Source organism: Alteromonas antoniana (assembly GCF_019249295.1).
In the GTDB taxonomy this organism is placed as follows: domain Bacteria; phylum Pseudomonadota; class Gammaproteobacteria; order Enterobacterales; family Alteromonadaceae; genus Alteromonas; species Alteromonas antoniana.
The window spans coordinates 1-57,671 of record NZ_JAESDH010000020.1 but is presented as its reverse complement, the minus strand read 5'-3'; the positions used below and the strand labels follow the sequence as shown (position 1 = coordinate 57,671).

General features: G+C 49.0%; 53 protein-coding genes (1 of these 53 running past the window's edge). 30 read left to right on the top strand and 23 right to left on the bottom strand.

Annotation, left to right across the window (positions count from 1 at the left end; genetic code table 11):
* On the top strand, window positions 1-22 hold the 3' end of the coding sequence (gene bepA / locus JKP77_RS16170; RefSeq protein ID WP_218312199.1) for a beta-barrel assembly-enhancing protease. The gene continues 1,445 nt to the left of window position 1, outside the view; only the last 22 of its 1,467 coding nucleotides appear in the window; the start codon falls outside the window, past its left edge; the stop codon is at window positions 20-22.
* Here the strand turns inward: bepA and JKP77_RS16165 are convergent.
* On the bottom strand, window positions 8-523 hold the full coding sequence (locus tag JKP77_RS16165; RefSeq protein WP_218312198.1) for a TlpA family protein disulfide reductase: 516 nt from the start codon (window positions 521-523) through the stop codon (window positions 8-10). The genes bepA and JKP77_RS16165 overlap by 15 nt on opposite strands.
* Before the next feature lie 98 nt (window positions 524-621).
* On the opposite strand from JKP77_RS16165, the gene arsC reads away from it, so the two are divergent.
* The 4 genes from arsC to JKP77_RS16145 are packed head-to-tail and all read left to right on the top strand — an operon-like array spanning window position 622 to window position 3,912.
* The gene (gene arsC, locus JKP77_RS16160) at window positions 622-975 is read left to right on the top strand and encodes an arsenate reductase (glutaredoxin) (protein WP_218312197.1); all 354 of its coding nucleotides are present in this window, start codon (window positions 622-624) and stop codon (window positions 973-975) included.
* A complete protein-coding gene (gene wrbA, locus JKP77_RS16155; protein WP_218312196.1) occupies window positions 975-1,580 on the top strand; it encodes an NAD(P)H:quinone oxidoreductase in 606 nt (201 codons plus the stop codon). The genes arsC and wrbA overlap by 1 nt, the downstream gene beginning before the upstream one ends.
* Complete coding sequence (locus JKP77_RS16150; RefSeq protein WP_218312195.1) at window positions 1,580-1,999, top strand: DUF2069 domain-containing protein; 420 nt, start codon at window positions 1,580-1,582, stop codon at window positions 1,997-1,999. Before wrbA ends, JKP77_RS16150 begins: the two co-directional genes overlap by 1 nt.
* Window positions 1,999-3,912: a hypothetical protein gene (locus JKP77_RS16145; RefSeq protein ID WP_218312194.1), complete on the top strand. Its 1,914-nt coding sequence runs from the start codon at window positions 1,999-2,001 to the stop codon at window positions 3,910-3,912. The genes JKP77_RS16150 and JKP77_RS16145 overlap by 1 nt, the downstream gene beginning before the upstream one ends.
* An 18-nt stretch (window positions 3,913-3,930) precedes the next feature.
* Here the strand turns inward: JKP77_RS16145 and hda are convergent, their stop codons facing one another.
* Window positions 3,931-4,665, bottom strand: a complete 735-nt coding sequence (gene hda, locus JKP77_RS16140; RefSeq protein WP_218312193.1) for a DnaA regulatory inactivator Hda — start codon at window positions 4,663-4,665, stop codon at window positions 3,931-3,933.
* Between the two features lie 2 nt (window positions 4,666-4,667).
* On the bottom strand, window positions 4,668-6,014 hold the full coding sequence (locus tag JKP77_RS16135; RefSeq protein WP_218312192.1) for a DUF2066 domain-containing protein: 1,347 nt from the start codon (window positions 6,012-6,014) through the stop codon (window positions 4,668-4,670).
* Between the two features lie 268 nt (window positions 6,015-6,282).
* On the opposite strand from JKP77_RS16135, the gene purM reads away from it, so the two are divergent.
* The 6 genes from purM (at window position 6,283) to JKP77_RS16105 (ending at window position 12,689) form a co-directional block, all read left to right on the top strand.
* A complete protein-coding gene (gene purM, locus JKP77_RS16130) occupies window positions 6,283-7,320 on the top strand; it encodes a phosphoribosylformylglycinamidine cyclo-ligase (RefSeq protein WP_218312191.1) in 1,038 nt (345 codons plus the stop codon).
* A 3-nt stretch (window positions 7,321-7,323) separates the two neighbouring features.
* Complete coding sequence (gene purN / locus JKP77_RS16125) at window positions 7,324-7,971, top strand: phosphoribosylglycinamide formyltransferase (protein WP_218312190.1); 648 nt, start codon at window positions 7,324-7,326, stop codon at window positions 7,969-7,971.
* Entirely contained in the window at window positions 7,934-8,704 is a 771-nt protein-coding gene (locus JKP77_RS16120; protein WP_218312189.1) for a DUF3108 domain-containing protein, read from the top strand. The genes purN and JKP77_RS16120 overlap by 38 nt, the downstream gene beginning before the upstream one ends.
* Before the next feature lie 470 nt (window positions 8,705-9,174).
* Window positions 9,175-11,637 carry an acyl-CoA dehydrogenase FadE gene (gene fadE, locus JKP77_RS16115; RefSeq protein WP_218312188.1) on the top strand — a complete coding sequence of 821 codons (2,463 nt, stop codon included), beginning with the start codon at window positions 9,175-9,177 and terminating at the stop codon, window positions 11,635-11,637.
* A gap of 120 nt (window positions 11,638-11,757) precedes the next feature.
* A complete protein-coding gene (locus tag JKP77_RS16110) occupies window positions 11,758-12,057 on the top strand; it encodes a hypothetical protein (protein WP_218312187.1) in 300 nt (99 codons plus the stop codon).
* An 8-nt stretch (window positions 12,058-12,065) separates the two neighbouring features.
* Complete coding sequence (locus tag JKP77_RS16105) at window positions 12,066-12,689, top strand: CAP domain-containing protein (RefSeq protein ID WP_246601241.1); 624 nt, start codon at window positions 12,066-12,068, stop codon at window positions 12,687-12,689.
* A gap of 366 nt (window positions 12,690-13,055) precedes the next feature.
* On the opposite strand, the gene JKP77_RS16100 is transcribed toward JKP77_RS16105, so the two are convergent.
* The 3 genes from JKP77_RS16100 to JKP77_RS16090 form a co-directional block, all read right to left on the bottom strand.
* Complete coding sequence (locus JKP77_RS16100; protein ID WP_218312186.1) at window positions 13,056-13,715, bottom strand: PEP-CTERM sorting domain-containing protein; 660 nt, start codon at window positions 13,713-13,715, stop codon at window positions 13,056-13,058.
* Window positions 13,716-13,879: 164 nt separating this feature from the next.
* Window positions 13,880-14,878 (bottom strand): adenosine deaminase, encoded by a 999-nt coding sequence (add, locus tag JKP77_RS16095; RefSeq protein ID WP_218312185.1) that lies wholly within the window; start codon window positions 14,876-14,878, stop codon window positions 13,880-13,882.
* 2 nt (window positions 14,879-14,880) lie between these two features.
* Window positions 14,881-15,513, bottom strand: a complete 633-nt coding sequence (locus JKP77_RS16090) for a response regulator transcription factor (protein ID WP_218312184.1) — start codon at window positions 15,511-15,513, stop codon at window positions 14,881-14,883.
* A 172-nt stretch (window positions 15,514-15,685) separates the two neighbouring features.
* On the opposite strand from JKP77_RS16090, the gene cmoA reads away from it, so the two are divergent.
* The 10 genes from cmoA (at window position 15,686) to JKP77_RS16040 (ending at window position 26,319) form a co-directional block, all read left to right on the top strand.
* Window positions 15,686-16,438, top strand: coding sequence for a carboxy-S-adenosyl-L-methionine synthase CmoA (cmoA, locus tag JKP77_RS16085; protein WP_218312183.1), 753 nt, complete (start codon window positions 15,686-15,688; stop codon window positions 16,436-16,438).
* Complete coding sequence (gene cmoB / locus JKP77_RS16080) at window positions 16,431-17,411, top strand: tRNA 5-methoxyuridine(34)/uridine 5-oxyacetic acid(34) synthase CmoB (protein ID WP_218312182.1); 981 nt, start codon at window positions 16,431-16,433, stop codon at window positions 17,409-17,411. Before cmoA ends, cmoB begins: the two co-directional genes overlap by 8 nt.
* 95 nt (window positions 17,412-17,506) lie before the next feature.
* Window positions 17,507-18,376 carry a kinase gene (locus JKP77_RS16075; protein ID WP_218312181.1) on the top strand — a complete coding sequence of 290 codons (870 nt, stop codon included), beginning with the start codon at window positions 17,507-17,509 and terminating at the stop codon, window positions 18,374-18,376.
* A gap of 2 nt (window positions 18,377-18,378) precedes the next feature.
* Window positions 18,379-19,203 carry an HAD-IIB family hydrolase gene (locus tag JKP77_RS16070; RefSeq protein WP_218312180.1) on the top strand — a complete coding sequence of 275 codons (825 nt, stop codon included), beginning with the start codon at window positions 18,379-18,381 and terminating at the stop codon, window positions 19,201-19,203.
* A gap of 8 nt (window positions 19,204-19,211) precedes the next feature.
* The gene (locus tag JKP77_RS16065; RefSeq protein WP_218312179.1) at window positions 19,212-20,435 is read left to right on the top strand and encodes a glycosyltransferase family protein; all 1,224 of its coding nucleotides are present in this window, start codon (window positions 19,212-19,214) and stop codon (window positions 20,433-20,435) included.
* Window positions 20,436-20,438: 3 nt separating this feature from the next.
* Window positions 20,439-22,199, top strand: a complete 1,761-nt coding sequence (locus tag JKP77_RS16060; protein ID WP_218312241.1) for a sugar phosphorylase — start codon at window positions 20,439-20,441, stop codon at window positions 22,197-22,199.
* Window positions 22,200-22,450: 251 nt separating this feature from the next.
* On the top strand, window positions 22,451-23,692 hold the full coding sequence (gene moeA, locus JKP77_RS16055) for a molybdopterin molybdotransferase MoeA (RefSeq protein WP_218312178.1): 1,242 nt from the start codon (window positions 22,451-22,453) through the stop codon (window positions 23,690-23,692).
* A gap of 8 nt (window positions 23,693-23,700) precedes the next feature.
* Window positions 23,701-25,071: an MATE family efflux transporter gene (locus tag JKP77_RS16050; protein WP_218312240.1), complete on the top strand. Its 1,371-nt coding sequence runs from the start codon at window positions 23,701-23,703 to the stop codon at window positions 25,069-25,071.
* Window positions 25,072-25,093: 22 nt separating this feature from the next.
* The gene (locus tag JKP77_RS16045) at window positions 25,094-25,714 is read left to right on the top strand and encodes a methyltransferase family protein (RefSeq protein WP_218312177.1); all 621 of its coding nucleotides are present in this window, start codon (window positions 25,094-25,096) and stop codon (window positions 25,712-25,714) included.
* A complete protein-coding gene (locus JKP77_RS16040; protein ID WP_218312176.1) occupies window positions 25,711-26,319 on the top strand; it encodes a MarC family protein in 609 nt (202 codons plus the stop codon). The genes JKP77_RS16045 and JKP77_RS16040 overlap by 4 nt, the downstream gene beginning before the upstream one ends.
* Here the strand turns inward: JKP77_RS16040 and JKP77_RS16035 are convergent.
* From JKP77_RS16035 to JKP77_RS16010, 6 genes are all read right to left on the bottom strand, one after another.
* Window positions 26,304-27,008, bottom strand: a complete 705-nt coding sequence (locus tag JKP77_RS16035; protein WP_218312175.1) for a rhomboid family intramembrane serine protease — start codon at window positions 27,006-27,008, stop codon at window positions 26,304-26,306. The two genes, JKP77_RS16040 and JKP77_RS16035, sit on opposite strands and share 16 nt — an antisense overlap.
* 86 nt (window positions 27,009-27,094) lie before the next feature.
* Window positions 27,095-27,736, bottom strand: a complete 642-nt coding sequence (locus JKP77_RS16030) for a nucleotidyltransferase family protein (RefSeq protein WP_218312174.1) — start codon at window positions 27,734-27,736, stop codon at window positions 27,095-27,097.
* Complete coding sequence (locus tag JKP77_RS16025) at window positions 27,721-28,704, bottom strand: XdhC family protein (RefSeq protein WP_218312173.1); 984 nt, start codon at window positions 28,702-28,704, stop codon at window positions 27,721-27,723. The genes JKP77_RS16030 and JKP77_RS16025 overlap by 16 nt, the downstream gene beginning before the upstream one ends.
* On the bottom strand, window positions 28,701-29,894 hold the full coding sequence (locus JKP77_RS16020; protein WP_218312172.1) for an RDD family protein: 1,194 nt from the start codon (window positions 29,892-29,894) through the stop codon (window positions 28,701-28,703). The genes JKP77_RS16025 and JKP77_RS16020 overlap by 4 nt, the downstream gene beginning before the upstream one ends.
* A gap of 108 nt (window positions 29,895-30,002) precedes the next feature.
* Entirely contained in the window at window positions 30,003-31,184 is a 1,182-nt protein-coding gene (locus JKP77_RS16015; RefSeq protein ID WP_218312171.1) for a vWA domain-containing protein, read from the bottom strand.
* Window positions 31,184-32,020 carry an AAA family ATPase gene (locus JKP77_RS16010; protein ID WP_218312170.1) on the bottom strand — a complete coding sequence of 279 codons (837 nt, stop codon included), beginning with the start codon at window positions 32,018-32,020 and terminating at the stop codon, window positions 31,184-31,186. Before JKP77_RS16010 ends, JKP77_RS16015 begins: the two co-directional genes overlap by 1 nt.
* Window positions 32,021-32,498: 478 nt before the next feature.
* Here JKP77_RS16010 and cysK point away from each other — a divergent pair, with 478 nt between their 5' ends.
* Both cysK and JKP77_RS16000 read left to right on the top strand, forming a co-directional pair.
* The gene (gene cysK / locus JKP77_RS16005) at window positions 32,499-33,464 is read left to right on the top strand and encodes a cysteine synthase A (protein ID WP_218312169.1); all 966 of its coding nucleotides are present in this window, start codon (window positions 32,499-32,501) and stop codon (window positions 33,462-33,464) included.
* A gap of 158 nt (window positions 33,465-33,622) precedes the next feature.
* Window positions 33,623-34,087, top strand: coding sequence for a hypothetical protein (locus tag JKP77_RS16000; protein ID WP_218312168.1), 465 nt, complete (start codon window positions 33,623-33,625; stop codon window positions 34,085-34,087).
* On the opposite strand, the gene ggt is transcribed toward JKP77_RS16000, so the two are convergent.
* Window positions 34,088-35,854, bottom strand: a complete 1,767-nt coding sequence (gene ggt, locus JKP77_RS15995) for a gamma-glutamyltransferase (RefSeq protein WP_218312167.1) — start codon at window positions 35,852-35,854, stop codon at window positions 34,088-34,090.
* Between the two features lie 9 nt (window positions 35,855-35,863).
* Window positions 35,864-36,631 carry an enoyl-CoA hydratase gene (locus tag JKP77_RS15990; RefSeq protein ID WP_420840073.1) on the bottom strand — a complete coding sequence of 256 codons (768 nt, stop codon included), beginning with the start codon at window positions 36,629-36,631 and terminating at the stop codon, window positions 35,864-35,866.
* Window positions 36,632-36,735: 104 nt separating this feature from the next.
* On the opposite strand from JKP77_RS15990, the gene rrtA reads away from it, so the two are divergent.
* Window positions 36,736-37,338, top strand: a complete 603-nt coding sequence (gene rrtA, locus JKP77_RS15985; protein ID WP_218312238.1) for a rhombosortase — start codon at window positions 36,736-36,738, stop codon at window positions 37,336-37,338.
* 384 nt (window positions 37,339-37,722) lie between these two features.
* Here rrtA and JKP77_RS15980 read toward each other — a convergent pair whose 3' ends face one another.
* A complete protein-coding gene (locus JKP77_RS15980; RefSeq protein WP_218312166.1) occupies window positions 37,723-40,212 on the bottom strand; it encodes a S9 family peptidase in 2,490 nt (829 codons plus the stop codon).
* A 238-nt stretch (window positions 40,213-40,450) separates the two neighbouring features.
* On the opposite strand from JKP77_RS15980, the gene JKP77_RS15975 reads away from it, so the two are divergent.
* Window positions 40,451-40,993 carry a glutathione peroxidase gene (locus JKP77_RS15975; RefSeq protein ID WP_218312165.1) on the top strand — a complete coding sequence of 181 codons (543 nt, stop codon included), beginning with the start codon at window positions 40,451-40,453 and terminating at the stop codon, window positions 40,991-40,993.
* Window positions 40,994-41,118: 125 nt separating this feature from the next.
* On the opposite strand, the gene JKP77_RS15970 is transcribed toward JKP77_RS15975, so the two are convergent.
* Window positions 41,119-41,730: an FMN-dependent NADH-azoreductase gene (locus JKP77_RS15970; protein WP_218312164.1), complete on the bottom strand. Its 612-nt coding sequence runs from the start codon at window positions 41,728-41,730 to the stop codon at window positions 41,119-41,121.
* A gap of 207 nt (window positions 41,731-41,937) precedes the next feature.
* Between JKP77_RS15970 and JKP77_RS15965 the strand changes: the two genes are divergently transcribed.
* Window positions 41,938-44,409, top strand: a complete 2,472-nt coding sequence (locus JKP77_RS15965) for a CHRD domain-containing protein (protein ID WP_218312163.1) — start codon at window positions 41,938-41,940, stop codon at window positions 44,407-44,409.
* Window positions 44,410-44,506: 97 nt separating this feature from the next.
* Here the strand turns inward: JKP77_RS15965 and JKP77_RS15960 are convergent, their stop codons facing one another.
* Together JKP77_RS15960 and JKP77_RS15955 are read right to left on the bottom strand one after the other, a co-directional pair.
* Window positions 44,507-45,751 (bottom strand): cystathionine gamma-synthase family protein, encoded by a 1,245-nt coding sequence (locus JKP77_RS15960; protein WP_218312162.1) that lies wholly within the window; start codon window positions 45,749-45,751, stop codon window positions 44,507-44,509.
* Window positions 45,744-46,361, bottom strand: coding sequence for a 1-acyl-sn-glycerol-3-phosphate acyltransferase (locus tag JKP77_RS15955; RefSeq protein ID WP_218312161.1), 618 nt, complete (start codon window positions 46,359-46,361; stop codon window positions 45,744-45,746). Before JKP77_RS15955 ends, JKP77_RS15960 begins: the two co-directional genes overlap by 8 nt.
* Before the next feature lie 128 nt (window positions 46,362-46,489).
* Between JKP77_RS15955 and JKP77_RS15950 the strand changes: the two genes are divergently transcribed.
* Together JKP77_RS15950 and JKP77_RS15945 are read left to right on the top strand one after the other, a co-directional pair.
* Window positions 46,490-47,257 (top strand): NRDE family protein, encoded by a 768-nt coding sequence (locus tag JKP77_RS15950; RefSeq protein ID WP_218312160.1) that lies wholly within the window; start codon window positions 46,490-46,492, stop codon window positions 47,255-47,257.
* A 96-nt stretch (window positions 47,258-47,353) separates the two neighbouring features.
* Window positions 47,354-48,544, top strand: a complete 1,191-nt coding sequence (locus JKP77_RS15945; RefSeq protein ID WP_218312159.1) for an amino acid aminotransferase — start codon at window positions 47,354-47,356, stop codon at window positions 48,542-48,544.
* Window positions 48,545-48,817: 273 nt separating this feature from the next.
* On the opposite strand, the gene JKP77_RS15940 is transcribed toward JKP77_RS15945, so the two are convergent.
* From JKP77_RS15940 to JKP77_RS15920, 5 genes are all read right to left on the bottom strand, one after another.
* Window positions 48,818-49,261 carry a YaiI/YqxD family protein gene (locus JKP77_RS15940; protein ID WP_218312158.1) on the bottom strand — a complete coding sequence of 148 codons (444 nt, stop codon included), beginning with the start codon at window positions 49,259-49,261 and terminating at the stop codon, window positions 48,818-48,820.
* 240 nt (window positions 49,262-49,501) lie between these two features.
* Window positions 49,502-50,263, bottom strand: a complete 762-nt coding sequence (locus JKP77_RS15935; protein ID WP_218312157.1) for an SDR family oxidoreductase — start codon at window positions 50,261-50,263, stop codon at window positions 49,502-49,504.
* A gap of 14 nt (window positions 50,264-50,277) precedes the next feature.
* A complete protein-coding gene (locus JKP77_RS15930; RefSeq protein ID WP_218312156.1) occupies window positions 50,278-51,039 on the bottom strand; it encodes an SDR family NAD(P)-dependent oxidoreductase in 762 nt (253 codons plus the stop codon).
* Window positions 51,039-52,046, bottom strand: coding sequence for an NADP-dependent oxidoreductase (locus tag JKP77_RS15925; RefSeq protein ID WP_218312155.1), 1,008 nt, complete (start codon window positions 52,044-52,046; stop codon window positions 51,039-51,041). The genes JKP77_RS15930 and JKP77_RS15925 overlap by 1 nt, the downstream gene beginning before the upstream one ends.
* Window positions 52,047-52,058: 12 nt before the next feature.
* On the bottom strand, window positions 52,059-53,864 hold the full coding sequence (locus JKP77_RS15920) for an acyl-CoA dehydrogenase (protein WP_218312154.1): 1,806 nt from the start codon (window positions 53,862-53,864) through the stop codon (window positions 52,059-52,061).
* A gap of 131 nt (window positions 53,865-53,995) precedes the next feature.
* Between JKP77_RS15920 and JKP77_RS15915 the strand changes: the two genes are divergently transcribed.
* Window positions 53,996-54,991: a GlxA family transcriptional regulator gene (locus JKP77_RS15915; RefSeq protein WP_218312153.1), complete on the top strand. Its 996-nt coding sequence runs from the start codon at window positions 53,996-53,998 to the stop codon at window positions 54,989-54,991.
* A 284-nt stretch (window positions 54,992-55,275) separates the two neighbouring features.
* On the top strand, window positions 55,276-57,540 hold the full coding sequence (locus JKP77_RS15910; RefSeq protein ID WP_218312152.1) for a TonB-dependent receptor: 2,265 nt from the start codon (window positions 55,276-55,278) through the stop codon (window positions 57,538-57,540).
* Window positions 57,541-57,671 lie beyond the last annotated feature (131 nt).

Sequence of the window (57,671 nt, the reverse complement as noted above, 5' to 3'; positions counted from 1 at the left end):
AGAGCGGTTAAAGCGTCTGTGATTTCAGCGCAGTAAGGGTCTCTTTCAATAATGTCTCGCTGACCTCTCCCATCAGCGTTTTCTTCACACTGCCATCAGGTCCAATGATAAACGTGGCCGGCAGGTACGGTGGCCGCTCCATCGGCATGAGCATTTTCTCATTCGGCACGACCAGCGGCAGATGGATCTGATACTGGTTTTTAAGTTCTCTGATACGATCTTTACTTAACGGGTCGTAACTGACTGCAAAAAGAGTCGTATCCGCAGGTTTATCAGCGTTGAACGCGACCAACTCTGGAATTTCACGTAAACACGGCGCACACCACTCCGCAAAATAGTTAACGACAACCCATTCTCCTGAAAATTCTGACCAGCGATACTGGCTTCCGTCGAGCGTTTCAAAGTCTTTCTGCATTGCCTGCCACGTCATCACACCTGCGCTCAAAGCCGCTGCCAGTAACAGCCCCACAAGCAACACCTTTACCTGTCCTTGCTGCTTCACATTAAAAGCCGTTAATCTCATTACTACCCCTTGATTATCATGAACAAACGCGCAATAGTCCGTGGCATTATTTATGTATTTCCCATCGCCGATGGGTATATCAGCAAACGGAACAGAAAATGTCCAGCATTACACTCATTCATAATCCCCGCTGCTCGAAGAGCCGGCAGACACTTGCGCTGCTCGAAGCGCAGGGTGTGACGCCAAACATAATTGAATACTTAAAAACGCCACTGGATGAAGAATCTATTCGGGCTATTTTTTCAAAATTACCTACCGACAACGTAATTGACATGGTCCGCGTGAAAGAAGCTGAGTTCAAAGAAGCTGGCCTGGATAAATCTCAAAGCACTGCGGATGCATTATTTGAAGCGATGGCGGCCTTTCCCAAACTCATCGAGCGGCCTATTGTTATCAATGCTGATAAAGCACGCATCGGCAGGCCTCCGGAATCGGTTCTGGATATCCTCTAGTGGTACCGGTTCTGATTTTATATTACAGCCGCCATGGCGCTACGCGCCAGCTTGCTGATGCCATTGCCAAAGGCGTGGAATTAGCCGGGGCAACAGCCATGGTAAGAACCGTTCCATCGCTTAATGATGCTACCGGTGAACCGGATGACAGCACGCCTGAGAAAGGGCCTCCGCACGTCACCACAAAAGATCTTGAAACATGCAGTGCGCTGGCTTTAGGCAGCCCTACCCGCTTTGGAAATATGGCCGCGCCGGTTAAGCATTTTCTGGACACTACCTCGCAGCAATGGCTACAGGGCGCGCTTATCGACAAGCCTGCGTGTGTGTTCACATCAACGTCGAGTATGCATGGCGGACAAGAAACCACACTACTATCAATGATGATCCCATTATTGCACCACGGCATGATCTGTTGCGGATTACCTTACTCAGAGCCGGCTCTGCATGAAACGCAAACCGGTGGAACGCCGTACGGCGTCACCCATGTATCATCGAACACACAGAAAAAATTGTCTGAACATGAGAAGTCGCTGGCGATTGCACAGGGAAAACGCCTGGCCTCGCTGGCAAAAAAACTCTCTACACAACAGGAGGATTCACACTAGTGGCTCCCGATACCCGTATTTATCGTTATCTTGCCCTTGTCAGCCATATTGCGCTTCTTAGCTGGGTAACCATCTGGCACTTTGTACTGGCCCCTGAGGCTGGTTATTCGGTGCTTTTCATCCTGTTAATTTACGTACTACCGCTGGTGCTGCCTCTCAAAGGTGTCATCCAGGGCAAGCCTTATACCCATGCGTGGGCGAATTTCATTATTATGTTTTACCTGATCCACGGATTTACCATTGCGTATGCAAGTGAAGCGGAACGCTGGTATGCCATAATAGAAATTATCCTATCAACCACCATGTTTGTAGGTTGCAGTATTTTTGCAAGAAAACGCGGCCGTGAGTTAGGTCAGGGACTGAAAAAGATGAAAGTCGAGATGCAGGAAGAGCGGGAGCGATTTCAAAGGAGTAAGTAATGAAAAACTGGTTAGTTCCGTTAAGTATAATCACCCTCGCGGGTTGTGGCGGCTCCTCTGGCGGAGACAGTAGCTCACCGCCACCGCCATCTGCCTCAACTGAACTGGTACTAACCGGTGAAACTACAGTAATCAGCGGCGACTCTGTTGATTTTACCGTAAGAACGAATGATGGCTCCGTACTCAGTGACATCAACTGGAATATCGATGCACAACAAGTAGCGTTACTTGCCGCACATACTCAGGCGGTTGGATTTGACGCCCCGGGTGCGGGTGATTACCCGATGTCAGTGACCGCCAGACTGGCAGATGGCTCACAACAGACTGTTGATTTTATTCTGAATGTGCAGGAGGGAGAAACGCCACTTGCAATTACACGGTTAGGTCACGAAGCAGCGGAAGGCAACCGGGTATCATTGCGTGTTGATGCTAATCATCCCGATGCTGCTACCGTTACCGATATCGACTGGCAACAGGTCAGCGGGCCGAACGCTGTCAATGTCCGTTTCGATGAGGGTAGCGGCCCGCAATACGATATTTATTTTCAGGCCCCCCCGGTCACTTCCGATCAGGTCATCGAATTCCAGGCTACCGTAACCTATGACAATGGCGATACTGGCACTGATACGGTCCAGGTTCTGGTAAAAAACATTGAGGCGGACGAAGACAGTTATTTTGTCGATGAAGTCGGCGGAAGATTGCAGACAGTCACCAGTCATATGTTGCCTTACCGCGATGACAGTCCTTACGCCAATGCACTTGAACAGTGTGTTTACAGTAACACCATTACCACAACATGTACGTTTGGTACCCTGCCCCTGATTGGTCAGGAAACGGAAGATCCCAGCATCGACGATATTCTGGATCGCACCTATGTTTCTCATCCGTGGATGGGAGACGCGTTTAAAGACTTTCTGGAGACCAGTGCTGCCAGTGAAGATATTCGCAACTTACTGCGTGCCACTACAGCGGTTGTCATTTCATACGAAGTACGACCGTCATTTTACTGGGTCGCTACCGGCGCTATTTATCTGGATGCCCGTAACTTCTGGCGAACCCCTGCAGAGCGCGATACCTTAAACACCATACCCGACTATCGCAGTGGCTTTGGCGATGCGCTGAACTTCCGTTCCTACTGGCGATATGTAAGAGACGGCGAGTATTTTTATCCGCAACCGGGTTTTTCTGCACAGCTAAGACGTTCGAGAACCAATCAGGATGTAGAGGCATCACTGGCGTGGCTGATGTATCACGAACTGGCGCATGCTAATGACTTTTTCAATTATCAGGTGTGGTCAACGTTATCGGCAGCCAATGATCCGCTTTCTTATTACAACCGCAATAATACACAGTCTGACACGCTGGATAGTGCACTTCCTCTAACATCTCAGGAGTTACATGATCTTGCGGACGTGCGCTATGGCGGAGAAAATGCCACCGCAACGCAACGGGGTTACACTGCACAGCAGGTTGCGGACTGGTTTGAGCCTGACGGTGCAGTGTCATTCTATTCTTACTATACCCGGCGTGAAGATTTCGCCAATCTGGTGGAGCGTTTTATGATGCTTTACCGTTTAGGCGTTGCGTCGGATGTGGGGGTTTTTACCCGCGAGACAATCGAAAACAATGAAGCTTTGATCACCTGGGGTCAGAGAAACCGCATTAACGATCCAGGGTTACAACAACGTGTCGATTTTGCGGTAAGTCGGGTATTGCCACAGCTGAATGTGCCACAACTTCTTTCCGAGTTGCCACCGGCTCAGGAACTTCCACAAGGTGTAAGCTGGCGGGATACACTCAGTCTGAATGAAAATGGTGAAATGACTGAATCGAGCAGCCATAAATGGCAGGACTCGCAAGCGATATTCGCTGAAGAGCATGCTGAAATGCCGGCATTACCGGAATCTCGCTAAGAGCCATTAGAAAAGATGTTAAAGGCCGAGCTCTCGTTTAACCATGTTAACCGAGAGCTTTTTTTGTTCCTGTAGCGAGCGCGTATCCAGTCTGTCGAGCAAATTAATCAGGCTGGGTATATCACGTTCACTGTGATGCAGAAGAAACTGCAAAGCCTGTTCTGACAGCTTTAAACCACGCGCGGTCGCGCGATTCCGAACCACCGTTTTACGCGCTTCATCACTGAGCGCATGCAGTTGGTAGGTAACGCCCCAGGACAGACGCGAGCGCAAATCAGGGAGCACGAACGCCGGGTTACTCGGCCCGAGGCGACTACTGCAAACTAATACGGTCTGCTGTGATTCGACAACCCGATTGATAAGGTCAAACAGGGCCAGCTCAAGCACTTCATTGCCCGCGATAGCGTGAATATTATCCAGACACACCAAAGGCAAAGTTTCGAATCCTTCAAAAGCATTCGCCGGCCAGGCTTCAGCATTATTCAGATTCAGATACACATGCGGAATGTCACGGTCTGCCATTTCATGGCATAACGCGTAAAGCAGATGGCTTTTGCCTCTTCCGGCACTCCCCAGCAAAGTCACCATTGGCAGCTTTAATGACGCCAGCCCCTGAAGTAAGCTGGCATCACGCCAGTCAGGCACGGCATGGGCCAGTGCCTGCAACAATGTCACCAACTCGCTATCTGTACCCGAAACGAAACTCTCAAATGTTTCATCGACTGGTAAAGATACCGGCAACGGCAATTGCATCGCTACTCGTTCCAATAGAAATTATATCCCTGCACCGGCTGCCCAAACGCGTCTCTGACCGGTTGCAAACGGTTTTCCAGTGACATCGTATTGACCAGATCCTGCGCTGAACCCAATAGAGAAAGCTCAAACGTTCCTACTGAGCCTGACTGAGCAGAAAGCGATACGTGTTCAACGACACTCAGGCTGGCAAGATAGCGCTGTGCCATTACGTAATTTTCCAGACTGTCCAGATTGGCTACTGAAATTTTTACTTTACTTGCGTTTTGCGTACTCTGACCCGGTTTAATAGAGAAAATATCCGCCAGGTAGCTGGCATACCCATCAATCAGAAGTTGTACTAGTCGCCCCTTATCATCGCCATAAAGCGACCCACTTTTAACATCGTTTCCACGAATAAAAACCCAGTCCAATGCGTACTCGCCTTCCCCCTGCTCTGCCATCATGGTTTCAAATTCAGCCGTAGAAAAAGGCATGATATTGTCAGCGAGAGATTGGGATTGCTGCTCGGCTACCTGGTACTGAACATTCGTTGTAGCGCCCAGACTCAGGATTTCCACCTCTTGTGCGCCAACTCTGGTTTCAGTCTGCTCTTGAATTGTTTCATTCTGACTGCTCCAGCCCTCACCTAACGCTTCAGACAGCAGCGTTTCAGCATCTGGTTCCGGGAGATCGGGGATAGCCGCACTGGTATTTTTATACAATCTGGCGCCGATGATATAGTCCACCCCATAGCGAGAAGAGGCTTTTGACAGGGCCTGAGGAAATCGTCCCCAAATATCGTAGACAGCGATAGCCTGATTATCGGTGAGATCCATGAGCGGTAAGCTCACCCGTATTCCCCGTGACTGCGCCGTGTCGCGAATGGCATTACTGACTGCGTTTGACTGGTTTTCTTCGACAATGGTGCGCTGACCGTTATCTTTCTCCACTGCCAGCCAGACAATGGTTTCCGGTCGGCGGTTACCCCATACAGGCAGCCCTTCCCGACGTAATAACGACAGTAGTGCCTGCTGGTCAAATTCTGCGATGTAGTAAAGTTGCCCTTTTCGGTCGTCAAACCGATAAGAGCGCAAGTACTGACCGGGAGAACGAACTGCTGCACTGACTCCGGCATTTTCAGACACGGTAGTAGTGCCAGACATTTTTACCAACACTTGCTTAAGTGCTTCTCTGGACGCTTGTTGCTGGATACTCTGACTTTGATTTTCTACCTGGACCTGCCCCACATGGGTTTCAATCTGCACTGTTGCCGATACTGGCAGACTGGCGAGCGCCGTCAGACACACACAGCATGCAGACAGCGACGATAAAAAAAGACGAACGTGATGCCTTACTGACTGAATCAAACTCAAAATACCTTTTCACTCCCGTTACCTCACCACACCCTGTGGCGTTAGAAGAAAAAGTATTGTGTGCTATTTGCGTTCATTTTTCACCTCTTTCTGCTGCAATATTTTTGTATCAGAAGCGTTGCTGGTTTTCTGCAGCAGTGCATTTCCGATATCTGACTGCAAGAGAGATAAAAGACGCCTATCTCTGGACCAGACGATTGGACTTACCCTCACTTACTGGTAGAATCCGCGTTTTTCCATCCCACAGCATCAGGGCGTAACCGTGAGCGATAACAAAACCTCGTTAAGTTATAAAGATGCCGGCGTTGATATCGACGCGGGTAATCAGCTTGTAGAAAGAATTAAAACCGTAACCAAGAAAACCCATCGTCCGGAAGTAAAGGGCAACATTGGTGGCTTCGGTGCGCTTTGTGAAATTCCCTCAAAATACAAGCGTCCTCTACTGGTCTCCGGTACTGATGGTGTAGGAACCAAACTTCGCGTGGCGATGGATGCCAATCAGCACCAGGGTGTGGGTATTGACCTTGTTGCCATGTGCGTTAACGATCTGATTGTACAGGGCGCTGAGCCACTGTTTTTCTTAGACTACTATGCCACTGGCAAACTTGATGTTGATGTTGCAGCTTCCGTTGTAAGCGGCATTGGTGAAGGCTGCGAGCTATCAGGCTGTGCACTAATTGGCGGTGAGACCGCTGAAATGCCTGGAATGTATCACGATGGTGATTATGACATTGCGGGTTTCTGTGTGGGTGTGGTGGAAGCTGACAACGTGATCGACGGCTCTACAGTGAAACCCGGGCAAAAGTTAATTGCGCTGGGCTCTTCAGGTCCACACTCCAATGGGTACTCGCTGGTACGAAAAATTATTGAAGTCAGCGGCGCCGATGTAAATGAAGCGCTGGAAGGCAAACCGCTGCTTGACCACCTTCTTGCGCCCACACGCATTTATGTAAAATCGGTTCTAAAACTACTGGAAAGCGTAGATGTCAGTGCCATTTCACATATCACTGGCGGCGGTTTCTGGGAAAACATTCCACGCGTTCTGCCTGAAACAGCTAAAGTTGTCATCGATAAGAACAGTTGGGAATGGCCAGCGGTGTTTCATTGGTTGCAGCAACACGGCAACGTTACCGAGCATGAGATGTATCGCACATTTAACTGCGGTGTAGGTATGGTGCTGGTCGTTGACGAGGAAAACATCGACAATGCACTTGAAGTCCTTAACTCGCAGGGTGAAAAAGCCTGGGTAATTGGACACATTGCTCAGAAAGACGGCGAACAACAGGTAGAGATGCAGTAATTCATGAGTACACGTCCTACACTCTGCGTTTTAATATCCGGAAACGGCAGTAATCTTCAGGCGATTATCGATCGTATCGCCGATGGTTCACTTCAGGCCCGTATAGGGTGTGTCATCTCAAACCGCCCTAATGCTTACGGGCTCGAAAGAGCCCGCGAAGCCGGTATTGACGCGCATTGTCTGGACCACCAGAAATTCGATGACAGGGAAAGTTACGATATAGCCCTGAAGGCGCTGATCGAACAGTACCAGCCTGATTGCGTAGTGCTTGCCGGGTTTATGCGGATTCTGACCGCTGACTTCGTTGATCATTTCTCAGGAAAATTAGTGAACATTCATCCATCTTTGTTGCCAAAATACAAAGGGTTGAATACACACCAGCGCGCAATCGATAATGGCGACAGGGAACACGGTGTCAGCGTACATTTCGTTACGCCTGAACTAGACGGTGGCCCGGTGATCATTCAAAGTAAAGTTCCCGTATTCGACGGGGACTCTGCGGTTGACCTGGCAGCGCGTGTTCAGGAACAGGAACGTCAGCTGTACCCGTTCGTGCTGAACTGGATATGTTCAGGCAGACTGAAAATGAAGGACAATAAGGCGGTTTTAGATAATGAAGAGCTTCCGGTTAGCGGTTTCGAAAGCGATTAATTCAGCCCTTACAGGGCTGGTTCTGCTGGGTACGGGCACATTGCCCGCTATAGCAAACACTACGGGTAATTCTTCCTCTGTTGCCCTGACTCCCTTTCACGCGCAATACACCGCCTACAAATGGGATGACGATGTAGGCAATGTAGAAATGAAACTGGAAAGGTTGTCACCCTCGCAATACTCCTTGACTTACTCATCGAAAGTCTCAAAGTTTTTCCTTTCAGATAAACGCTATGAGCATTCCATTTTTACCGTTGAAGACGGCAAGCTGGTACCTTCGCAATACTACTACTCCCGCTCAGGGACCGGACCAGATGACAAGCTGAATGTCACATTTGGAAAAAATGGCAGCGATTCGGTACAGGTGGAATCGGAAGATGAAAACTACTCTCTAGAATGGGACAATGAAATAGATAATCAGATTTATCGTATTGACCTACCTCGAAAGCTGGCTTCCGGTGAATCGACTACCGACTATTATTTTATTAATTATCGCGGCCAGAAGCGTCATTACGGTATCGAAGTTGTTGGTAAAGAAAAGCTAAACCTTCCCTACGGCCAGTTAGATACCATTAAAGTCAAACTGGTCCGCGATTCAAAAACCCGTGAGACGTTCGCCTGGTTTGCCCCTGAACTGGATTACAACCTGGTTCGCCTGCAACAGTTCAAGGACGGCGATGAGCAGGGTGACATTAAACTGCGATCCTATGTCACACTGGCTGAAAAGCGGTAATCCTGTCCTACGTCCTGGCTGGCAGGGTGCCGGCCAGGACGTTATATAATCCCATCGGCCTGCATGACCTGTGTTGGGATTATAGTCACTGATACATTCAACACCTGTGAAACACAATTCTGGCGACCGTGCGCCTACACATTGTAACTGAACAATACCTCCTATTTTTTGCTGAATACTTTGTTGAAAATAAGGTGCAGTAAGACAATGCAGGATCAAGGGTTATATTGTTGCTGCACTGTCTATCCTATTTGTCTATTGAATAGTTGGCTTATAACGCAATAAGCCCCTTTCCAACCTTGATCTTTACGGTGTTACTGTATACGTTTAAAGTACGCTGGTCTGACCTCAAATGATAACGCGGGACAAACTTTCTCAATCGGAAAAAGAGTGATCATTTTGGCAGCGATGCCGCTATTTATTCAGACAAAGTCATTATGCTAATAATTTGCCTTTATCAGGAGTGACGTATGGCAGAATTCATCTGGTTTTTACTGGTAGTGCTTACCCTGGCTGTCGCCAGTTACAAGCGTACTACCCTCGTTAATGCTGTAGCCGCTGCTGCTGCGGTCATGGTGCTGGGCACCTTGTTCGGCGACATTGGTCTGCTGGGTTGGATAGTGTTTCTGATCTTCGCTGTGCCCCTGACTATCGCTGACATCAGACAACCTTATATCAGCAGCAAGTTGCTGGCTTTTTACCGCAAGGTCATGCCTGAGATGTCCACCACGGAACAGGAAGCCATTGATGCTGGTACGGTATGGTGGGATGGCGACATCTTTAGTGGTAAGCCCGACTGGGATAAGCTTCACGGCATCCCCAAGGGCAGATTAACGCCTGAAGAACAGGCGTTTCTGGATGGCCCGGTTGATCGCGTGTGCCATATGGTTGATGAATGGCAAATTAACCATAAAGATGCCGACCTTTCTCAAGAGATCTGGGACTTCCTGAAAGAACATCGCTTTTTCGCGATGATCATCAAGAAAAAATACGGCGGGCTGGAATTCTCAGCCTATGCTCAGTCTCGTGTATTGCAAAAACTGGCCGGTAGCAGCGCAGTGCTTTCCAGTACTGTCGGAGTGCCTAATTCATTGGGCCCTGGTGAGTTGCTGCAACATTATGGAACAGAACAGCAACAGGATTATTACCTTCCACGCCTTGCCAACGGTGAGGAGATCCCTTGCTTTGCGCTTACCGGTCCTGAAGCAGGTTCCGATGCAGGCGCAATTCCGGATGTTGGCGTGGTTTGCAAAGGGGAGTGGGAAGGCGAAGAAGTGCTGGGTATGCGTCTGACGTTTGACAAGCGCTACATTACCCTCGCCCCCATTGCTACCGTTGTTGGGCTGGCTTTTAAACTTCAGGATCCTGAAGGCCTGCTAGGCGACAACAAAGAACTGGGCATCACGTGCGCGCTGATCCCACGCGACACTAAGGGGCTGGATATTGGCCGTCGCCACTTCCCGCTGAACACACCATTCCAGAATGGCCCGATTCGCGGCAACGACATTTTTGTACCGCTGGACTTTATCATTGGCGGTAAAGCTATGGCTGGTAAAGGCTGGCGCATGCTGATGGAGTGTCTGTCAGTAGGTCGTTGTATTACCCTGCCCTCCACCGCCGCAGGTGGCGCAAAAACCGTGGCGCTCGCTACCGGGGCCTACGCGAGGATCCGCAGACAGTTCAGGATGCCAGTGGGTCACATGGAAGGGGTCGAGGAAATGCTTGCCCGCATCGGTGGCAACGCGTACCTGATGGACAGCGTTACCAGCTTCTCTACGGTGGGTGTTGATTTGGGCGAGAAGCCATCTGTTATTTCCGCTATCAGTAAATATCATCTGACAGAAAAAATGCGTCAGGTGATCAACGATTCCATGGACATCCATGGCGGTAAAGGCATCATGCTTGGGCCGAACAACTATTTAGGTCGCGGTTATCAGGGCGCGCCCATTTCGATTACCGTTGAGGGTGCGAATATTCTCACTCGCAATATGATGATCTTCGGCCAGGGAGCGATGCGTTGTCACCCCTACGTACTTAAAGAAATTGAAGCGGCCAACCTTGATGACAAGCAAGCCCGTTTGAAAGCCTTCGATAAAGCTGTTTTCGGACATATCGGTTTCGCAGTGGCTAACACAGTCAGAAGTATCTGGTTCAGCCTTACCAATGGCACATTCCACAATACGCCATTTACCGACGAGACTGCCCGCTACTACAAACTGCTACAAGGTTACAGCGCCAACCTCGCACTACTGACCGATGTTTCCATGGGAGTACTGGGCGGTGACCTTAAACGACGTGAACGCTTGTCAGCCCGCCTGGGCGATATCCTAAGCGGCCTGTATATGGGCAGCACTACCCTCAAGCGTTATGACGATGAAGGACGTTTGAAGGAAGACTTACCACTTATGCACTGGGCAATGCAAAATACGTTGCATGATATAGAAACCGCAATTGATGATTTTCTGGAAAACTTCCCAAATCGTGCGATCGCTGCGGTTATGCGAGTACTGGTCATGCCGTTTGGTCGTCGTGTAGACAAACCATCGGACAAACTTGAGCACAAAATCGCCATGATGTTGCAAACGCCGTCTTCGGCCAGAAGCAGATTGGGAGATGGTCAGTATCTTACGCGTGAAGAAGGCAACCTGTTCGGCGATCTTGAGCAGACGCTGGACGATGTGATTGCGGCGCAACCGGTATTCGACAAAATTTGTGAGCACAAGAATGCCAAACTTCCGTTTACGCGACTCGACGCGTTAGCAGAAGACGCGCTGAAAGAAGGTGTCATCAATGAAGAGGAAGCCGATCTTCTGCGTCGAACTGAAGCGGGTCGATTACGCACAATCAATGTCGATGATTTCGATCATGAAGAACTCATTGCCAATCAGGCAGTAAAAAAGCCGAGCCGTAAAAAGACAGGTAAGGCAGCCTGATAAATAGCGCGAATCATTAAAAAGCTGCCATCCGGCAGCTTTTTTTTTATTGTAACTATGCTAACGTTAGCCACCAATGACATGAAGTCAGCTCTCAGCATGCAGTAGGAGTTAGCAGATATGGAACATGACGTTAACGTCACTCACGTTTGTCAGGAGTGTGAAAGCATTCACAACCAGACAGTCCGTAACAAAGCCCTCCTTCCTTTACTGCTCTCTTCAGTTGCCTTCTTAATTTTCGCATTGTTGCTGTTATATGTTTCTGCTTTTGTTGGCGGTGCAGGTGTATTGCTTGCGGTTTTCTACTTCTGGAGCAGAAATAAAAAATGCCCTGAATGTGGAAGGTACGGTCTCATTCCCGTCGCTACTCCAAAAGGGATGAAAATTATGAAGAAAAACGGCTGGTCTCCTAACAAGTAAAGATAATTATGCGCTATAACCTTTTCTCTCCCCTGTTGATAGCAGGTTCGCTGGTGCTGCTTACCAGCATGACGTCGTCTGTAGGTGCAGCTACTGTACCCGATGACATCGGTCTATGTGGCAATTCTGAAGAAGCTATCGAGCTGGCAATTGCCATTATTGAAGATCCCGCTCAACAACGTTCAGAAATACGTTGTAACGGTATGTTGAGCGCCATTGCGCTGCGAAAGGCAGAACGCATGGCCGAGGAAGGCATTGTCTTTCATAACTTAGGGGGAAGCCCCAATTCGCGGCTGCGGGAGGCCGGCTTCGAACTGCCAGAGTATTACGGGAATGCCATGAGTAATCAGGTGGAAGCCATTGCCGGTGGCTACGTCTCTGCTGACAGTGTCTGGCACGCCTTCAAGAATTCCGAGACCCATGCCAAGCATCTGCTTGGTCAAATCCCTTTCTATCAGGAACAGGACGAAATGGGCATTGCGTTTTTAAAAGACCTTTCCGCCCCACATGTAGAATACTGGGTCATTTATCTGACTAAAGGGCGTATTGATAATCAGCACCGCTATTTTGATGAAATCCCGAATAAAGGGATCGATATCGTCACTGAAAAAGATGCTATCGAAATAAAGTGAGTTCAAACGAGACGGGTAAAGCTGGGTAAACGAGTCCCCCAGGACATAGCTCTTGTTGCGAATCTGCTAGGTAGCCTTTGTTTACTAAAAACATATTTATGCAGTGAATGATAACATTACAGAAAACATACACGCGTGTTTATCATCAATTAAATGCAAGTCCAGACCTAAAGGTTTGGCTAGGTTGCAATAAACGCATATCCCTAAAGTAAGTACGAGGATCTGCGACGACCCGATGAAGTTAATGTACCTTTCTGATTTTCATTTTTTCAAGATAACGCTGTAGGGCGCTACAACCTGGGGAGCTAACACAAAAAAGCCCCATGCATTTAACATACACAGGGCTTTGCGATTATAACAATGGACTTACTTTCTCAGTCTGCGAAGTCCAAACAAAGACAATGCAAGTAAAGCAAGTGTCTGAGGTTCAGGAACCTGAACACTCATATTTCTAAACTGTGTCGTATTGCTACAGTTAGACGCATCGCAATCATTGATGAATACAAGGTATTCATAGTCGCCGTAAAAGAAGTCCTCCAGGTCAATACTAAAACTCTGCCATGTAGGCGAGTCGTTCGCCGTCAGATTATCGAAATCGTACTTAAAGGTTTTGTCGCCCCAGTTCTGGGTACCAGAGAGGTTTAACGCATATATACTTTCAGCGGCACCGATATTGTTCACGTTGTCGTTGGCGAGCATAAAGCCACCAATTTCAGATGGCCCACTTGGTTTATTGTTACCAGTTTTGATTCGCATTTCAAAATTGAACGTGTAGTGTGATCCATTATCAAAATTAAGTGATTTCAGACCAAACAGATCTTCGATGCTGATGTACGTCCACGCCTCACTACTTAAATTAAGTAAGCCACCACCAATGTCGCGAACCTCATAGTTGCCCTTGTTCTGGCCAGGCACGCTCATAAAGTCGCCATTTGCAAAATTATCGACAATGTTCGATTCAATAAAACTGGCATGTGCGGTGAAACTTAGAAAGGATACACTTAGTGCAAAAAACAAACTTCTCATATTGTTAACCTAAAGCTAAAAAATATTATAATAGTGTCAGCAAGACATAAGCACTATAAATGCCAATATGATAAGCGATTGATTATTAAAAAATAAATACACCATGACTACTTAAGGTGTTAAATTTTTTGACAAAAACGTTTGCGCTTTAGTTTGACCAACTGTTACTTTTTAAGTGAAAGACGAAGGGCTTTTTTCTCATCATCCGACAAAAACGCCTGCTTCAGCGCATTTTCCTGAACTTTCAGTAATGCGCTCTTATCCAGTCCAATGACGTTGGCAGCAATCTCATATTCATGGCCTAGCGTGATGTCCGAGATCCCCGGATCGTCGGTATTTAAGGTAACGGCCATACCTGCGGCAAGAAAATCACGTAACGGGTGATTTTTTGTATCCGTCATAGCACCAGTCTGGTAGTTGGAAGTGGGACAGGATTCAATGCCTATTTCATGTTTGGCCAAATACTCCATCAGCCTCGGATCCTGTATTGCAGCAACGCCATGACCAATTCTGGACGCACCCAATAAAGTTACGGCATCCCAGATACTTTGGGGCCCGGCTGCCTCGCCTGCATGCACCGTTGCACGCATGCCCGCATCCCTCGCGCGCTTAAACAAGTCGACAAACAGCGTTGCGGGATACCCGGCTTCATCACCTGCCAAATCAATACCACAAAACTTGTTACGATGAGTCAGGATCGCGTCCAACTCGCGCTCACAGGCTGTTACACCATAGCTTCGGCTGAGTATGCCAAGAGCACCCACTTTAATCCCAAACTCAGAGGCTGCGGCACTGATTCCGTCTAACACGGCTTCGACCACACTGACCATAGGTAACGAAAACGCTTTTGCCATAAAATAAGGAGAAAACCGCATTTCGATATAATGGATGCCCTCTCTCGCAGCGTCCTCGACACTTTCAAATGCCACCCGACGACACGCATCGGCATCGGCTAATACTGACACGCCATATTCAAGCTTTTGAATGAACTCGAGCAAATCTGATGTACGATGCTGGATGACTGCGAGGTGTTTTAAATCGTTTTCGCTGGTAACAGGAAGAGAAATACCATGTTGTTTTGAAAGCGCCCAAATTGTAGACGGTCTGACGCTGCCGTCGAGGTGCCGGTGTAACTCCGCCACCGGCAATGCATTGGACAGCATAATCAGCTGACCTGCAGCTTATCCATCAATAATACGGCCTGAGTACGGGTATTTATCTCAAGCTTTCGCAGTATTGCGCTGATATGAGCTTTGATTGTCGCTTCGGTGACATTCATTTCATGCGCAATTTGTTTGTTCATCAATCCTGCCCGCAAGAACGATAGCACCTGAATTTGTTTAGGTGTCAGCTCTCGGAATCGCTGTAATAGCAGTTTGAGATCATCATCCACTTTTTCAAGTTCTTCCTGCATGCCCTGGGGCAGCCAGTTATTGCCACTACGGATTGATACAATCGCCTCGGCGATATCTTTCGTGGGTGTGGATTTGGGGATAAAGCCTTGCGCCCCAAGGCTCATCACCTGGGCGACAACCTCAACACTTTCCGCCGCCGAAATAACAGCCACAGGTATCATTGGGTAAGCTTCTTTAACACTGATAAGGCCATTGAAATATTCGCCACCTGGCATATTCAGGTCCAGCAGAATAAGATCGATATCATCACTTGCCAGGACAGCCAGTGCACTGTCAAGACTGTCGGCTTCGGCAATATCAGCGCCCTCAAAGTAAGGTGTCAGCGCGCCGCTAAGCGCTTCTCTGAAAAGTGGGTGGTCGTCTGCTACCAGAATTCGTGTCATAACGAAATACAACTTCCTTTGTGACTCTTTTGTTAAGAGTAATACTTTAGGCTAAATAGGGAAAGTATAAAGGTAAGATATCTACGGATTTTTTGCTTAATTGCCAGGTTTATTTGGCATTCTCTTCAAAGCAGGTAAAATTGCTCGTCATCACCATTAAATGAGGCCCATTGTGCAAAAATCAGATACTCTTTTCGCCTCTCCACTGTCCTCTGTCGCAGACTTTCGTTTTGACGAAACCGTTGCTGAAGTGTTCCCGGACATGATTCAGCGTTCTGTACCCGGGTACCAGTCAATCATTAATACTATCGGAGAGCTGGCAGCAGCGAAGGTGCAACCAGACACCAGAGTCTATGATTTGGGTTGCTCACTTGGTGCAGCAAGTCTTGCCGTTGCTCGCGCCACACAGGGGATCCCCTGTAAGATTATTGGTATCGATAACTCTGAAGCGATGATCAGCCGGTGCGAACGTATAATACATAGTTTCGCTTTGCCCACGCCGGTATCTGTTCACTGTCAGAGCGCCCAGGACACTGACATTAACAATGCCTCAATGGTTATCATGAATTTCACACTGCAATTTATTCCCCCTGCGGACAGAAAAGCCTTGCTGTCGAAGATATTTGAAGGTTTGGTTCCCGGTGGCATTCTGGTGTTATCAGAAAAAATCCGCCACCCCTCGGTTGCAGGTAACGAGTTACTTGTCGACCTGCATCATCAGTTCAAGCGCCAGAATGGCTACAGTGAACTGGAGGTCAGTCAAAAGCGTGCCGCGCTTGAAAACGTCATGCTTACCGACACATTTGCAGAACATGAAGCACGTCTTAAAGACGTGGGTTTCAGCGACGTGGTGATGTGGTTTAAGTGCTACAACTTCACCTCAATGGTTGCCATAAAATCTATGGGGGAAGCTGCGGGTGAATAGACAAACCAAGAAATGGTTCGACGCGTGCTATCATTCACTCTTAACCAGCCCACTTTCCCACTGGCTTGAAACCTTGCCAGCCCAGCTTCGGGAATGGGACAGTAGCGCCAAACACGGCGACTTTGACAAGTGGTGTCGACTTATAGAAAAGCTACCGGAAATCACACCCGAGTCCGTGGATATTAAAACAGGCGTGACGGTTAACAACAGCGCTGTGTCTGATTATCAACAGGCCCAAATTCAGGGCTTGCTAAAACAGTTTATGCCCTGGCGCAAAGGGCCCTACTCGGTCCACGGTGTGGACATCGATACAGAGTGGCGCTCTGACTGGAAATGGGATCGCGTTTTACCGCATATCAGCGACTTAAGTGGCAGAACTGTGCTTGATGTAGGTTGCGGCAGTGGTTATCACATGTGGCGAATGCTGGGTGAAGGGGCCAGCCGGGTAATCGGGATTGATCCTACTCAACTGTTTTTTATACAGTTTCAGGCAATTCAACGTTTTATACAAGCAGAAAACATTCACTTTTTACCGCTCGGTATTGAGCAAATGCAACCGCTTGATGCCTTCGACACGGTGTTTTCCATGGGCGTAATGTATCACCGTAAAGATCCCATTGCCTTTCTCAATCAGCTGAAGCATCAGTTACGACAAGGTGGTGAGTTGATTCTGGAAACCCTGGTTGTTGAGGGTGACAGTACCACGGTATTGATGGCGGGCGAACGCTATGCGCAAATGCGAAACGTCTGGTTTTTACCAAGCGTTGAAGCGTTGACGGTATGGCTTGAACGCGTTGGCTTTGAGAATATTCGCATCGCTGACGTGAATGTAACATCCATAGAAGAGCAACGCGCAACAGAATGGATGCGTTCACAATCTCTGAAAGATTTTCTGGATCCGAAAGATATTTCTCGCACTGTTGAAGGTTATCCGGCGCCAACACGAGCAGTAATAGTGGCGACCCGTAAATAAACGTTTCCATTCCTGCCAACTCACAATGTGTTGGCACAATTGTTGTAACCTGTTTCACTACATATGTGCAATTCCAGCATTCATGAGGTAGTAAAATGGATATAACCGGCTTTCTGAAAGCGCACAGATTACCGGAGACATATGCTGATACTGCACAAAAATGGTTCATACCGTTAGCGGAGCAGATCACATCGCACTATAAAAGTGCAAAGCGGCCATTTATCGTCGGGATAAATGGTTGCCAGGGTTCGGGTAAATCCACCTTAGCCTCATTTTTAGCCGCGTATTTTTCATCAACACAAGCGCTTAGTGTTGTCACGCTGTCGCTGGATGATTTTTACTTGTCGAAAAGTGACCGCAATTCGCTGGCGGTAAAAGTTCATCCATTGCTGGCCACCCGTGGGGTTCCCGGCACGCACAACACCGAACTCGCGTTAGCTACGCTGGCGCGCCTCAAAGACTACGGGACGGTGTCTCTGCCACGTTTTAGTAAAGCGACAGATGATCCCTACCCCGTTATTGACTGGCCGGTCACTAACAGCCCTCCTGACATTATTCTTTTAGAAGGGTGGTGTCTCGGCGTCCCGCCACAATCTGATACTGAATTAAAACATCCGGTAAATAAGCTTGAAGCCGAAGAAGATCCACTTGGCATATGGCGACGTTTTGTAAATACTCAGTTAGCTGGCGAATATCAGACGCTGTTTGATCAGGTCAATTTTTGGTGCATGTTAAAAGGCCCGTCATTTGATCATGTATATCAGTGGCGTTGCGAGCAAGAGCACAAACTTGCTGCCAGTGGTGTAATAGACAATTCAGGCGTAATGTCTGACGAGCAGATTGCACGTTTTATTCAACACTATCAGCGCCTCACAGAGCACGGTTTTCAGACTGTGCCGCCAAAATGTGAGTGCGTATTTGAACTGGATGAAAATCGCCAGATAAAAAATCAACATAAGGCGTAAGCATGACATTCGCAAATAACGTGATTTTCACGGACATGGATGGCACCTTACTGGATCATGATACTTATAGCTTTGAAGCTGCACGGCCGACTCTGGCGTCACTGAAAGAGCGAAAGATCCCAGTGATCCCCACAACCAGTAAAACCTATGCAGAACTGATCGTTTTGCGGGACACAATCGGTTTGGATGGCCCGTTTATCGTCGAAAATGGCGCGGCTATTTACATCCCACATGGCTTTTTTGAGCAAAAACCTGCAGGCACAATCTGGCAGGATGGTTTCTGGTGTAAGTCTTTTATCTCGTCAAAAGGATACTGGCTCAAGTTGCTTGAAAAAGTCGCTCAGGATTTTAGCGGACAGCTGAATCATTTCAGTAATATGTCTATTGCTGAAATACAGGATGCCACCGGCCTGGATGAAGCGTCTGCCAGCCGCGCAGCGCAACGTCAATTTGGTGAACCCGTCTTATGGACAGGCGACGACGAGTCAAAACAACGATTTATCCGTGCGATGAAAGAGCGCGGTGCCTATCCGCTTGAAGGCGGCAGGTTTATTCATATCTCCGGTGACTGCAACAAGGGGGCAGCGCTGCGATGGTTTATGGAGGAATTTGACAGGCAGACCCAGCAATCGGCAACTTCGATTGCATTAGGTGACGGTAAAAACGACATTGCCATGCTTGAGGCCGCGGATATTGCGGTGCGAATAGCGTCACCGAGTCACCCTCCCCCTGAAGTAGAAAAAGAAGATCAGGTTTATACCAGCACCCTACTCGGCCCCAAAGGCTGGACAGAAATGCTCACTCAATTGCTTGCGCTTACCCATTAGGAGGACACATGGCCGATTTTTATCAAAACGGTGTGGTAACAACCCTGCACAATTTATCTGCACGACCTACCGAGGAACTTGAAGCTGAATTGCTGCGTTTCTCACAAAAGCGTCCCATGGCGCTTATTTTGCCTAGTCTGTTTTCAGAGCTGGAAGGCGATGCCCTTCCGCATATCGTTAGCGAATTAACAAACGTTCCTTATCTTTCTGAGATTGTCATCGGACTGGACCGCGCGAATGAAGACCAATATCGTCACGCGCTGGGATTTTTTAACAAACTACCTCAACATCACCGCGTGCTGTGGAACGACGGGCCACGGCTCAAAGCGATTGATGACGAGTTACAAAAGCAGGGCCTGGCACCTAAGGAGCTAGGTAAGGGACGCAACGTCTGGTACTGCATGGGTTACGTCTTAGCCTCAAACCGGGCAGAGTCTGTTGCACTCCATGACTGCGATATTGTGACGTACAAGCGCGACCTGTTAGCGCGTCTGATTTACCCGGTCGCTAACCCTATGTTCAATTACGAATTCTGTAAGGGTTATTATGCCCGCGTTGCCGATGGCAAGATTAATGGTCGTGTATCTCGCTTGCTTGTGACCCCGTTGTTACGTGCACTAAAGCGCATACTCGGAGACAACGAGTACCTGGAGTTTATGGACAGCTTCCGATACCCGCTGGCTGGTGAGTTTTCCTTCCGACGTGATGTCCTTAACGATATCCGTATTCCCAGCGACTGGGGATTGGAAATCGGGGTACTGTCTGAAATGCACCGCAACTATTCTCACAACCGGCTTTGTCAGGCTGACATTGCGGATATTTACGATCATAAACATCAGGACCTGTCGCTAAATAATGATCAGGGTGGCCTTTCTAAGATGTCTATCGACATTACCAAAGCGGTTTTCAGAAAGCTGGCCACGCAAGGCTTTACCTTCAGCAATGAAATGTTTCGCTCGATTAAAGCAACGTATTTCCGAATCGCGCTGGATTTCATCGAAACCTATCATAATGATGCGGTTATGAATGGCCTGAATCTGGATATTCACAGCGAAGAAAAAGCGGTAGAGATGTTTGCCAGCAACATCATGAAAGCCGGACAAAACTTTTTGGAAAACCCGATGGAAACACCGTTTATTCCAAGCTGGAACCGGGTAACCAGCGCGGTACCAGACATCCTTGACCGTATTTTAGAAGCGGTAGAGGCCGACACTGCAGAATATTTAGGGTAAATGATGACAGCACGCTGGAACTTACTTCACGAGAAAGTCAGCCACCACTTGCAGGCGATTTACGCCGATGTCGTTCTGGAAACACCGGTGGGCGAACTGGCTACACAGCTCATAAATGCGATCGGCCTGAAAGATGATGAAGATGTCGTGCTCCCGGAAGCACACTGTAACTACTGGGATGAAGATGACATCATCATGATTACTTATGGCGATAGCGTTATCAACGAACACGAGCGCCCGCTATTCACCTTGTTTCGCTTTTTGCACACCTATTGCAAAAACACCGTAAACAATGTGCATATTCTGCCGTTTTTTCCCTACAGCTCAGACGATGGCTTTTCTGTTATCGATTATTCAAGCGTCAACGAGTCGTTGGGAGACTGGCCTGAGGTGGAGCGTATCGCGGCCGAGTACGGTCTGATGGTAGACCTTGTGATTAATCATTGCTCAGCTCGCAGCGTGTGGTTTGATAATTTCATCAAGGGTGAAGGGCCTGGTAGCGACTTCTTTTTCACTGGCGACCCATCAGATGACTTATCTATGGTCACACGTCCGCGTGTATCGCCGTTGTTAAGAGAAACGCAGACTGAAAATGGTACCAAGTATGTTTGGTGTACATTCAGTCATGATCAGGTGGATTTTGATTTCAGAAATCCCAAAGTCTTGCTGACGTTTATTGAGATTATCCGGCTTTATCTGGATAAAGGTGCAAAAATATTCCGTCTCGATGCCGTGGCATTTTTATGGAAGATTGTTGGCACGCCTTGCATTAACCTGCCACAAACCCATGAAGTCATAAGGCTGATACGTACGCTTGTGGAACATGTGGACCCCAGCATTATCCTGATCACGGAAACTAACATTCCTAACCGGGAAAACCTGACCTATTTCGGTAACGCGAACGAGGCGCACGCGATTTATAATTTTTCGTTACCGCCATTGCTCGTCAATACTATGGTCACCGGCGACTGCCGTTATCTGAAAAACTGGATGATGAGTATGCCACCGGCCCAAAACGGAACCGCCTATTTCAATTTCATCGCGTCCCATGACGGCATTGGATTACGTCCTGCAGAAGGACTGTTGAGTGACGACGAACTGTCGGCACTTGTGCACACCATGCAGAATTTCGGTGGCAAAATTTCCTGGCGTGCCTCTGATCACGGCCAGCAAAAGCCTTATGAAATTAATATCACGCTGTTTGATGCGATGCAGGGTACTACCGAAGGCCCGGACAAATATCAGGTTGACCGTTTTATTTGTGCACACGCGATCATGCTGGGTATGGAAGGCATTCCGGGAGTTTACATACATAGTCTGCTTGGCACGTCTAACGACTATGAAAAAGTGGCAAATACCGGGCAAAACCGCTCAATTAACCGCAAACGCTGGGACTACTCTGAACTCGAAGCCTTGCTTGACTCTCCATACTCGCAACATCACAAAGTGCTAACCCGGCTTTCACAGCTAATACGGATCCGCAAAGCACAACCCGCGTTTCACCCGAACGCAACACAGTTCACGTTGCAGCTGGGAGATCAGATATTCGGTTATTGGCGTCAGAGTCTTGACCGTAAACAAAGTGTATTCTGTATCAGTAACGTGAGCAAAGAAGAGCAATCGGTTCTGCTGTCCGATATCAACCTGATTGGCACAGATAACTGGCTGGATCTTATCACTCGTGATGAAATTAACGATGTAGGTGGCTTCCTGCAACTGAAGCCTTATCAGACCGTATGGATAAGTAATCAGGATATTGAGTAAACCTGCTGGCGGTAGCATCTGTGGCTACCGCCTTTTCTTTTTCTTATAAACTTTCTCACTTCACACAGCGACTTATCTGTGTCCTTTTATCACACGTGCTTCATTCACATTACCTATTGCAGCCCCGTTATCCCCTGGCTCTCGTCCTTTGCTGTTGATACCCGGTCGTATTTGTCATCCCAATGACATTGGATTACCCCTCACTTTCGTGGATAATCCCCCGCATAGTATTCAGGTAACAGGACTGCTTCATGCCGTCAGCAACGTCTAACTGGCTGTCTTTAGAGGATGCGCTAGAACACACTCTCGCACTCACCCCCACCGTCACTGCAAGCGAGACCGTTTCGCTGCCACAGGCTTTATCGCGGATTGCGGCAGACGATGTCGTTGCACCAGCAAATGTTCCGCCGTGGGCAAACTCGGCGATGGACGGCTATGCTGTCTGCTTATCTGATTTAACCCAAAGTGACAGGCTTCCGGTTTCTGCAACCGTTCTGGCCGGCTCCTCCGATATCGCGCCATTAGCATCCGGCACAGCAGCCAGAATTATGACCGGCGCGCCACTTCCTTCAGGTGCTGATACCGTGATCATGAAGGAAAATGCGATTGAAGAGGATAACCACGTAAGCTTCACCAACATGCCTGCGAAGGGAGACAATGTCCGCGCATGTGGAAGCGATATCACCAAGGGCGACTGTATAATCTCCTCGGGTACCAGGCTCACTCCGGCACATTTGATGCTGCTGGCCTCTCAAGGGATCACCACGGTAAAGGTTTATCGAAAAGTGAGAGTCGGGCTGATGGCGACCGGAGATGAACTCTGTCAACCAGGCCAGCCACTACAGGCAGGCCAGATTTATGAATCAAACAGCACCGGGATCAGCGCTCTGCTTTCAGAACATGGTGTAGAAGTCATACACTACGGAATCGTTAAAGATGATATAGACGCACTCAAACGCACTATCACGGAGGCTTCACAGCAAACCGACCTGCTGATCACTAGTGGTGGTGTTTCTGTTGGCGATGCAGACCATGTAAAACCTGTCATTGATGCGTTGGGGAGTGTGGATTTCTGGAAGGTTGCCATCAAGCCCGGAAAGCCTTTTGCGTTTGGTCGGGTCGGGAATATGGTGTTTTGTGGCGTTCCCGGTAATCCTGTCTCTGCCTACGTCACAACACAGATGCTGGTAACACCGGTTATCGAACGTCTGCAGGGATTAGGGCAAATAACTTCCCCCCTTCGCTTGCAGGCAAAGCTGACATCATCTCTGACACGACGCCCCGGCAGAACAGACTTTCAGCGCGCCATGATGTCCACCAAAGACGGACAATGGCGGGTAACCCCGTTGCCCAAACAAAGCTCCGGTGTGATGTCGTCTGTCACTCAGGCCAACTGTTACCTTGAGCTGCCTGCTGAACAAAGCCATTTTGATACTGGGCAGTGGGTCACGGTGATTCCTTTTTCATTGCGCACCAATATGGAAAACGCTTAGTGAGCGCGATAGTGAGTAAGCGGTTTATTCTCGAAAGCCGACGTCTTATCAACCTGACCTGGCCGTTGCTTATTGCCCAAATCACGCAAATGCTTATGGGGGTTAGCGATACCATTATGGCCGGGCGGTACGATGCCGTTGACATGGCGGCGGTCGCACTGGGCTTCAGTATCACCATCCCCCTGCTCTGTTTTTTGCAGGGTATTGCACTTGCCCTGCCTCCTATCATTTCAAGGCTTCAGGGAAGTAAGTCTTTTGACAACGTTGCCGACGCCTCCCAACAAGCTGGCTACGTGCTGTTGTCTGTCAGTCTGATAATGCTTTTACTTTATCCATTGGCCCCCGCACTGGTAGCCCTCTTCCCGATGGAACAGGACCTGTACCTTATCACGGTAGACTACGTGCGTTACGTCATTCTGGCGATGCCCGGCTTTGCGCTCTATCAGTGGCTGCGTAACTTTTGTGAGGGTCTTGGTAAAACCAAACCGACTATGATCATCACCGTAATAGGTCTGGGTTTTAACATTGTGGGCAACTATATATTCATTTACGGCGCAGGTCCTATTCCCGCATTTGGCGGTGCTGGCTGTGGGATAGCTACCTCGATTGTGATTTACGCCATGATGCTGGCAACCTATTTTTATGCCCGTTTTGCGCCTGCATTGTCTCGTTATAACTTGTTTTCCCGTTGGTACCAGCCTTCCCTGTTTTCGATGTTGCGGACATTCCGGCTCGGTTTCCCAGTGGCCATGACTCTGCTTTTCGAAGTGACATTATTTGCTGTCGTAGCATTATTGCTTGCTCCTTTTGGCGCTAACACGGTCGCTGCGCACCAGGTCGCACTTAACTTTTCTGCACTCATGTTTATGTTTCCCCTGAGCCTTGGCATGGCGGTATCCATCCGCGTGGGCTACCGGATAGGACAACAGCAGACTAAACAAGCGGCGGTGGCGGTGAAAAGTGCCATCAATATTGGGCTGGTCGTGGCAATCGGCACTGCCTCATTTACGCTGTTAGCAAAGGGCTTGATCACCAGCATGTATACTACCGACCGAGCCGTATACGAGCTGGCCAACGCGCTGCTTATTTACGCAGCGTTGTTTCAGTTTTCGGATGCCATTCAGGTAATTTCTGCCAATGCGCTTCGTGGTTACAAGGATACCACCGCGATGTTTATTATAACCTTCATAGCCTACTGGTTAATTGGCTTACCTTGTGGGATCATTCTCGGAAGAACAGCCTGGGTAACAGACGCACCGATGGAAGCCGCGGGCTTCTGGATTGGTTTTATTGTCGGTTTAAGCTCTGCGGCAGTGTTACTGGGGGCTAGGCTCTGGTACATCCAGCGCCAACGGCATTGCCAAATTTTAGCTGGCTAAAAGATAAAAGGATGGCAACACTATGACGCAGGCATTGTTCATTATCTTTGCCGGCTATTACACATTCGTTGCGATGCTCTATACGGGGATGATCCTGTGGCGTCAGCGAGATGGGCTATCCCGGGTTCACCCAGGTCAGCGCTTTTCATCTCACTGGTGGAACCACATGACTTTTCGACTCTTTCGCATTGTCATTTGGCTCACGACAATCACTATCGCAATTTCACCGCAATACAGCGTGTATTACGGGCCATTTCTCCGGTCTGAGCCTCCTGCACTGATCTTTACAGGTATCATTCTGATGGTCGCGGGGCTGGCGTTGGCATTAATCTCTAACTACACACTGGCATCCCAATGGCGAAGTGGAGTTGATAGTGATGCGCCTGCAGCGTTGGTTCAGACAGGACTTTATCGAATTAGCAGAAATCCCGGTTATATTGGCGTGGCATTTGGCCAGTGTGGTTTTTTTATTGCCTACCCCAGTGTATTTACGTTGATATGCGTTCTCGTTGGAATGACGGCACTTTACCGGCAGGTATTGTTCGAAGAGGCACATTTGCATCAGCGATTTTCAAACACATTTACACAATATATGCGCAACACACCGCGCTTTGTTTCACTCCCAGACTGGCGTAACCGATGATTGAGCTAATTCCGGTATTTATTTATTTCTTTGCGGTCATAGATCCCATCGGGACCGTGCCGGTTTTTATTGCCGCGACCAAACGGCAGGAAGCCCGTGCCCGGCGTAAAGTTGCGCTGCTGGCTATTCTGGCCTCTGCAATCATTCTGCTGTTTTTTATCCTGGTTGGAGAAATCATTCTTGATGCCATGCAAATTCCCCTGCCCGCATTCCAGATTGCCGGCGGGATAGTGCTGTTTTTATTCGCACTGACGATGATTTTCGGAGAAGCGAAACCTGAACAGGAAATCAAACTGACCGACAACATCAAAGAACGGGCAATATTCCCGGTCGCTGTTCCTTCCATAGCCAGCCCAGGCGCTATGCTGGCTGCAGTCATGCTGACGAAAAACGATGTTTATACCTTATGGGAACAAACGCAGACTGCGCTGGTAATGCTATCGGTATTGCTGATAACCCTTATTCTGCTGCTGTGCGCCAACGGCATCATCCGTATCATCGGTGAAATGGGTGCGAATGTGATTAGCCGGGTTATGGGGCTTATTCTGGCATCACTGGCAACAGCGAATGCGCTGGCCGGGATCAAAGTTTATTTTGGCCTATAACTGTTTTGCGCTGCGTCACTGTCTTTGTCAGTCTCAGCGTTATCGGCGGAACCTTTCCATAGATCACCAATAAGCGGATCATCCAGTTCTTCCTCGCCTTCCCAGCTGTATTTCTTTAGCACCGGCTTCGGGTCGCGACGCCATAAGGTAACAGCAGCGAGAACCCCGCCTACCGCGCCGAAGAAATGCGCTTCAAAGGAAATGGCGGGATCACGTGGAAAGATTGTCATGATCATGCCGCCATACATAAAAAACGCTATCATCATGAGACCCACCGAACGCGCATCTCTGCGAATAACAGAAACCGTAAATAAAAAGAAAAACAGGCCGTGACTTACCCCACTTGCCCCAAGATGCACCGCCTCACGGCCGAAAAGCCAGACGCCAATACCTGAAACCAGCCAACTTGACGCAAGGACCCACCATCGCGAACGCGGGTAGCCATACCAGAGCGCGGTACCCAGAACGATTAAGGGTAAGGTGTTATTGAAAATATGCTCGTACGAGCCATGCACCAGTGGTGCGGTGAGAATGCCATAAAGGCGGGCCGGCTCAAGCGGCATGATCCCAAGCATGTTTAAGGGCAGAGAAAATAATACGCCTGCGGACTGGATCACCCACAACACACTGACCGCAGCGATACTGAGAGTGATGGCTTTACGAAGATCATGATCCAAAGTCTGGGCCATTTGCGTCAACTATATTCAACGGGATACCGTAAAGGTTGGTACGCTTTGCGCTTTTACAAGACCACTTAGTTCACTGACTCCCTGCACTAACCAGCTGGCAGGGTGCTCCAGTCTGACGGCGTGTCGATATCTACACCAGCCTGGATGTGTGGTACCAGCAGGATGTCATCAGGATTTTCCGCCAGCATTTTTTTCAGAATAAGCCGTGCACCTTTATCTTCACGAAGCGATGTGAGTAAAGGAAACGCGCCCGCCGGAAACACTGCAGGCACGGTGACATTCTTCTGCCACGCACTGGCGACGACTCGTTTGGGATAACGCTGCGCGGTGTCACTCAGACTACGTAAACTGTCGGTGGTAAGTAGCGGCAGATCGCCAAGCACAACCAGGATATGCGTCGGTGTATTCAGCTCATCTGCAGTGTTACCAGACCTCCCCTCTAACGTAAGTAGATTATTGACCCCCCTGGCAATGCTGGTGCCCATTCCCTGTGGCCAGTGTACGTTATGCAGTATCTGGCAAGGCGCTGAAGTGAGCTCGCTCGTCAACGCATCATGCCAACGACCGGTCACTACCACTGGCAAGCCGAAAGAACACAGCGGCTGACATACTTCTACGGTGTGTCTGATAAGTGAGCAACCGGAGGGATGCTTACTGATAAGCTTATTGCCACCGTACCGTTCACTGGCACCTGCGGCCAGAATGACGATCCCTAGCCGAAACTGCATGGCTTGCCTTTCAGTGGTACTGCACTTTTATCATGCAGTACCGCATGAGCCTGAGCAATCATCGATAATGCTATCGATTCGGGTAACTCGCCTCCTAACGCTAACCCGGCTGGCGACTGAAGTTCCACAGGTAACGATGATGGCTGAATATTCGCCTCACTAAGTACCTTATCGCACCGGTGTGAGGGCCCCAGTAGTGCGAGATAGCGTAATTGCGGTACTGCACTGTGCGCCAGATAAGCCAGCGCATCAGCATCCATCGTTACCTGATGATGCATCACAATAACGGCATTTGCGTCTGTCAGCCACGTGGCATCATTCAGATGGTCGGTAGAAATGCCGGTTACCGCACAACCCGAAAAATCTTCTGCTCTGGCGTAGCGGGCCCTGGGATCGTTAACGTGTACACGCCATCCCAGCAGGTTCGCCATCTGGGCTACGGGTCTGGCATCAACACCACCGCCGAGGATGACCAGCGCTGGCGGCGGGGTAATGCGGTGAGAAAACCAGTTTCTGCCTTCAGCCGAAGGATCATTGATTCTTGCACCCGGGTGCGATGATGCAGTCTCCACTGCATAGGTTAATGATTGACCTGATTCCAGCAACGTCAATACTTGCGCTAATCCAAGATAGTCCGCATCAGCCGTAACTGGCTGCAACAACAGCGTAACTTCGCCACCACAGCCGATGCCAAGACGCCAGGCAATATCGCCTTCTTCCTGCATGTCGTAGGTAACGGTTTTTGCGCGGCCGGACTCCCAGCACATTCTGGCCTGATGCAGAATATCACTCTCCAGACAGCCGCCACTCACCACTCCCAGTTGCTCACCGCTGTCGTTAAATAACATCATTGCCCCTGCTTTGCGATAGCTGGAGCCTTCCGTGTCAATAACCGTCGCCAGTAACCATTGATGTGCATCCTTTCGGGGCTGCCAATGCCGCAACACGTGCAGTAAATGGTGCTTCATATTCCCTCGCCGTGTGTACCAGATAATGACTGGCCACTTGCTGTTATACGTTTAAGTTCTTCCGATTTTTTTAGTACGAGCGTTTCCGCGATTTTGTCTTGTATAGACTGACGATTTGGATCCCAGAATACCTGCACAAATCCCAGTAGCCCGGTTGCCAGCCCCGCGCCATAACCACCATAACGCCCAAAACTTTCCCATAATGTGAGTGTTGAGCCATCAAGTTTTAATACCCGGATACCCATCAACCGCTTGCCCGGCGTACTGCCACGCCACCACGCAGTAAACACGCTGTAATACAGCGCCGCCCAGCCAAACCCCAGACCTAAATCCGCTATCAACCCGTTGACGATGTCTATCAGGCTGAACCCGGATGATGTTGACGTTTCGCCAAAAGTAATAATCTCAGAGTCGCCGCTGGAGGTCTCAGGTACAGGTGGTGGTGTTGACGCGTCGACAGAGGGATCGCTTTCGGTTAGCGCATCTGTTTTTTGCTGTTCAATCGTGCGGTTGTAGGTTCCAAGGTAAAACTCCCGGAGAATCGCTTCATCGTTGTGTTGCGCGTCATTGCGAGACACCAGTTCATCAAAAACCTGCTGGACCTTTTCCGGTGAGGCGCGATTGTCTGCCATAGCTTCACCGAACCCACGGGCAACATCTCGCTTGCAAACATCATCCTCACACAGGCTCCATGCCGCAGCGTTGATACCGCTCAGAAAAGGCGTTACCAGTCCGCCGGTATCTGCATGCTCAGTGTCGTATTGATCCATATCATGATAAGCCGTTGCAGCGAGATAGATCACCGAAAACAATAATAGTGCGCCGGTAAAACGAAGAAGTTTCCGGGCTCGGGAACGTCGAGGGCGATCGGCAAGATTATTGCCGGCCTTAAAAAAGGTAAGCGCGACCAGAAACGCAAGAATAAAGGCATTCGCCGTGCTCAATAAGGCAACTACGGCAAGATCAATTACTTGCGCAAACAGTCTGCGTGACGGTGATGCCAGAGGTTGTCCTAACAGTTCATCAGCAACTTTAAACGCATAGGGCGTGACAATTTCACGCGTCTCTGCACCTGACATGTGCGGCGGTAACGCATCGCTGTTCGACGACGTTACAGCATGCCCGGTGGTTCCTGTACTGCTGGTTTGGGACTCCCCTGCTTCAATGCCGGACAGTGGCTGGCCATTCATGATTTGTCTTCCCTGCCATGATCGAAAACATCAGTGTAATGTGGTTCTCGAAACTTGGGAAGGTGCGAATAAGTCTATAGACGCACCTTCCCTTGACCAGCCTGCTTATTAACGGGCCAGACTTAGTGCCTTAATACCTTCAGTAAGACCTTCCAGCGTGAGTGCGAACATTCTCTCTTCCATCAATTCACGCATCACTGCAACGGAGGCGTAATAAGGCCAGTACTGCTGAGGTTGAGGATTGAGCCATATGGCTTTGCTGAAGTGATTCGTCAGACGCTGTAACCACACACTTCCCGGCTCCTCATTCCAGTGCTCGACACTGCCACCCGGGTACGTGATTTCGTAGGGTCCCATCGTCGCATCACCGACAAAGATGACCTTATAATCCGGGCCATAACGATGAATGATATCCCACACGGAAATGCGTTCCCGGTCGCGGCGTTGATTGTCTTTCCAAACCTCTTCATAAACACAGTTGTGAAAGTAAAAATACTCCAGATATTTAAATTCACTGTGCACTGCAGAGAATAATTCCTGCGTGGTTTTAACGTAAGGGTCCATCGAGCCACCGACATCAAAGAACATCAGCACTTTGACGGCATTATGACGCTCCGGAGACATATGAATATCCAGCATACCGCCTTTTTTGGCTGTTTCACCAATCGTGGTCGAGATATCCAGTTCTTCGCTGGCCCCGGTTCTGGCAAACTTTCTGAGTTTCCTCAGCGCCATTTTTATATTCCGGGTTCCCAATTCAACATCACTGGAGAGGTTTTTGAATTCCCGTTTATCCCACACTTTCACCGCAGAAAAACGCCGGTTTCCATCCTGACCTATGCGTACCCCTTCCGGGTTATCGCCGTAGGCACCGAATGGCGATGTGCCGCCGGTACCGACCCATTTATTTCCGCCCTGATGTCGTTTTTGCTGCTCTTCCAGCCGTTTGCGCAAGGTATCCATTAGCTGCTCCAGCCCGCCCATGGATTGCAGTTGTGCTTTTTCCTCGTCGCTTAAGGTTTTCTCTATCTGTTTACGCAGCCATTCTTCAGGGATCTCTTTACCAAATAGATCAATGGCTTCAACGCCTTCGAAATAGTCAGCAAAGGCCCGGTCGAACTTATCAAACTGGCTTTCGTCTTTAACCAGAATAGTGCGGGACAGGTAATAAAAGGCTTCTGTGTCTGCCCATACCACGTGATTTTTCATGGCATTAAGCAAATCAAGTAACTCCCGGAGACTGGTTTTCAGCCGGTATTTGCGTAATGTGAAGAAAAAATCAATTAACATTAGCGACGTGCCATAAAGACCAGTTTTTCGAACAGGTGAATATCCTGCTCGTTTTTCAACAGCGCACCGTATAGTGGCGGAATGGTCGTTTTACCGTCTTTGTTGTGCAGCGCTTCGGGTGGAATATCTTCCGCAACCAACAGCTTCAACCAGTCGATGAGCTCTGACGTTGAGGGCTTTTTCTTAAGCCCGGGTACGTCGCGTAACTCAAAGAAAGACGACATCGCTTCATCAAGTAATTGCTTTTTCAGGTCCGGGAAATGGACATCGACAATCTGTCGCATTTCATCGGGCGTCGGGAAGTTGATGTAATGAAAGAAACACCGGCGAAGAAACGCATCCGGCAGTTCTTTTTCATTATTAGACGTAATAATCACGATAGGACGCTGTTTAGCCACTACCCGCTTTTGCGTCTCGTAAACGAAAAACTCCATCTTATCGAGTTCAAGTAACAGGTCGTTAGGAAACTCAATGTCCGCTTTATCTATCTCGTCAATAAGCAGTACCGGACGCTGTTCTGACTCGAACGCCTGCCAAAGCTTTCCTTTGACGATGTAATTACCAATATCATGCACACGATCATCGCCAAGCTGTGAATCTCGCAGTCGCGAAACGGCATCATACTCGTAAAGCCCTTGCTGAGCTTTCGTCGTAGACTTAATGTGCCACTGGATTAGCGGTGCATCGAGACTTTTTGCCAGTTCTTCGGCAAGCATGGTCTTGCCGGTACCCGGCTCTCCTTTTATCAGCAGAGGACGCTCAAGTGTTATTGCCGCATTCACGGCTAACTGTAGCTCTTTGGTCGCGATATAATCTGAAGTTCCGGTAAACGCCATGGAAGTTCCTTAAGAAAGTTGCTGCACACAAAGCTTATTCATGTGGTTGATATACGCTGCATTGTTTAAAAAGAACAGGCTTCCCCTGCTTTTTTACTATCGAGTAACCGTAGGTAGACTGCCCTGCCGGCACACGGACCACACAGCAAACGTTGTCGCAGCTGATAATTTCACAGCAGTGGCACCAAGCACAGAGGTTGATCCCCCCAGAGGTAGCACTGCTACCAATAGTGAACTAACGGGTTGGCCCACATACGTAAGTGTTGCGCACAAAATCAACAACAATGAACAGCCTCAGGCTGTATCATGAAAAAATAACCATATCATATAGCGAAAAAGCACTTTGCATTTTTGCTTTTGATGCCAATGATATAGGGGTAAATAAAAATACCCCAATAACAGTTATGAATTTGTAACTATTATAACCTGCCATAATGGCCGGTAACCTGTGGGTAAAACGTAACGACAAGGACCTAACATGCAAGTATTTGATGACAGTACACTTTCTATCGGACGCACGCCTCTGGTTAAGCTAAATCGCGTAACGTCTGGTAACGTATATGCCAAGATGGAATCACGCAATCCAAGCTTCAGCGTCAAGTGCCGTATCGGCGCAAACATGATCTGGGACGCAGAAAAGCGTGGTGTTCTGACCGAAGGGAAGGAAATTGTAGAGCCTACCAGTGGTAATACCGGTATTGCCCTGGCGTTCGTTGCCGCTTCCCGGGGTTATAAACTAACACTGACTATGCCAAGCAGTATGAGTCTGGAGCGTCGTAAGTTGTTAAAAGCACTGGGCGCAAACCTGGTTCTTACCGAAGCACCTAAAGGCATGAAAGGCGCTGTAGCCGCCGCGCAGGAAATTGTAAATTCTGATCCGGAAAAATACGTATTACTGCAGCAATTCGATAACCCGGCTAACCCGGAAATCCATGAAAAAACCACCGGACCGGAAATCTGGGAAGCCACTGAAGGTAAAATTGATGCGTTCGTAGCAGGCGTTGGTACCGGCGGCACCATTACTGGCGTTAGCCGGTACATCAAAAATACACAGGGAAAAGCCATTACCTCTGTAGCCGTTGAACCTACTGATTCCCCCGTTATTACGCAAGCAAAAAATGGTGAAGAGCTGACACCAGGGCCACACAAAATTCAGGGTATTGGCGCAGGCTTCATTCCTGGCAACCTGGATTTGGACATCGTTGACGAAGTGGAACAGGTAAGCAATGAAGAATGTATGGAAATGGCTCACCGACTGATGAAAGAAGAAGGGATCCTTGCGGGGATTTCATCAGGCGCAGCGGTTGTTGCTGCCAAACGTTATGCTGAACGTCCGGAAAACAAAGATAAGATCGTGGTTGTGCTTCTTGCCAGTGCCACCGAGCGTTACTTGTCCAGCCCGCTGTTTGCAGGCGAATTCTCCGACTCAGAAGAAGTGCAGTAAACAAGCGAACGTCGTTATTATCGCCTGGCCTGTTGGTCAGGTTTTCAGTCGAAAGTTCTAAAAGCGAGGTTATCCTCGCTTTTTTTTTGGAACTGCTTTTGCTAACTTAACTGGATAACACTGAGTGTAACCACTCCACTATTTGCCCGAGAAAACACATGCGTTTTAAGAAGTCCGCCTCTCTTTTTGGTTTTATTGCCTTGGTTTGCCTGGTTGTTACCGGTTGTTCAAAAAAAGAAGAAGGGATCGGTCGGTACGGCATGCTGGATGACAACACCCCGGAATACGCAGCCGTGCGCTTTATGCGCAGTATTTATCTGGAGCCCAACATCGATGTGGCAGTGTCGTTAAGTACCCCGAAGATGGCGCGTATATTAAGGAAATATCACACCAACCGAAACGTTCAGCGTCATTTGCTGAACCTGAAATATGATTCTGTGACGATAACGCCTGAAGGCGGCGACAGAGTCGGCCGCTCTGAATTTGCAGAGAAAGCCACGATCACCTTGTTTTTCAGTGGGCAGTATAACGACGACAAAATCGAAGATTTACGCCAGGTCGATCTGGTCAGGATGAACGGCGGCTGGAAAGTCGCAAAAATTCACCCTGACCATTTTCTCTGATCACCGCCCTACCGCTACGCCTTCCCTGCGGGGGTCTGCGCCACCAATAAGCTTGCCATCACGTATCTCAATGCCGTGAAGACCGCTATTGAGATCAATGATCTTCACCGGATGCCCCATGCTTTCCAGTTGTGATTTGAGTGCCTCAATTGGCGTACCTTTTTCCAGCGCCGTGTAATCGTTGCGATTCGTGATTTTAGGCAAATTAATCGCTTGCTGGATATCTAACCCAAAGTCGATAACACCGATAATTGTCTGCGCTACATAGCTGATGATACGACTGCCTCCTGGCGACCCCACCACCAGCTCTAACTCGCCTTCTTCATTAAATACCATCGCAGGGCTCATGGCTGAGCGCGGGCGTTTATGAGGCTCTACACGATTGGGAACCGGGTAGCGGCCCTGAGTCGGCGAAAAGGAAAAATCTGTCAGCTGATTATTAAGTAAAAAGCCGTCTACCATTAGTCCCGAGCCAAACATAAACTCGATGCTCGTCGTCATGGATATGGCGTTGCCCTTTTTATCGACAATCGACACATGCGACGTATTGGGTAATTCATAAGACGATCCGGCACTTAAACGGGCCTCTTTATACGGCTGGCCTGGTTTAGCCCGATGCCACGGCTTATCAACGGCCACTTGCTCGCTGCGACGGGAAAGGTAAGCTGCATTGATCAGCGCGCCATAGGGCAAATTGGTAAAGTCACTGTCGGCGATATACTTTTCTCTGTCCGCATAAGTCAATGCACTTGCCTGAGTGAAAAGGTGCGCGAATTCTGCTGAATCAGGAGCAAGTTTGCGAAGCTCAAATTTTTCCAGCAATTTCAGGATTTGGTACACGTTAATCCCGCCCGAACTGGGAGGAGCCATACCGCATACCTTTTTATCGCGGTATTCTCCACAAACCGCTTCACGCTTTATCGCCTCATAATTAGCAAAGTCGTCAGCAGTCATTTGGCCAGGATTAATTTCAGCCTCGTTGACCGTTTTCGCAATCTTTTCGGCCAGCGGTCCCTTATAGAGGTAGTCACTACCATTTTTGGCGATACCGGTTAACGTTTTTGCCAGCGGCAGATTTTTCTTATTGCTGCCTTCTTTCAGGGGCATCCCGGCGGGGAAAAAATACGTTGCGCTACCACTGAATGTCTTAAGACCGGGGTGATAATCGAGCGCAACCAGCTTTGCCAGTCGCGGTGACACTTTGAAGCCGTTCGTTGCGGTGTCGATAGTGTCTTCAAACAGGCTTTGCCAGGGGCGTGTGCCGAAATCCTGATGCGCCATTTCCAGCGCCTTCAACGCCCCCGGCACACCGACCGATTTACCGCCAACAACGGCATCCAGCCATTTCATGGTTTGAGTACCGTCCATGAACCAATGGGAGTTGACCGCCGCCGGTGCCATCTCTCTGCCATCATAAGTATGCAGAACTTTATTTTCGTTATCCCAGTAAAGAATAAAGGCCCCGCCACCGATGCCGGAAGACTGCGGTTCGACAAGGGTCAGCATGGCCTGCACCGCAATGGCTGCGTCTATCGCACTGCCACCTTTTTCAATAACATTACGCCCGGCCCAGGATGCATAAGGATTGGCAGCAACCACCATGTAATCCTTTGACACAAACGCTTTTTTATCGATATAGCCGGTGGCGGCCTCAGGTTCACGATCCTCCCGCTCAGCGTGTGCACCCACAGAGACTGTTATAAATGCTGCGGCTACGAATACGTTTGCCGCTCGTCTGGAGGTCGTAGTTAACCACTGTAAAGTCATAGTATTCCGTTATTTGAATTTCTCAGGATTGATCGGGCGCTTTTTCAAAAATGCATCAAAAGCTTCCCGTGCGGCTTCTGTACCCATTGCTTCAATGAATACATCAAGTTCTTCATTCATTTGCTGTTGAATATCGTCAGCGTCATTTTTCAGAAGATACTTGGTTTGTACCAAAGAAAACGCAGGTTTGCCAACCAGCTTCGCGCAGACTTCATCGACAGTCTGAGCCAGTTCATCAGTGTCAACGACCTTGGTAACCAGGCCGAAATGACACGCTTCATCGGCGCCAAAGGGTTCTCCCAGCATCAGCCACTCTGCAGCTTTACGATGCCCGGCAAGACGCGGAAGAAGATAGCTGGATGCATACTCTGGCACAAGTCCCAGATTAATGAATGGCAACACAAACCGGGTGTTCGTAGCGCAATAAACGAAATCACAATGTAACAGCAGTGTGGTGCCAATGCCTACCGCCAGTCCATGCACTTGTGCTATTACCACTTTCGGCGTATCCGCCAGCGCAGCCATAAACGCAGCGGTCTCACCTACGTGCTCACCATCCTGACGGTTGGCAAAATCACTGATATCATTACCCGCCGTAAAACAGCTGCCTTCACCGCGAATACGGATCACTTTAATCGCGCTGTTCTCTTTCACACTGCGGATAGCATCAGCCATGCTTTGATACATCTCGCGCGTCAGTGCATTTTTCTTATCAGCCCGGTTAATGGCGATAGTGAGTACACCGTCAGACTGTTGCGTTTGTATCAGTTCCATCATGTCCTCCTGAGCATAGCGCTCATCTAAATACTGAAGTTCAGCAAATTACGATAATTTTCTGTATGATAGCGACCAAAGTGCAATACCTGAAATAACTATCAATGATGATTTCTCTGCCGCTCTCGCCACAGTTTAGTGTTGGACCACTGCTGGTTGCCACTCTGGTGGTGATCGCTTTTTATGCTGAACCGACTTCAGGCCAGTGGCTGGCATACGATCGTTACGCTATTGAAGGACTGGAAACCTGGCGCATTATTACCGGCAACCTTGTTCACACTAACGGCTTTCACGTCCTTCTTAATCTGGCTGGTCTGGCGCTGTTATGGTTACTTCACGGGGAGCATTATCGCATCAGTCGATTTCTGAAAGTGTTTGTCTGGTGTTGTATTGGCACCAGTGCCGGCATTTATTTTCTGTCACCATACTTAATCTGGTACGCAGGCTTATCGGGAGCGCTTCACGGTGTTTTTACCTGGGGCGCGTGTATGGATATTCGCAGAGGATTACGCTCTGGCTGGTTGTTACTGGCAGGTGTAGCGGTAAAACTTGGCTATGAGCAATTCACCGGAAGCAGTGATGGTGTAGCGGAATTGATAAATGCCACGGTCGCTGTCGATGCGCATCTTTACGGAGCTATAAGTGGCGTTCTGATATTTCTGCTCATGCTAGGCTTGTCAGGACGTAGCCAGGCGGCGACAGCGTCCTGACCCTAAAGGGTACAACACAGCCTGCCATCGTCTCTTTTTTCTCCTGCCCGTTTCATTAAAAAGCCTGTGTCAGTGCTTGCACGCTTGCGCAGGCTCTCTCGTGGTTATCTATTGTCAAAATACGTTTCTCTTTTAATACAGTAAATGGCTCTGGGCCCTGTGTAACAGAAGAATATGTCTGCGAACGCGCAGGTTATAAAGCCACGTTATAGCTCAGGCTGTCTTTAAAGATTTAACGGTTAGGGAGAAAATACATCGACGTCATCTCAGTGTTTAGCTATACCCCCCGGAAGGATGAGCCCTGAATAACAATTTACGCCCTTTTCCGTTCAAAAAAAACGCTCCCTGAGGAGCGTTTTTCACGTTAAACCGTTTTTTCAGACGCTACAGGTTCGTCTCGAACAACTTGTAAATTCTGCGATATTCATCAAGCCATGAACTTGGCTGGACAAACCCGTGCGGTTCCACCGGATAGATAGCTGTTTCAAAATTCTCTTTTTCCAGCTCGATCAGACGCTGCACAAGACGGACTGAGTCCTGGAAGAACACGTTATCATCTACCATAGGTGCGTTGATCAGCAGCGCTGATTCCAGTCCCTCTGCGTAGTAAATTGGAGAGCTCTTACGATAGGCAATGGGATCAACATCTGGCGTGTTGAGGATGTTTGATGTGTAGCCCCAGTTATAGTGTGCCCAATCGGTAACCGGACGAAGCGCGGCTCCGGCCTGGAACAGGTCCGGATCGGTGAACAACGCCATAAATGTCAGGAAACCACCGTAGGAGCCGCCATACGTACCAATACGACCACGATCCACATTGGCATTTTCTACCAGCCAGTCTACACCATCGCGTAAATCCTGAACCTCGGGCGTTCCCATCTGACGATAGATAGCGGTACGCCAGTCTCTGCCATACCCGGCAGAAGCACGAAAGTCCATATCCAGAACGACATACCCCTGTTGTACCAGCATGCTGTGAAACATAAACTCACGGAAATAACCCGACCAGCCTAAGTGTGCATTTTGCAGGTAGCCGGCACCATGATTGAAGATGACCGCTTTTCTGGGCTCACCCTCCTGATAATTTTCAGGCAGGTAAACACGCGCATAAACCGGTTGTGACGCATCACTGGACGGCACGGCAATCACCTGAGGGACAGCCCATGGCATTGACAGGAACTTACCGCTGATAGTGTCTGTAATTTTTGTTGGTTCACTGTTGGTATTCGCGGCTTTCACATACAACTCAGGCGGACGCGTCACTTTACTGTGCGCCAACAGCAAGGTTGATTCATCCGGGCTGAGAGAAAAGTCGGTCATACCATTAAGGTCTGTCAGCGCCTGACTTTCTCCGCTGTCCGTGTTTACTCGATACACCTCATAAACACCGGGATGTTTTTTATTCGCAGTATAATAAATCCAGTTGTCGTCACGGGTAACCACCGGGTTATCGACAATAAACTGGCCGCGAGTCAACGCGCGCGGAGACTGCCCTGGCTCTTGCAGATACAAGTGCGCATAACCAGTATGCTCAGACTGATAAAACAGCGTTTCGCTGTTATGCAGCCAGCCAAACTGGTTAAAGCGGTAATTTACCCATGCGTCATCGTGTAAACGATGCTGACTTACCAGCGACTGTTGCTCAAAGTCCACGGTGGCAATCCAGCGGTCTTTGTTATCCCAGGCCTCAAGCATTACTGCTACCTGATCACCGTTGTCGTGCCAGCGAATGGACGGTTCACGCCAGTACCAGCTGTCAAGCAGGCCGATATCACGCGGCAAACGATTAACCTCGTAGGTCTCTCCTTTTGCCTTGGCATTTTCAGCCTTCACTTCTGCCAGTACGTCTTCGTTATAGCCCGGTAGCTGAACATACGACAACTCTGTTTTCGTCTGTTCAGTAAGATCAATCAGCCAAATCGTATCACTCTGCGGCTTCGCGTCGGCAACACGTCGACGGACGTTTTTGCTGTCAATACGGCCATCTTCCTGAATGTAGTGCGGCATAATATCGGTGTCACCGCGCCAGGAGGTGTCTTCGGTGGTAACTACGATCGCCGTTTTCCCGTTGGGCGATACCGTGGCGGCAACCAAACGATCGCTTTCATCAAAGTAGAACGGTTCTGGAGCCACAGCACTGTTTTGTTTCGCCAGTGCATCTGCCTCATCGACTCTGTCCTGACGATCTTTACGTCGCTTGGCGATATATTCTATTAACGAAATTTGCTCGCTAGCCACGAAGTCTTCTGGTTCAGAGACGGCTTCCGGCTCTTCTGCAAACGTCCAGCTGATTAGCTGCTCGCGACGGCCGGTTTGTAAATCGATGGCGATGATTCGATTGCCCGACTGCGCCATCAGTCGGTTATCGGTCATAAAATGCAGATTTTCCAGCGCTGCGCCACCGCGCGTTAGCTGCACGTTTTCACCGGTTGGCATCAGCACGAACACGCTGTCCTCAAACCGGTATGCAGTATACTGACCGTCCAGGCTCTCTACCCGCTCGTCGTAACGGTAGCGATGAAGCTCTGACAGTGGCACTTTCGTTGCCTGAGCTGGTGAGGCTACCGACGCTGCGTAAACGTCATTTAACTCACTGTTTTCGCGTTCACGCTCATAGACCAGTTCGCTGCCATCCACCGACCAACCCATATTTTCAGGTTGACGTCCCAGCCAGGCAGGATCTGACATTATCTGGTTTAAGGTGATAGTTTGATTTGTATCACCAGTTTTCTCTACATCCGGTGAAACCGGGGCGACGGCAACGGGCGCGCTTTTCTGATCTGGCGTAGTCTTCACCGACTCAGAGGTAGCGACGCAAGCCGACAGGCTACCAGTCAGACCGGCAGCAATAAGCATTGTCGTTATTTTATTCATTATCGCTCTTTGTTGTATTTATCAGTCTCGGTGTCATTATACGCATTCGACATGTTGCATGGTCAAGGTTCATCGGGTTACACAGTAGAATCATCTTGAACGTGAAGGCTGTTGCAGAGTGAAAAAGGCAGTTTATTTATTGGTTTACGAGTCTGGTACAGGTGATCCAAAACCGCGCGGTCAAACTACTACTTACCGCAATAAAAATAACCAACATCCCACTCTCAGAGGTGACTGTATGAAAAAGAAATTACTCGCGCTGACGCTACTGGCAGCGTCATTTACGGCGTCTGCCAATACCTGCCCGGATGTTTTGAAGTTTATGAAACGTAAACTCAACTCTCAGGAAACGGTAAATATGTGTAAAGAGTTTCAGGGCAAAACTCTGCTTATCGTGAACACAGCAAGTTACTGTGGATTTACTCCACAGTTTGAAGGTCTTGAGGCTATGTATGAACAATATAAATCTCAGGATTTTGTCGTGCTGGGTTTTCCTTCACACGAGTTCAACCAGGAAGCAAAAGACGAAGGCAAGACAGCTGAACTATGTGAACTGACCTATGGTGTAAAATTCCCAATGTTTGAACCTACCGACGTCAAAGGGGAAAATGCGGATCCTATGTACCGGATGCTGGCAGAAGCCACCGGCGAAGCGCCAAGCTGGAACTTTAATAAGTACCTGGTCGACAAACAGGGCAACATTCTAAAACATTACCCCAGTAAGGTAACACCGTCTGATGACGTTCTGATTAACGATGTGGAGAAAGCACTGGCCATGTAACGCCAGCTCTGCGCCCATAAAAAAGCCCCGCAAAATTTGCGGGGCAATCAAGCACACTCAACTTGGAACACACTTTAGCGTCACCTCACTACTGTTCGCAATGACGTTTCGCTAACTGCATAGATTTAGTCTTTACGCTGTGCGGTAAGTTCAATAATTTTTTGATTCGCTGCATCGAATGCTGACTTCGCACTCTCCTCACCCAGCGCCAACCCTTCTGCGTAGACAAACTGAATATCAGTAATACCGATGAAATTAAAGAAATGGGTCAGGTATTGTGACTGAGTATCATATTCAGTGCCGGAATACTGCCCACCCCGCGCCGCAAGGATGGTAACTGATTTATTTTCCAATAAGCCTACCGGCCCGGTTTCTGTATAGCGGAAGGTAACCCCCGCTCTGGCAATACGATCTATCCACGCTTTCATTACTGACGGAATACCGAAGTTGTACATCGGCACACCGATAACGATGTCATCAGCGGTTTTCACTTCTTCAACGAGGCTATCAGACAAAGCGGCAAGTGCATGTTGCTCGTCAGTGCGCTCATCAGAGGGTGTCATCCACGCCTGCATCTCTTCTGCTGTTAAATGCGGAAGACTGTCTTCGTCAAGATCGCGGCGAGTGATGGTAGTTGCTGGTTGTGACGACAGCTTTTCAACATAGCTTGCAACCAGTTTGTTCGAATTGCCCTGTGCCTTATTCAGGCTGGTGGTAATTGCCAATACATTTCGCATCGTTCTACTCCTTTATGATGATGAATTCATCATATAAGAGAAAAATCCGAATTTATATTGGTTAAATTCGCGCTAAAAATTCTACTAAATCGAACAACCGAGGGGAAATTAATAACATTACATTAACGTAATGTTGCAAGAAGCGTGATCTTCGCATTGTAACGACGCGTAATCGAGTTTGCCAAAACACAATTAATGAGGTTCACAATGAAAAGAATCAAGACGCTTCTCACGGTGTCCATGATACCACTGTTTGTCACAGGATGCTCCTCTGATGACGACGATCCAATTACCGATGTTCCCCCTCAGGAACCCGAATTCGCCAACGTCAGAGTAATCCACGCTTCCTCTGACGCCCCTACCGTCGACATTACCGCTAATGATGAAATTTTAAACGGCCTCGAGGGTGTTGATTATCAGATGGCATCGACCAAATTTGAAGTTCAGGCGGGAACTTACGACATTGGTGTGGTTGCTAATTTGCCGGGTGATGACGCAGAAGTACTGCAAACAGATATCACTCTTGAAACGGATATGAATTATGACATCTTTGCCATTGGAAGTGTGGCTGATGATTCTCTTATGTTACTTCCTGTTACCAGCATGGAAACTGCCGTTGAAAGCGGAAATGCGCAGGTTCAAATTGTCCATGCTGCCTCAATGGCGCCTACCGTAGATATTTATGTAACCGCGCCTGATGCCGTATTGGCAGACGAACAACCGCTGGTCACTGCAGCTTATACTGACGCGACCGACCTTGTGCAGGTACCTGCAGGTGAATACCGGATCCGCATTACGGCGGCCGGTGAAACTGACGTGGTCTTTGATTCTGGTGCAGTCACACTGGAAGACGGTGCAGATTTACTGGTTGCTGCTACCAACAGTGTAAGCCCGGGGGATTCTCCCGTGACGCTGCTAGTTTCTGATGGCGACATGTCAATGAACCTCTATGACGTAAATACGCCGGCAGCACTTCGCGTTGTTCACGGCATCAGCGATGCCCCTGCGGTTGACGTCATTGCCAACAATGAAGTTGTACTGGTTGATGGGATCCAGTTCCCGCGCACCACAGATTATCTCAATGTTGCTGCAGGCGACTATCTGATTGACGTAGTTGCTGATGCAGATAATAGTATTGTTGCTGTTGATGACGCAGAGGTGTCTCTGTCTGCTGGCATGTACTACACCGCCGTTGCTAACAATACACTGGCGATGCCAGAACTTGACTTACTTACTGACATGCCACGCTCAGTTGCGACAGAAGCGAAAGTCAGAATTATCCATGCCGCTCCTGCTGCCGGTAATGTCGACATTTACGTGACGGGTGACGGCGAAATCGACGGTGTCGAGCCTACGTTTGCTGACGTTCCTTACTCAACAGATGATCTTGCCGAAACAGGTTATGTTGGTCTGGCAGAAGGTGATTACTTCGTTACCGTAACGCCAACAGGTACAAAAACGGCTGCGATTGAAACCGGAATGCTGTCACTGGAAACAGGTATGGTATATACCGCGATTGCTGCAAACGGTGCAATGGAAGGCGATCTGCCACAGTTAATTCTGCTGGATGATCTTGCGCCACCAGCCCCCCCATTCAATGCCGATATGACGTACAACGTGACGCTAACCGGTAGCCAGGAAGTACCGGCAGTAGACACGATGAATATGGCCACAGCAACAGTAGAAATTGACGAAGATATGCCTGCATTCCGGGTAACACTGGATGCTTCTGAGTTAATGGATCTGACGGGCGCACATGTGCATGATGGCGATATCGGTATGAATGGCGACGTTGCCTTTCCACTGACTGACATGGGTGATGGCATGTATATGCTGGAAGAAACACAAATTTCTCCCAGCCTGCTTGAAGACCTGACCAGCGGTGAATGGTATCTGAATGTCCACACTGAAACGTATTCTTCTGGTGAAGTGCGTGGCCAGATCGTTCCCGACACGACTGCCGTAGTGACCTTCCCTATCAGCGGCGAGCAATCTGTACCACCGGTATCTACCGATGCAATGGGCTATGGCTACGCATTATTTGATACAACGAATAACTCAGTCATGCTAACCGCCGTTACGATGGATTTGGAGACTGCTACAGCGGCCCATATTCATACAGGCTATGCAGGTGAAACTGGCGGTGTCGTAGCACCTCTGATGGAGTCTGAGTCAATGGCGGGTGTCTGGATGACAGACGGCTACCTGACTCTGGATGAAGCTACCGCTACAAGACTGTTATCTGGCGGACACTACACCAACTTCCATACGCCGGATTTCCCTGATGGCGAGATCCGCGGTCAGATTACGCCAGACAACATCGAAGTGTATGGCATTACTGCCTCTGGTGATCAGGAAGTACCAATGGTTGATACCATGGCCTTTGGCTACGGAGCTTTCACGCTGAATACGACGACACGTGCCGTATCTGGCAGCGTCAGCATTTTTGATATGACAGCAAATGCAGCGCATATTCATGCGGGTGAAGCCGGTATGAATGGTGAAGTTGTACTGGGTCTGGAAAATGATGGCATGAACGTATGGATGATTCCGGCTGATATTATCCTGACTGAGGCGCAAATGGATGCCATGCAGTCAGGAAGTCTGTATACCAACTTCCACTCTGATTCATTTCCTGACGGTGAAATTCGTGGTCAAATCACACTGGGATTTGAATAGCACGAACTGAGTTATGTAGGTGCGGGAGCATCAACATAGTACAAAAAAGGCCGGTATAATATCGGCCTTTTTATTGCTCTACAGCTGATGCACTAAATTAACTACAGTGGGATAGTGCTGACTCAAAATCTTTGACCAGATCATCAATGTCTTCAATGCCTACCGACACCCTGATCATATTTTCTGTGATCCCCATCTTTTCGCGACCTGCTTTCCCGTTCTCAAAAAAGATTGTAGGCGCAACAGGTAACGCAAGCGTGCGGGTGTCCCCGAGATGCGTCGCAGTAATCACCAGTTCCAGCGCATTCAGGAAGGCAACGGGATCAATATCTTCGCGCAGATCCAGACTCAAAATGGCGCCATAACCATTATGCATTTGCTCTCTGGCAATAAAGTGCTGTGGATGATTGCTAAGGCCAGGATAATACACACGCTCGACAGCGGCATGGTTATCTAAGAATGTAGCCAGCTTCAAGGCGTTCTTGCATGCTCGTTCCATGCGTAGCGATAATGTCTCGATCCCGACAGAAATCGCATGCGCGGCATCGGCAGCAAGCGTTGCTCCCATGTCGCGAAGGCCTTTCTTTTTCATTTGTGTGATCCCCCACTGCGAGGGGTCGCTTACCTGATAACTTTCGGCAATATTGGGGAATCGTGTCCAGTCATACAGACCAGTATCGACCACCGCCCCGCCCAGCACCTGACCGTGGCCTGCGATGTACTTGGTTAGTGACGAGATTACCAGAGAGGCATTCATTTCTCTGGCGTCAAATAGTGGCGGTGGCGTCATGGTGTTATCTACGATAAACAGGATGTTTCTCTCAACACAATATTTACCAATTGCCTGCGTGTCTGCCACCTGTGTCACCGGATTTGCTACTGTCTCGGTATAAACCGCACGGGTATTCGGCTGATACGCATCCATAACGTCTTCTATAGACGTTACATCAACGTAGGTAATGTGGATCCCGAAATCTTCCAGCGTATTCATAAAGCTTCGGGTATTACCAAACAAAAACTGACTGACAATTAAATGGTCACCCTGTTTCAGTAAAGAAAGCAGTGTGCTGCTGATGGCCGCCATGCCTGTGGAATAACACAACGCCCCGACGCCCCCTTCTAACTGATTGACCATATTTTGAAGCGCAGCAACCGAAGACGAGGACGACCTGCCATAAACATGACCGGCTTTTTTACCCTGAAAAACATCAATGATGTCTTGCGCATCTTTAAATTCGAACAAAACCGAATTGGTCGTGCTGGAATGAACGGCGCCATGTTCGGGTTGGTTTAGAATGCGGTCAGCGTGGACCTGGCGAGTGGTAAACCCCTGATTACTCACGCGGGAACTCCGATGTAAAACAATTTTCTGAATACTTGCCGGCAACGTTAGCATAAAACGCGTAGATTTTTTGCATTTGTTCATCCACATCATCAATTTGACTGAGCACGGGTCCGAACACCAACTGCTTATGGTTATAGTCCAGGCCGATGAGTTGCACAGGAATATTGGCGAGTCGTGCAATGTGCAGAAAGCCGGTTTTCCACGGATAAATTCCCTTCCGGGTGCCTTCAGGTGCCAGTGCCAGCAACATTGAGTCTTGCCTGGCGATAGATTGAGATATTCCCTCTACCACGCCATGAGCCCGGCTACGTTCAACAGGTATCCCACCAAACTTTCGCATCAGCCAGCCAAGCGGTGGCACAAAAAGCGTATGTTTACCAAAAAATGAGACCTTCAGCCTTAAGGCAAAGAGTGCAAACAGGCCAATGAAGAAGTCCCAGTTTGAGGTATGTGGAGCAACTGCCAGAATCGCTTTTGGCGCGTCTACCATATCGCCGGTGGCGGTCCATCCCCGTTTTGCGAATCCCCATGCCGCCAGCTTTGCCAGCCATGCAGGTCCCTGACGTGGCAAGGTCTCAGGAACCAGTTTGTCGTTTATTTTATTCATTCATACTGCTCGTAACTGCTTGTGAATAATCATACTCAAAAACAATAAGAATTTCTGCTGTCAAATTGGATGTTGATTCTCCCCGATATCGTGAGAGGATATTCAGATGACACCGATTATTGCCTGCTATGTGTATTTTATTTACCGCTGTTAACCAGCACCCTGACTATCCGCTGATAATTGCCGCCAATCGGGATGAATTTCATCGCCGGCCCACCGCACCGTCAGAGTTCTGGACATCCCACCCGAACTTGCTGGCCGGACAGGACCTGGAAGGGAAAGGTACCTGGATGGGGGTTACGCGTAACGGAAGCATTGCCGCATTAACCAATATTCGGGACAACGAGCAAAAACCTGATGCCCGGACTCGTGGAGAACTGGTTGTTAATGCTCTCACCCACGAGAATAGTTACCAGTTTGAACAATCACTGCGAACTCACCGTCATCACTATAACGGCTATAACTTACTCTACGGCAATCTGACAAACCTCAACGTGTACAACAATGCACAGGATTCCTTCTTTTCACTGTCAGATGGTGTACACGGTTTATCGAACGCCGATATCCATACGCCCTGGCCCAAAGTGACCCGTGGAATGGGCGCGCTCACCGATTACATTTCATCGCAAAAGCCTCTTTGCGAGGACGCGCTGTTTGCAATTTTACGGGACGACGTGAAAGCCGAGGATCATCATCTTCCTCAAACCGGTATTGGTTATGAATGGGAGAAAATGCTCTCCTCCATTTTCATTCAGTCACCCGATTATGGTACCCGCACCTCCACGTTACTGCTGATAGATTCAGCCCAACAATGTGTCTGGCAGGAACGCACATTTTCACCGCAAGGCATCGTTACCGATACCAGAAAGTTTTCATTCCGGATAGAAACACAATAAATATGACAGAAATTCCGGTCTGGCTACTCGTATTTTATTTCATCAGTGGCATAATGCCGTCTGCCTATTTTTTACCACGCAACGTGAGGACGCACTGTGTTTGAAGTATTACCCCAACTCGCCCCGGATCCTATTCTTGGTCTGTCAGCTGCTTACCGTGAAGACAACAATCCAGATAAAATCGATCTGGGTGTTGGCGTATATAAGGATGAGCAAGGTAATACCCCTATCCTGACATCGGTCGCAAAGGCGCAGAAGATATTACTGGAGCGTGAAACGTCCAAAACCTATATCACGCCTCAGGGTCATCAGGGCTATATTGATAACATGCTCGCCCTTTTGCTGGGAGAAAAAAGCCCCGTACTGATGGCCGATCGTGTTGCCGGTGTTCAGGCACCGGGTGGCTGTGGAGCGCTTCGTATTTTATCCGAGCTGCTGGTTCGCTGTAACGATAACGCCAAAGTCTGGGTCAGCGATCCGACATGGGCCAACCATATTCCTCTGATTGGTTCAGCAGGTCTGCAAATAGAAACCTATCCGTATTTTGACAAAGACAGTGCCAGCATTCGCTTCGATGCTATGATGGAAACACTGAAAAAAGTTGAGAAAGGTGACATTGTTCTGCTGCACGGCTGCTGCCATAACCCTACCGGCGCTGATCTTACAAATGCGCAGTGGGATGCAGTACTTGACGTTGCGAAAGAGCGTGAGTTTCTGCCGTTTCTCGATGTGGCTTACCTTGGTTTCGGTGACGGGCTGGAAGATGATGCCTATGGCGTTCGATTGCTTGCTGAAAACTTGCCGGAAGTGATCATTGCCGCATCATGCAGTAAAAACTTCGGTTTGTACCGCGAACGTGTAGGCCTTGCCGCCATCATTACAGAAGATTCGAAAACCCGCCAGATAGCTCAGGGGCAAATTCAGTCTGTGGCGCGCGGCATTTATTCTATGCCACCAAGCTACGGCGGTGCTCTGGTCGATATCATTCTTTCTGATACCAGCCTCAGGCAGGAATGGGAAAGTGAAGTGAATGCCATGCGTAACCGCATGCAAACGCTTCGTGCGATGCTGGTAGAAAAGCTGGAAGAAAACGGTGCTGATAAAGACTTCAGTTTCGTTAACCAGCAAAAAGGCATGTTCTCGTTTTTGTGTATCACGCCGGAACAAGTTCGCGAAATGCGTGATAAACACAGCGTTTATTTCGTAGACTCCAGCCGCGTGAATATTGCCGGTATCAACCAGCAAAACGTAGGGACACTCGCAAAAGCGCTGGTCTCTGTGCTGTAAAACAAAGGTTTATATCAGTTAAAGGCAGCGTTATGACGCTGCCTTTTTTGTTGCTTACACTTCGCTCTTGCCGGAATGGAAGTTGAGAAAGCAGAGTAAATGACGTGATCCGGCTGCCTCAACATTCAGGCGGTAGACGTAGGTGAATTTGGTTACCGAAAAGTGCGTTTCTTTACTGACACCGGAGACATCTGTGTCAGTATGAATAATAGCAACTCACAATAATGTGGGCCCATTCAGGGCGTATACTACATTGCAGGTTGGCGCAAACGCTCAGGCTGAAGCAAGTATGCGATCTAATGCATTCGCAAAGTTCTGCTTATCTTTTTGAGAAAAGGCTTTGGGGCCGCCAGTGCGCTCACCGCTACTGCGCATCGTTTCCATGAAGTCACGCATTGTCAATGCCGCTCTAATCGTCGAGCGGTCAAATTCATCCCCGCGGGAGTTCAGGGCGCGAGCGCCCTTAGCAAGCAAATCAGAAGCTAAGGGAATATCAGAGGTGATCACCAGATCGCCGGGCGCGCAGCGTTCTACGATAAGATCATCGGCAACGTCAAAGCCGCTGCTTACGCTCATAAAGGCAATATTCTTATCCGGCGGAACACGCATAGGATGGTTAGCAACCAGAGTAAGCGTAACGCCTGTGCGACGTGCGGCTTTAAACAGGATCTCTTTTACCACGCCGGGGCAGGAATCAGCGTCAACCCAAATCTGCATATCATCGTCTCTTTGTCATGATCATGCTAAGTCTAAAGCCACAACTTCGCTGATACCAGCAGAGATTCAGTAAATAACGTTAACAGGAGAGTAGCGCGTCCATGACCTAATCAGGAAGGATAGTCGATTACGTTACTGTTTCGCGCTATGCAGAGCGTGGTGACCCCTGCATAGCAGCTTTTTTGGGTAAGTCATTGCCTGTGCGCCAACGTGTTAACCGCGCACACAGGCAATAGCGGTTTATGCCAGCATTCCGCCGTCTACTGTCACGGTAGTGCCGGTGGTATAACTTGATGCATCAGAAACCAGATAGAGCACTGTGCCTGCCATTTCGTCAGGCTGAGCCACACGGCCAAGCGGGATCTGCTTGAGTGCTTTTTTCAGGATTTGGTCGTTAGTGGTAAGCGCGGATGCAAACTTGGTGTCGGTGAGACCAGGTAACAGCGCATTAACCCGGATATTCAGCGGACCACATTCTTTAGCAAACGACTTGGTCATACTGATAACAGCCGCTTTGGTAATCGAATAAATCCCCTGCATATCACCAGGTACGATACCATTTACCGATGCCGTGTTAAGAATGACACCACCACCCTGCTCTTTCATTATTTTGCCAGCTTCTACTGACATAAAGAAATAGCCTCGCACATTGACTTCAACCGTCTTGTTGAATGCCCCCAGGTCGGTATCCAGTATATGGCCGAAGTAAGGATTGGCCGCAGCATTATTCACCAGAATATCCAGTTGGCCGTGGGTTTGCTTTATGTGATCAAAGATCTCAGTAATCTGATCCATGTCACCTACATGACATGCATAAGCAGAGGCTTTGCCTCCTGCATCGCGAATCGCGCTGGCGACAGCTTCACAGCCATCAATCTTACGACTGGAGACAATGACATGGGCGCCATATTCCGCTAACAATTTGGCGATAGATTCACCAATCCCACGACTTGCACCAGTGACCAGAGCCACCTTTCCTGTTAAATCAAATAACTTACTCATAGTGTTCTCCTTGTTTACGCCAACATGCCGCCATCCAATACAACAGACTGTCCTGTCATAAAGGAGGACTCATCGCTACATAACCAGGCGATGGCGTTGGCGATCTCTTCCGGCTTACCCAGTCGCTTCATCGGGTTTGCCCCAACAATCTGTCTTTGTCCACGCTCATCAAGATGAGATAGCACGCCCTGTACCATTGGCGTATCCACAAAACTGGGACAAACCGCATTAATACGAATATTCATTCGCGCATATTCAACAGCGGCAGATTTGGTCAGGCCGATAACGCCATGCTTGCTGGCGCTGTATGCGCTCACTCGAGGCGCGGATCGCAGGCCGGCCACAGATGCGATGTTGATGATCTGCCCTTTACCGTTCACCAGCATGTGCTTTATCGCCTGCTTCATACAAAACCAGGTTCCCGCGAGGTTAACCTGTACGTTCTTCAGAAAGACGGCATCCTCAACGTCAGCCATTGGCGATGGAAAATGATCGATTCCTGCGTTATTGATCAGAACGTCAACATCACCGTGCTGCGCGATGGCATCGCTGAACATTGTGGCAACGGAATCAGCGTCGGCGACATCGACAGTAAGCGCATAGGCATCGCCACCGTTATCCACAATCGCTTTGGCTATCGCACTGGCAGTGTCTGATTTAATATCTGCCACGCCTATCCGGGCACCACGACCGGCAAGCAACGCAGCACTTGCTGCGCCTATGCCAGAACCGCCGCCGGTAATCAGAATATGTTTACCTTTAACGTCAGCTGCCATTAGTCTTCATGCTCCACTTTCAGCACTAACTTGCCAAAGTTCTCGCCGCGGAACAGCATCATCAACGTTTCAGGGAAGGTTTCCAGTCCCTCTACAACGTGTTCCTTGGCCTTGAGCTTGCCTTCGCCGATCCAGCCAGCCATATCACGGGCAGCGTCACCGTAGTTCTTTGCATTATCAAACACCACGATGCCTTCCATCTTCGCACGGTTTACCAGCAGCGACAGATAGTTAGATGGCCCTTTCACCGGCGTGGTGTTGTTGTACTGACTGATCGCGCCACAAATCACGATCCGGGCTCGCAGGTTAATTCGGGTGAGTACATCATCAAGAATATCGCCGCCCACATTGTCGAAGTACACATCGACACCTTTAGGACAGTGTTCTTTCAGGCCGTCTTTCACTGAACCATTTTTGTAATCGATGGCAGCGTCAAAGCCCAGTTCATTCACCAGGTAATCGCATTTCTCTTTGCCGCCAGCAATACCGACAACGCGACACCCTTTAATTTTTGCAATCTGCCCCACTACCGTGCCCACAGCACCCGCTGCGCCAGATACCACCACGGTTTCTCCTTCTTTCGGCTCACCGGTTTTGAGCAGACCAAAATACGCTGTCATGCCCGGCATACCCAACACGCCAAGATACCGTGGCAGAGGTGCAAGTGTAGGATCCACCTTATGGATGCCTTTAGCACTGACTACGGCATATTCCTGAACACCAAAGTTACCGTAAACTTTGTCACCTTTAGCAAAGCCTTCGGCTTTAGACTCAATAACCTCGCCTACCGTACCTGCGCGCATTACATCCCCAATTTGCACCGGCTCAATGTAGGATTTTCCGTCGTTCATCCAGCCACGCATTGCGGGATCTAATGAGATGTATTCAATTTTTACCGCTATTTCACCGTCTTTCACATCCGGAAGCGAAACGGTTTCGAGCTTCCAGTTATCCTTTGTAGGTTCACCAACAGGACGCGAGGCAAGTTGCCATTGTTTATATTGCATAGGTGTATCCTTTTAGAAAAAATCAGCTTGTACGTTATTGCAGGTCTCATCCTGCGTTTTCAAGACCCGGATATCCCGCTCTGTCAGCGGCAATTCCCAGAAAATAAAGTAATTCGCGGCAGCCATTTTACCTTCATAGAACGCCTTATCATCATCGGTAAGCTCACGTTCGGTAAGGGCTTTATCAGCCAAGATGGCTTGCCTGAGCCATATCCAGCTTACGACACAGCTGGAGAAAAGATTCAGAAAACAGCTGGCATTGGTCAGCAACGTTGGTGCCTTTTCACTTCTGAGCTCAGCGGCACTTTGCGTAATAGCTTTTTCCAGTGCATCAAGGTAAGGCGTCAGGCCCTCGACCAGCTTTTGCGTTTTCGTTGTTTCTGCACGCTTGATATCTGCCATCACGAACTTCATCAGCGTTTTCAGCCCCTGTCCATCCGCCTGCCAGAGTTTTCTGCCTAACAGATCCAGCGCCTGAATGCCGTTTGTGCCTTCGTGAATGGGATTAAGGCGGTTATCGCGCCAGCACTGCTCTACCGGATACTCGCGGGTATAGCCGGCGCCACCAAGCACTTGTATTGCCAGATCGTTGGCTTTCGGCCCGAATTCTGAAGGCCAGGCCTTAAATACTGGGGTAAGTAAGTCTAGCAGCTGACTCAGTTCGGTTTTCTCCTCTTCTGAAGCCGCCGTCGTAATGCTGTCAATTAGACGTGTTCCATAAAGACACAGCGCCATGCCGCCTTCGCAATAGGCTTTTTGTGCCAGCAACATACGTTTGACATCACCATGCTGGATAATCGGACTTGGCGGATCCTCCTGTGCCAGGTTCGGTGCGGCCCTACCCTGCGTGCGGTCTTTTGCATACTCAAGCGAGTAGCGATAGCCGCGGTAGCCAATCATTGCCGCGCCGTAGCCAACACCAATTCGTGCTTCGTTCATCATCATGAACATATAACGAAGTCCCTGGTGCGGCTCACCCACAATGTAGCCGTGACAGTCGTCATTCTCACCAAATGTCAGTGCGGTAGACGTCGTGCCCCGGTAACCCATCTTATGTACCAGACCTGCCAGCGTGACATCGTTACGCTGAGCAGGCTCGCCGTTTTCATCTAAGCGGTACTTTGGTACCACAAACAACGAAATGCCTTTTACACCAGGAGGCCCGCCGGGAATTTTCGCCAGTACCAGGTGCACAATATTGTCGGATAACTCGTGTTCTCCGGCAGAAATATACAGCTTACTGCCTTTCAGACGATAACTGCCGTCTTCCGCTGGCCTTGCGGTGGTGCGGATATCAGTAAGAGCAGAGCCCGCGTGAGGTTCAGTGAGCGCCATAGTACCGGTGAAATCGCCGGTTAACATACGTGGCAAAAACTGACTTTGAATCTGTTCACTGGCAAAATGTTTGATCACGTTGGCCGCAGCGGCTGTCAGGAACGGGTATGCTGTCGTTGAGGGATTGGCTGCCAGAAAGTAACCCGCACAGGCTTTCATTACCGTATCAGGCAATTGCATACCACCATCTTCAAAATCAAAATGTCCGGCAATAAACCCGGCTTCGCGATAATGATCAAATGCGCGCTTCACATCATCAAGCATAGTCACTTTTTTACCGTCAAATGTCGGCTCGTGGATATCGGCTTTGGCGTTATGCGGCAAAAACAGGTCCTCCGCAAGCTTTTCAGCGGTATCCATCGTCGCATTAAAAATCTCTTTTGAATGTTCGCTGAATCGCTCATGCTGGCAAAGCGCTTCCGTATCCAGCACTTCGTACAACTGAAATTCCAGTTCCCGTCTGGGAATAAGTTGATCGGCCATGTTCTGTCCTCCGAAAATGTTAATGCATTGTGTCACAATACGGTTCGTGCCAAGATTGTCGTTAATGACACAATTGTGGCCAATACTGCCAACTATTAATCAGAGTAATGGCTTCATCATCAGAGAAAGTTATGCAAAGTACCCCTGCACCATTCACCGTAACTATCATTGGGTTTGACCACGCCCTGTCTTCAGCCATTACCGGCGCGCTGGACTTGTTTGCGTTAGCGGGGATCAGCTGGCAGCGGATCCATCAACAAAAAGTAACGCCACAATTTAATGTACAGTTAGCGACCTTACATGGTGCACCGGTAACCTGCATCAACCAGCTTTCCCTGAAGCCACATATTGCACTTGAAGATGTCCGACATACCGATTTACTGATTGTGCCGACCATTGGTGGCGATCTGGACAAAGTGCTTGAACAGACAACCGGGATCCACGTTCACCTCAAGCGCCTCCTGCGCACAGGCGCTGACATTGCCGGCAATTGCACCGGGGCGTTTTTACTCGCTGCTGCGGGCGTGCTGGACGGCAAAGTAGCAACGACACACTGGGGTTATGCAGATGCTTTTCGAGCACGGTTTCCTCAGGTGAATCTGCAGGCAGAGAAGATGGTGACGCAACAGAACAATCTTTTCTGCGCGGGTGGCGGTATGGCCTGGTTCGATTTATCGCTGATGCTGATAGAACGTTATTGCGGTCATCAGGTGGCCAGTGACACTGCAAAATCCCATGTACTGGATCTCACCCGACCTAACCAGAATGTTTACGCTGGCAGCAGGCAACACAAGTTTCATCAGGATAACGATATCCTCGCCATTCAGGAATACATGGAGCAGAATTTTGCGAAAAAGCTCTCAATAGATGCGCTCGCCAGAGATCATAACATGACGCCAAGAACCATGATGAGACGATTCAAACAGGCCTGTGGTGTGACGCCACTGCAATATTTGCAGTCATTACGACTGGAACAGGCCCGCAAATATCTGGAGACGCGGCCGTGGTCACTGGAGAAAATTGTGACTATCATCGGCTATGAAGATATCAGCTCCTTTACACGGCTATTTAAGCGCCATACAGGCCTGGCACCATCACAGTACCGGAGTAAGTTTATGCGCCACTAGAGAGTGTTGACCTTTGTTCATATTTCATGCAGTCGGTCAGTTTTGCATCAGACAATCGCGAATGAGCGTAGTTTAGTGGGTCTAAATAAGCGAATTTGTGAGCAGTATGATGCAAAACTGGCCACTGCCCGAAGGGTTGGGACTTAAATAATGAAAAAAGGTCATCACTCTCACACCTGTTTAATTTTACTACGCCTTCTGTAACGTTTTCGTGTAAAGTATATACCCGCGTGCATATCTGCACACATACCCCCACAATAACGATCAACACTCTTGGTGGACAAATGAGAACACACAGATTAGCAACGCTGGCGTTGGCAATTAGTGCCGCGTTAAGCACCCCCGCACTGGCTCAACAAGAAGAACAACAAAAAAAAGAGGCCATGCTTGAGAAAATTACTGTAACGGCTCAGAAGCGCACCCAGTCCATTCAGGAAGTTCCAATTTCTATTGCCACACTTAGTGGTGAGAAATTTGAAAGCCTGTTTTCTGGTGGTGGCGATATTCTGGAGCTGGCTGTACGTGTGCCAGGATTGTATGCGGAATCCTCTAACGGGCGTGTCGCACCGCGTTTTTACATTCGCGGTCTGGGAAACACCGATTTCGATTTGGCGGCGTCACAACCGGTTTCGATTGTCATGGACGAAGTCGTCATGGAAAACGTGGTACTGAAAAGTTTCCCGCTGTTTGACGTACAGCAGGTAGAAGTACTTCGTGGCCCGCAAGGGACGCTGTTTGGTCGTAACACCACGGCAGGCATTATAAAATTCGATACCGTGAAGCCAACGCAGGATTTTGAAGGCTATGCGAAAGCCGGCTTTGGTTCGTACGGCACGATGAATTTCGAAGGTGCTGTCGGCGGCGGCTTAACTGATGACTTGTCTGGCCGTATTTCTGTACTGTCACAGGAACGCGATGACTATATCGATAACGGATTCACCGATCAGAAAGATGCACTTGGCGGATTTGACGAGAAAGCCTGGCGCGCCCAGTTACTTTATCAACCAAGCGATGACTTTTCTGCGCTGTTGAACGTTCACGGTCGCGAGCTGGAAGGCACAGCATCCATATTCCGCGCTAACGTTTTTGATAAAGGCAGCAACGATCTTAACGAAAATTATGACCGTGATACGGTGTGGTACGATAGCAACCTGAACGGGAATGGTGCTGACAACAATCCTCAGGAGTATGAAGGATTTGGTTCTTCACTGAAGCTTTCCTACGCATTTGATAACCTTGAACTGACGTCCATTACTGCCTACGAAGAGGCCGACGGTTACAGCCTCGGTGATGTTGACGGCGGCAGCGGTGTTGGTGAAACTGCCTACCCTGCCCCAATCCCGTTTACTGCGGTAACCCAGGATAACCTGGACGATCTGGAACAGTTCACGCAAGAAGTGCGTCTTGCCAGCAATACCACAGATGCGCTGAACTGGCAGGTAGGTGCGTTCTACTTTGACAGCTCTTTCAGCGTAACCAGTATTGACGGATTCTACGGTGCGACCACCGTTTTTCATGAAAATACTACCTGGGCGGTATTCGGCCAGTCTTCTTATCAGATCAATGATAAGTTGAACGTGACCGGCGGTATTCGCTATACCCACGATGAAAAGTCGCTGCGTGTTGGCGATCAAAACGTAGACGGTTTTGCTTTAGTGATAGGTGCAGCCAGCATTCAGGACTACGATCCGATCGATGTTGACGACGGTCAGGTAAGCTTCGAGCTTAGCGCTAACTACGAGCTGTCTGACAGCGCGTCGTTGTTTGCCCGCTATGCTAACGGTTTCCGTGCCCAAACCATTCAGGGTCGCGACGTCGCATTTGAAGGCTCGCCTTCAGTTGCTGACGCTGAAACCATTAACTCTGTCGAAGTTGGCTTTAAGTCAGATTTACTGGAAGACACGCTGCGTCTGAATGCTGCCGCTTTCTACTACACCATAGATGATATGCAGTTCTCAGCTATCGGTGGTGGCAACAACTTCACCTCGCTGGTTAACGCGGATGAAGGTGTTGGTTACGGTTACGAAATTGACGTGCAGTGGCTGGCAACGGATCAGCTTACTCTGACAGGCGGATACAGCTACAACCATACTGAAATTAAGGATGACACGCTTACTGCGCAGCCTTGCGGCTCTTCTGCAGACTTCGCAGGAAACTGTACCGTGCTGGATCCTCGCCTGGATGGCAACGTAGCCATTGTTGATGGAAATCCGTTCCCTCAGGCTCCGGAAACCATATTTAACTTTACTGCGCGCTACACCATTCCGGTTGGCGATGCTGGCGAAGTTTTCCTGTTCACCGACTGGGCATTCCAGGGTGAAACCAACCTGTTCTTATATGATGCCGTTGAGTTTACGACTGACGATAACTTCGAGGGTGGCGTAAGGATAGGTTACGAAAACTATGAGCATAACTACACAATTGCACTTTTCGGTCGCAACATTACCGATGAAGACAATGTGAAAGGCGCAATCGACTTTAACAACCTGACGGGGATCATCAATGAGCCTCGCATCTGGGGTGTTGAAGCGAAGATCAGCTTCTACTAAGCTGGCATGCCTTTAACAAAAAAGCCGCTATTACAGCGGCTTTTTTTGTCCTGATTGTCCCGTCCTGAAATACGTAGACATAAAGAGGACTTCTTTATGACAACTTCAAGTAATCAAAGACCTAAGCGCAC

Bases quoted from the DNA above. Each gene is read 5' to 3' on its own strand.
- ggt (WP_218312167.1), bottom strand. From the start codon at position 35,854: ATGACTTTACAGTGGTTAACTACGACCTCCAGACGAGCGGCAAACGTA.
- arsC (WP_218312197.1), top strand. From the start codon at position 622: ATGTCCAGCATTACACTCATTCATAATCCCCGCTGCTCGAAGAGCCGG.
- JKP77_RS16035 (WP_218312175.1), bottom strand. From the start codon at position 27,008: ATGGCCCAGACTTTGGATCATGATCTTCGTAAAGCCATCACTCTCAGT.
- JKP77_RS16040 (WP_218312176.1), top strand. From the start codon at position 25,711: ATGATTGAGCTAATTCCGGTATTTATTTATTTCTTTGCGGTCATAGAT.
- JKP77_RS16060 (WP_218312241.1), top strand. From the start codon at position 20,439: ATGACAGCACGCTGGAACTTACTTCACGAGAAAGTCAGCCACCACTTG.
- JKP77_RS16110 (WP_218312187.1), top strand. From the start codon at position 11,758: ATGGAACATGACGTTAACGTCACTCACGTTTGTCAGGAGTGTGAAAGC.
- JKP77_RS16000 (WP_218312168.1), top strand. From the start codon at position 33,623: ATGCGTTTTAAGAAGTCCGCCTCTCTTTTTGGTTTTATTGCCTTGGTT.
- JKP77_RS16145 (WP_218312194.1), top strand. From the start codon at position 1,999: ATGAAAAACTGGTTAGTTCCGTTAAGTATAATCACCCTCGCGGGTTGT.
- JKP77_RS16065 (WP_218312179.1), top strand. From the start codon at position 19,212: ATGGCCGATTTTTATCAAAACGGTGTGGTAACAACCCTGCACAATTTA.
- fadE (WP_218312188.1), top strand. From the start codon at position 9,175: ATGGCAGAATTCATCTGGTTTTTACTGGTAGTGCTTACCCTGGCTGTC.
- JKP77_RS16120 (WP_218312189.1), top strand. From the start codon at position 7,934: ATGAAGAGCTTCCGGTTAGCGGTTTCGAAAGCGATTAATTCAGCCCTT.
- JKP77_RS15965 (WP_218312163.1), top strand. From the start codon at position 41,938: ATGAAAAGAATCAAGACGCTTCTCACGGTGTCCATGATACCACTGTTT.
- JKP77_RS16090 (WP_218312184.1), bottom strand. From the start codon at position 15,513: ATGACACGAATTCTGGTAGCAGACGACCACCCACTTTTCAGAGAAGCG.
- JKP77_RS16100 (WP_218312186.1), bottom strand. From the start codon at position 13,715: ATGAGAAGTTTGTTTTTTGCACTAAGTGTATCCTTTCTAAGTTTCACC.
- JKP77_RS16010 (WP_218312170.1), bottom strand. From the start codon at position 32,020: ATGGCGTTTACCGGAACTTCAGATTATATCGCGACCAAAGAGCTACAG.
- JKP77_RS15950 (WP_218312160.1), top strand. From the start codon at position 46,490: ATGTGTATTTTATTTACCGCTGTTAACCAGCACCCTGACTATCCGCTG.
- JKP77_RS15940 (WP_218312158.1), bottom strand. From the start codon at position 49,261: ATGCAGATTTGGGTTGACGCTGATTCCTGCCCCGGCGTGGTAAAAGAG.
- JKP77_RS15980 (WP_218312166.1), bottom strand. From the start codon at position 40,212: ATGAATAAAATAACGACAATGCTTATTGCTGCCGGTCTGACTGGTAGC.
- JKP77_RS16020 (WP_218312172.1), bottom strand. From the start codon at position 29,894: ATGAATGGCCAGCCACTGTCCGGCATTGAAGCAGGGGAGTCCCAAACC.
- JKP77_RS15930 (WP_218312156.1), bottom strand. From the start codon at position 51,039: ATGGCAGCTGACGTTAAAGGTAAACATATTCTGATTACCGGCGGCGGT.
- rrtA (WP_218312238.1), top strand. From the start codon at position 36,736: ATGATTTCTCTGCCGCTCTCGCCACAGTTTAGTGTTGGACCACTGCTG.
- JKP77_RS15970 (WP_218312164.1), bottom strand. From the start codon at position 41,730: ATGCGAAATGTATTGGCAATTACCACCAGCCTGAATAAGGCACAGGGC.
- JKP77_RS16075 (WP_218312181.1), top strand. From the start codon at position 17,507: ATGGATATAACCGGCTTTCTGAAAGCGCACAGATTACCGGAGACATAT.
- JKP77_RS15915 (WP_218312153.1), top strand. From the start codon at position 53,996: ATGCAAAGTACCCCTGCACCATTCACCGTAACTATCATTGGGTTTGAC.
- JKP77_RS15920 (WP_218312154.1), bottom strand. From the start codon at position 53,864: ATGGCCGATCAACTTATTCCCAGACGGGAACTGGAATTTCAGTTGTAC.
- JKP77_RS16165 (WP_218312198.1), bottom strand. From the start codon at position 523: ATGAGATTAACGGCTTTTAATGTGAAGCAGCAAGGACAGGTAAAGGTG.
- JKP77_RS15955 (WP_218312161.1), bottom strand. From the start codon at position 46,361: ATGAATAAAATAAACGACAAACTGGTTCCTGAGACCTTGCCACGTCAG.
- JKP77_RS15975 (WP_218312165.1), top strand. From the start codon at position 40,451: ATGAAAAAGAAATTACTCGCGCTGACGCTACTGGCAGCGTCATTTACG.
- moeA (WP_218312178.1), top strand. From the start codon at position 22,451: ATGCCGTCAGCAACGTCTAACTGGCTGTCTTTAGAGGATGCGCTAGAA.
- JKP77_RS16030 (WP_218312174.1), bottom strand. From the start codon at position 27,736: ATGCAGTTTCGGCTAGGGATCGTCATTCTGGCCGCAGGTGCCAGTGAA.
- cysK (WP_218312169.1), top strand. From the start codon at position 32,499: ATGCAAGTATTTGATGACAGTACACTTTCTATCGGACGCACGCCTCTG.
- JKP77_RS16025 (WP_218312173.1), bottom strand. From the start codon at position 28,704: ATGAAGCACCATTTACTGCACGTGTTGCGGCATTGGCAGCCCCGAAAG.
- JKP77_RS16070 (WP_218312180.1), top strand. From the start codon at position 18,379: ATGACATTCGCAAATAACGTGATTTTCACGGACATGGATGGCACCTTA.
- purN (WP_218312190.1), top strand. From the start codon at position 7,324: ATGAGTACACGTCCTACACTCTGCGTTTTAATATCCGGAAACGGCAGT.
- hda (WP_218312193.1), bottom strand. From the start codon at position 4,665: ATGCAATTGCCGTTGCCGGTATCTTTACCAGTCGATGAAACATTTGAG.
- add (WP_218312185.1), bottom strand. From the start codon at position 14,878: ATGCTGTCCAATGCATTGCCGGTGGCGGAGTTACACCGGCACCTCGAC.
- JKP77_RS15925 (WP_218312155.1), bottom strand. From the start codon at position 52,046: ATGCAATATAAACAATGGCAACTTGCCTCGCGTCCTGTTGGTGAACCT.
- JKP77_RS15935 (WP_218312157.1), bottom strand. From the start codon at position 50,263: ATGAGTAAGTTATTTGATTTAACAGGAAAGGTGGCTCTGGTCACTGGT.
- JKP77_RS16045 (WP_218312177.1), top strand. From the start codon at position 25,094: ATGACGCAGGCATTGTTCATTATCTTTGCCGGCTATTACACATTCGTT.
- JKP77_RS16105 (WP_246601241.1), top strand. From the start codon at position 12,066: ATGCGCTATAACCTTTTCTCTCCCCTGTTGATAGCAGGTTCGCTGGTG.
- JKP77_RS15910 (WP_218312152.1), top strand. From the start codon at position 55,276: ATGAGAACACACAGATTAGCAACGCTGGCGTTGGCAATTAGTGCCGCG.
- JKP77_RS15990 (WP_420840073.1), bottom strand. From the start codon at position 36,631: ATGATGGAACTGATACAAACGCAACAGTCTGACGGTGTACTCACTATC.
- JKP77_RS16015 (WP_218312171.1), bottom strand. From the start codon at position 31,184: ATGTTAATTGATTTTTTCTTCACATTACGCAAATACCGGCTGAAAACC.